This window comes from Dictyobacter arantiisoli (assembly GCF_008326305.1).
In the GTDB taxonomy this organism is placed as follows: Bacteria; Chloroflexota; Ktedonobacteria; order Ktedonobacterales; family Ktedonobacteraceae; genus Dictyobacter; species Dictyobacter arantiisoli.
Genome location: NZ_BIXY01000026.1, coordinates 1 through 57,671, shown reverse-complemented (window position 1 = coordinate 57,671; position 57,671 = coordinate 1). Strand labels below are relative to the sequence as shown.

General features: G+C 50.7%; 35 protein-coding genes (1 of these 35 running past the window's edge). 12 read left to right on the top strand and 23 right to left on the bottom strand.

The window, feature by feature from the left end; all coding sequences use genetic code 11:
- From menD to F1593_RS10645, 8 genes are all read right to left on the bottom strand, one after another.
- Positions 1–1,586, bottom strand: the 5' portion of a protein-coding gene (gene menD, locus F1593_RS10680) for a 2-succinyl-5-enolpyruvyl-6-hydroxy-3-cyclohexene-1-carboxylic-acid synthase (RefSeq protein WP_235932547.1). 304 nt of this gene lie to the left of the window's left edge; only the first 1,586 of its 1,890 coding nucleotides appear in the window; its start codon is at positions 1,584–1,586; its stop codon lies off the left edge, out of view.
- Between the two features lie 9 nt (positions 1,587–1,595).
- Positions 1,596–3,077: an isochorismate synthase gene (locus F1593_RS10675; protein ID WP_149401549.1), complete on the bottom strand. Its 1,482-nt coding sequence runs from the start codon at positions 3,075–3,077 to the stop codon at positions 1,596–1,598.
- A gap of 558 nt (positions 3,078–3,635) precedes the next feature.
- Positions 3,636–6,092, bottom strand: coding sequence for a DNA polymerase domain-containing protein (locus tag F1593_RS10670; protein WP_149401548.1), 2,457 nt, complete (start codon positions 6,090–6,092; stop codon positions 3,636–3,638).
- A 133-nt stretch (positions 6,093–6,225) separates the two neighbouring features.
- Positions 6,226–8,508 carry a WD40 repeat domain-containing serine/threonine protein kinase gene (locus F1593_RS10665; protein ID WP_149401547.1) on the bottom strand — a complete coding sequence of 761 codons (2,283 nt, stop codon included), beginning with the start codon at positions 8,506–8,508 and terminating at the stop codon, positions 6,226–6,228.
- A 373-nt stretch (positions 8,509–8,881) separates the two neighbouring features.
- Positions 8,882–10,117 (bottom strand): sensor histidine kinase, encoded by a 1,236-nt coding sequence (locus F1593_RS10660; protein ID WP_149401546.1) that lies wholly within the window; start codon positions 10,115–10,117, stop codon positions 8,882–8,884.
- Positions 10,118–10,239: 122 nt separating this feature from the next.
- Positions 10,240–11,232, bottom strand: a complete 993-nt coding sequence (locus F1593_RS10655) for an MBL fold metallo-hydrolase (RefSeq protein ID WP_172632036.1) — start codon at positions 11,230–11,232, stop codon at positions 10,240–10,242.
- 63 nt (positions 11,233–11,295) lie between these two features.
- Complete coding sequence (locus tag F1593_RS10650; RefSeq protein WP_149401544.1) at positions 11,296–12,348, bottom strand: sensor histidine kinase; 1,053 nt, start codon at positions 12,346–12,348, stop codon at positions 11,296–11,298.
- Between the two features lie 415 nt (positions 12,349–12,763).
- The gene (locus tag F1593_RS10645) at positions 12,764–15,010 is read right to left on the bottom strand and encodes an ATP-dependent Clp protease ATP-binding subunit (RefSeq protein WP_149401543.1); all 2,247 of its coding nucleotides are present in this window, start codon (positions 15,008–15,010) and stop codon (positions 12,764–12,766) included.
- 708 nt (positions 15,011–15,718) lie between these two features.
- On the opposite strand from F1593_RS10645, the gene prfA reads away from it, so the two are divergent.
- The 3 genes from prfA (at position 15,719) to F1593_RS10630 (ending at position 18,402) form a co-directional block, all read left to right on the top strand.
- A complete protein-coding gene (gene prfA / locus F1593_RS10640) occupies positions 15,719–16,798 on the top strand; it encodes a peptide chain release factor 1 (protein WP_149401542.1) in 1,080 nt (359 codons plus the stop codon).
- Positions 16,799–16,958: 160 nt separating this feature from the next.
- Positions 16,959–17,723 carry an HAD-IA family hydrolase gene (locus F1593_RS10635; RefSeq protein ID WP_149401541.1) on the top strand — a complete coding sequence of 255 codons (765 nt, stop codon included), beginning with the start codon at positions 16,959–16,961 and terminating at the stop codon, positions 17,721–17,723.
- The gene (locus F1593_RS10630; RefSeq protein WP_149401540.1) at positions 17,704–18,402 is read left to right on the top strand and encodes a hypothetical protein; all 699 of its coding nucleotides are present in this window, start codon (positions 17,704–17,706) and stop codon (positions 18,400–18,402) included. The genes F1593_RS10635 and F1593_RS10630 overlap by 20 nt, the downstream gene beginning before the upstream one ends.
- Positions 18,403–18,457: 55 nt before the next feature.
- Here the strand turns inward: F1593_RS10630 and F1593_RS10625 are convergent, their stop codons facing one another.
- Both F1593_RS10625 and F1593_RS10620 read right to left on the bottom strand, forming a co-directional pair.
- Positions 18,458–19,186: a cysteine hydrolase family protein gene (locus tag F1593_RS10625; protein WP_149401539.1), complete on the bottom strand. Its 729-nt coding sequence runs from the start codon at positions 19,184–19,186 to the stop codon at positions 18,458–18,460.
- Positions 19,187–19,307: 121 nt separating this feature from the next.
- Complete coding sequence (locus tag F1593_RS10620; RefSeq protein WP_149401538.1) at positions 19,308–20,087, bottom strand: NUDIX hydrolase; 780 nt, start codon at positions 20,085–20,087, stop codon at positions 19,308–19,310.
- A 294-nt stretch (positions 20,088–20,381) separates the two neighbouring features.
- On the opposite strand from F1593_RS10620, the gene F1593_RS10615 reads away from it, so the two are divergent.
- The 6 genes from F1593_RS10615 to F1593_RS10590 all read left to right on the top strand — a co-directional run bounded on the left by F1593_RS10615 (position 20,382) and on the right by F1593_RS10590 (position 29,051).
- Complete coding sequence (locus F1593_RS10615) at positions 20,382–23,642, top strand: helicase C-terminal domain-containing protein (RefSeq protein WP_149401537.1); 3,261 nt, start codon at positions 20,382–20,384, stop codon at positions 23,640–23,642.
- 219 nt (positions 23,643–23,861) lie between these two features.
- On the top strand, positions 23,862–25,136 hold the full coding sequence (locus F1593_RS10610) for a hypothetical protein (protein WP_149401536.1): 1,275 nt from the start codon (positions 23,862–23,864) through the stop codon (positions 25,134–25,136).
- 91 nt (positions 25,137–25,227) lie between these two features.
- Positions 25,228–25,572: a histidine triad nucleotide-binding protein gene (locus tag F1593_RS10605; RefSeq protein WP_149401535.1), complete on the top strand. Its 345-nt coding sequence runs from the start codon at positions 25,228–25,230 to the stop codon at positions 25,570–25,572.
- Between the two features lie 28 nt (positions 25,573–25,600).
- Complete coding sequence (locus tag F1593_RS10600) at positions 25,601–26,773, top strand: glycosyltransferase family 4 protein (RefSeq protein ID WP_149401534.1); 1,173 nt, start codon at positions 25,601–25,603, stop codon at positions 26,771–26,773.
- The gene (locus F1593_RS10595; RefSeq protein ID WP_149401533.1) at positions 26,770–27,924 is read left to right on the top strand and encodes a glycosyltransferase family 4 protein; all 1,155 of its coding nucleotides are present in this window, start codon (positions 26,770–26,772) and stop codon (positions 27,922–27,924) included. The genes F1593_RS10600 and F1593_RS10595 overlap by 4 nt, the downstream gene beginning before the upstream one ends.
- Before the next feature lie 11 nt (positions 27,925–27,935).
- Positions 27,936–29,051, top strand: a complete 1,116-nt coding sequence (locus F1593_RS10590; protein WP_149401532.1) for a glycosyltransferase family 4 protein — start codon at positions 27,936–27,938, stop codon at positions 29,049–29,051.
- Between the two features lie 42 nt (positions 29,052–29,093).
- Here the strand turns inward: F1593_RS10590 and F1593_RS10585 are convergent, their stop codons facing one another.
- The 6 genes from F1593_RS10585 to F1593_RS10560 form a co-directional block, all read right to left on the bottom strand.
- Entirely contained in the window at positions 29,094–30,254 is a 1,161-nt protein-coding gene (locus F1593_RS10585) for a serine/threonine-protein kinase (protein ID WP_149401531.1), read from the bottom strand.
- Positions 30,255–30,410: 156 nt separating this feature from the next.
- The gene (locus F1593_RS10580) at positions 30,411–31,688 is read right to left on the bottom strand and encodes an FHA domain-containing protein (protein ID WP_149401530.1); all 1,278 of its coding nucleotides are present in this window, start codon (positions 31,686–31,688) and stop codon (positions 30,411–30,413) included.
- A 224-nt stretch (positions 31,689–31,912) separates the two neighbouring features.
- Positions 31,913–33,121, bottom strand: a complete 1,209-nt coding sequence (locus F1593_RS10575) for a protein kinase domain-containing protein (protein ID WP_172632035.1) — start codon at positions 33,119–33,121, stop codon at positions 31,913–31,915.
- Between the two features lie 609 nt (positions 33,122–33,730).
- Positions 33,731–35,575, bottom strand: a complete 1,845-nt coding sequence (locus F1593_RS10570; protein WP_149401528.1) for a S9 family peptidase — start codon at positions 35,573–35,575, stop codon at positions 33,731–33,733.
- A 344-nt stretch (positions 35,576–35,919) separates the two neighbouring features.
- Positions 35,920–36,402 (bottom strand): response regulator transcription factor, encoded by a 483-nt coding sequence (locus tag F1593_RS10565; RefSeq protein WP_149401527.1) that lies wholly within the window; start codon positions 36,400–36,402, stop codon positions 35,920–35,922.
- Between the two features lie 51 nt (positions 36,403–36,453).
- Positions 36,454–38,607, bottom strand: a complete 2,154-nt coding sequence (locus F1593_RS10560) for a sensor histidine kinase (RefSeq protein ID WP_149401526.1) — start codon at positions 38,605–38,607, stop codon at positions 36,454–36,456.
- A 452-nt stretch (positions 38,608–39,059) separates the two neighbouring features.
- Here F1593_RS10560 and F1593_RS10555 point away from each other — a divergent pair, with 452 nt between their 5' ends.
- Complete coding sequence (locus tag F1593_RS10555; protein WP_149401525.1) at positions 39,060–40,037, top strand: hypothetical protein; 978 nt, start codon at positions 39,060–39,062, stop codon at positions 40,035–40,037.
- A 23-nt stretch (positions 40,038–40,060) separates the two neighbouring features.
- On the opposite strand, the gene F1593_RS10550 is transcribed toward F1593_RS10555, so the two are convergent.
- Together F1593_RS10550 and F1593_RS10545 are read right to left on the bottom strand one after the other, a co-directional pair.
- A complete protein-coding gene (locus F1593_RS10550; RefSeq protein ID WP_149401524.1) occupies positions 40,061–40,978 on the bottom strand; it encodes a dihydrodipicolinate synthase family protein in 918 nt (305 codons plus the stop codon).
- 190 nt (positions 40,979–41,168) lie between these two features.
- A complete protein-coding gene (locus F1593_RS10545) occupies positions 41,169–42,080 on the bottom strand; it encodes a J domain-containing protein (RefSeq protein ID WP_172632034.1) in 912 nt (303 codons plus the stop codon).
- A gap of 178 nt (positions 42,081–42,258) precedes the next feature.
- Here F1593_RS10545 and F1593_RS10540 point away from each other — a divergent pair, with 178 nt between their 5' ends.
- The gene (locus tag F1593_RS10540) at positions 42,259–42,945 is read left to right on the top strand and encodes a DUF6062 family protein (protein ID WP_149401522.1); all 687 of its coding nucleotides are present in this window, start codon (positions 42,259–42,261) and stop codon (positions 42,943–42,945) included.
- Positions 42,946–43,076: 131 nt separating this feature from the next.
- Here F1593_RS10540 and gltB read toward each other — a convergent pair whose 3' ends face one another.
- The 3 genes from gltB to F1593_RS10525 form a co-directional block, all read right to left on the bottom strand.
- Entirely contained in the window at positions 43,077–47,621 is a 4,545-nt protein-coding gene (gene gltB, locus F1593_RS10535) for a glutamate synthase large subunit (protein ID WP_149401521.1), read from the bottom strand.
- A 567-nt stretch (positions 47,622–48,188) separates the two neighbouring features.
- The gene (locus F1593_RS10530; RefSeq protein ID WP_149401520.1) at positions 48,189–49,175 is read right to left on the bottom strand and encodes a serine/threonine protein kinase; all 987 of its coding nucleotides are present in this window, start codon (positions 49,173–49,175) and stop codon (positions 48,189–48,191) included.
- A gap of 319 nt (positions 49,176–49,494) precedes the next feature.
- On the bottom strand, positions 49,495–51,045 hold the full coding sequence (locus tag F1593_RS10525) for an APC family permease (RefSeq protein WP_149401519.1): 1,551 nt from the start codon (positions 51,043–51,045) through the stop codon (positions 49,495–49,497).
- A 580-nt stretch (positions 51,046–51,625) separates the two neighbouring features.
- On the opposite strand from F1593_RS10525, the gene ppc reads away from it, so the two are divergent.
- Positions 51,626–54,532 (top strand): phosphoenolpyruvate carboxylase, encoded by a 2,907-nt coding sequence (gene ppc, locus F1593_RS10520; protein WP_149401518.1) that lies wholly within the window; start codon positions 51,626–51,628, stop codon positions 54,530–54,532.
- 95 nt (positions 54,533–54,627) lie between these two features.
- Here the strand turns inward: ppc and F1593_RS10515 are convergent, their stop codons facing one another.
- Both F1593_RS10515 and F1593_RS10510 read right to left on the bottom strand, forming a co-directional pair.
- Complete coding sequence (locus tag F1593_RS10515) at positions 54,628–56,541, bottom strand: hypothetical protein (RefSeq protein ID WP_149401517.1); 1,914 nt, start codon at positions 56,539–56,541, stop codon at positions 54,628–54,630.
- Positions 56,542–56,837: 296 nt separating this feature from the next.
- Positions 56,838–57,344, bottom strand: a complete 507-nt coding sequence (locus F1593_RS10510) for a hypothetical protein (RefSeq protein ID WP_149401516.1) — start codon at positions 57,342–57,344, stop codon at positions 56,838–56,840.
- Positions 57,345–57,671: the final 327 nt, after the last annotated feature.

Sequence of the window (57,671 nt, the reverse complement as noted above, 5' to 3'; positions counted from 1 at the left end):
ACGATCACCAGATCCAGTTGATGCAGTCGGGCGGCTAAGAGCCCATTGAGATCGTGAAAGAAGGAGAGATCCCCAATCACCAGGACCGTAGGTGTTTTCCCTTGCTCCTGCTCCTGCTCACCATCTTGTGAGCGGGAGCCCGCACTGGTGCCCAGCGCGCTCGACACAATCCCATCAATTCCATTCGCGCCTCGATTGCCCACGATCCGCACCGCCCGCTCATCGCCCCAGAAAAAGGTATCCATATCTCGCACTGGCATACTATTTCCGGCGAACAGGGTAGCACCTTCTGGCAACAACGTGCTTAATTCAGTAAAGACGCGCCCCTCAAAGAGATCGGGAAAGTCGCGCAGCGCCGTCAGTAGCGCCTCACGTGTTACACGGTCGGTCCTCAGCCAGAGTTGTAACCACGCTTGATCACGGGCCACAGCATCACGGGCCACAGCGTGTCCCTGCCCTAGCTGGCGCAACCCCTGCTCTACATCCTGACAGAACAGCGCTGGATCAGCATGCACCATCTGAGTTGCCAGTTGCGTCGGCTCATTCCAACCACCATCGGCATCCACGACAATCTGAGGACAATCCGCATAGCGTTTCACATAGAGGAGTAATGGCTTGGCGGTCGGCATCGCGCCAAAGCGCAGCACCACCTGTGGCTCATGCTGCCCAATAAAGCTATCCATGCGTAAAAAGGCATCATATCCAGTCACAATCAGACTATGATCATGGGGGCCGCTGCGCAACTGCGAGAGGGGATCAGCAAGAATAGGATAGCCCAGTGTCTGTGCTAACTGCAGCAGGGGAGCAGTTAACGCTGCATCATGGTAGGGACCAGCAATAATCAAACCATGCGTGACATCCTTGAGCTGCTCAATAATCTGCGCACAGGCGGCAGAAGTTAAGCGACCCAGCGGCGCATCCTCAACCGCGATATAGGGCTGATGGTGGGGACGCCCATGCCAGGCAATTGGATCACGCTGCTCCTCAGCAGGCAAGGGTTGATCGGCCAGGGGGCCCGGCGTCAGCGGCTCACGGAAAGGAAAATTGAGGTGAACAGGACCGGCAGGAACGGCGCTAGCCAGCGCGGCAACGCGATCAGCCAGCGTACGAATATAGCGGAGTGCGGCATTCGAAGCCTCGGGCAGGGCCACTTCAGCAAACCACTTCACATGTGTTCCATAGAGGCGCAATTGATCAATCGCCTGGGGAGCGCCATTCTCACGCAACTCATGGGGACGGTCAGCGGTCAGAATAAGTAAGGGCACATGCGTCAGTCGAGCCTCGACAATCGCGGGAAAGAAATTCGCCGCCGCAGATCCTGATGTGCAGACCACCGCTACCGGACGTTCTAAACGCCTGGCCATACCCAGCGCAAAGAAGGCCGCCGAACGCTCATCCACATGCATCCAGGCCTTCAATCCAGGATGGGCCGCAATTGCCAGTGCCAGCGGTGTTGAGCGCGAGCCGGGGCAGATCACAATATTGTGTACATTAGAACGTTGTAACTCATCGATAAAAGCATTTATATACACATACGTCGGATTCTCCGCATGTAACTCATATGCATCCATATTCGCTTGTGCCATAGAAATTTCTCACTTTTCTCCACCGAGACCACGTAGCATCACCTGAAGTTTGAGACAGGACTCCTGATACTCACTCTCTGGATCAGAATCGGCCACAATACCACAACCAGCGAATAGCGTGGCCCGCTGCTTATCCACCAATCCTGAACGGAGCGCGACTGCAAACTCTCCATTGCCGCCAGTGCCAATCCAACCGATTGGTCCGGCGTACCAGCCACGATCCAGTTGCTCATCCTCGCGAATCGCCGCCAGCGCGGGAAGACGCGGATAGCCACCCACCGCGGGGGTCGGATGCAAATGCTCAATCGCTTCCAGGATGCTATGTCCCGGCAAAAGATCCCCCATAATTGGGGTTTCCAGATGCTGAATATTTTTAAGCTTTAACAGACGTGGTCCATCGGCCATCCAGACCCGCGAACACAGCCTTAAGAGCGCGTCGCGAATCGTCTCGACGACAAAATGATGCTCACCCTGATTCTTTCCATCCCTCAGCAAGGCAACTCCAAACTGCTGATCCTCTTCATCCGTCGCGCCCCGGGGAGCCGAACCAGCCAGAGCCATCGTCTGAATCTGACCATCCTCGCTACACACCAACCGCTCAGGGGTCGCACCCACAAAATACCGCTCACCGCGCTGAATCGCAAAGACATACGCGCCAGGATACGCCTCACCGAGCCGTCTCAGGGTCGCATCGACATCAAAGGCCGCATCCTGCACAATCTGCACGCCACGTGCCAGCACAACCTTCTCAAACGCGCCTGAGCGGATCTTCTCAACGCCCCGTGCCACAATCTGCTTCCATTGTTCGGCAGGCAACAGATCATGCGTCAGCGGTGCCATGCTGCTGCTCGCTGTTGCCATCTGAGATTGTGCCTGTACCTGTTGTACCGCATTCCATAGATGCGTCAGATCGGCGAACAGAGTAGTCGCGCGCGCCTCACAATCATCCTCAGCGCTGATCAAGGCATTCACAGTCAGCGCAGCCTTATCTTCATCGGCATGAAAGAGCATGTAGGGAAGGATTAAGAGGCCATCGGGAAAGTCATCCCACAATCCACTGCGGGACGTTAATGTATCGAAGGTAAAGCCACCCAACAACACAGGGCCAGAGGTATAAGCGGGCAAGGCATCGGAAACCTTTTCAATGATCGCATCTTGCCGAAGCTCCCGCCAGGCGGTTGCCGCCCGCGAGATACGTTCAACTCCTTCAGTCTCTATGGTCGTCGCCTGACCCATACCAACCAGAACGCGAGCATCCACCTCCCGCTTCCAGAAGAAACGCTCACCCAGGCCGAGCTCATGAAAAGCCGCGAAGAGAAGTAAGGGATCATAGGAAGCAACTGGAAGTGTCACGCTAACTAGAATCTGGTGTCCTGACTGAGTTGCACGTTCCCTGGCCTGCTGGAACTTTGTCACAAAGTAGTCTTGACTGTAGAGAGCGGCTTCCGTATTGGTTGTATTACACGAACTATCCGTAAAAACTATATCCATACTATCTCACCAGGATTTTAACTGCGTATTAAATCGAAAAGCAATCATAGCGTAACTATACTCTTCTATGAGCCAGATAAGTGGTAAGGAGATGCAAAAAAACCACAAAAAAAGAGAGAACTATCTCCTGTGCCGCCACACCCCTGTTGACAACGCTCAATATACGTACCGCATCGGGGCCACTTACTAACCTGTCAGCCAGGCCATGTCCGCACAAATCATCGAGGATAGTCTAGTATCAATTAAACGGGAGTATGGCCAGCCTTCTCAGCGGAGCTATATGCCACGGTGGTGAAAGAGCCAGAAGCCAAAGCAGTGCCTGTAGTATTATAGCACGTCATTGATGGATACACCAAAACGATATACCGGCACTATTGTTGTTTCACTCGACAATGAATGCACAGACCGGGACTTGTGAGAAGGAGGAAGTGCAGGTGCGTGCCGAGGTCGCAGCCGAAGTGCGCTTTCCTCTTGCTCGCACCGAAATCTCACCCCAAGGCTGTACCATGCCTCGACACCATTCTCCGGCCAGGGGGATCGTACGATGAACGGAGGCGGCTACGGGTTGCGTATCCAGCGGGGTTGCAGGGTTTCGATGGGAGGATCAACATCAAACAGGCTGGGCTGCTGCTCAAAACGGAAGAGTTGCTCAAAGGCATCTTTGGAAAATGCTTTGCTCAGACGGGCGGCATAGGAGTTGCGTAACAACTGGACATAATGTTCAACCTCATAATCGCGCCGTCCGGCGACCTCTTGATGGGTAACCAGTACTTTTTTCTGCTGTGGCTCAAGCTTGCCATCGGCCCGCTTGCGCCAATCCGTGACCACCGTCGCCTCTTCAGTTTCATCCGGTAGCCAGACATAGCCCTTACGCGTCCGATAAAAGCGCACCCGTTCCCCGACATGCCATTGTGTTCTTCCGGCATGTAGTAACGCCTCATAGGCTGGCTCAGTATGTGTCCGTCGCTGTGCCAGATAGGTCTCCGGTGCTTTGGAGAGCCTGACCCTGGTCGCCAGATCAGATGCTGGCAAACGCCGATCTCGTAGATCAGCAATGGTCTGTAAATAACACGCCCTTATGCCGACCACATCCCCAATCATCACACACTGTAGCGCCTGATGTAAGAAGCGTTCGCCAAACGGCTCGGCGCGGCTTGAACGCAAGGCCACACCATGAACCAGCAGGCGTCCACCGTAGGTCAACAGGGCATAATTCTTCACCTCATGGCTTAGCATCGCCCGATAGCGTCCCTCATATTCCAGATGTATCCCGGCGGGCAATCCCGCGCCAATCTCATTGACCAGCGCCTGTTCCTGCTGCTCGCTCCAACCGGCGGGTACAGAGAAATAGACACCATCTGTATCGGCCTCAATCAGTGCCATACCACGCTGACGCAGCGCATCCAGGATCTGTCCCAGCACAGCTCGCCCACGTCGTGTTACCTCACCTGCTGCCTTGCCATCCGCGAAAAGCGCCATCGAGCCTGCGCCCATATATCCATAGGCGGCATTGATCAGGATCTTCATGGCAGCCTGCGTGGCGGCATGATGATTGGCTTCGATTGAAAAAGGATCGGCACGCCGGGCCAGATCCTTATGTTCCAGGCGCAGATCGGTCAGGCGTCCCAGGATATTTAAGAAGATGCCCAGCCGATCACAGGAGGGTCCAATGCGAAAGGTACGCATCAGGGAGGGATATAGCGATGCCACATCGGCCTTGACAACCTGCTCAGCGATGCCAGATGCGAAGAGGTGGACCGCGCCACCTTCATGCAGGCCAGCCTCGGCACTCTGCTGGGCCGCCTGATAGGGCAGGGCTGCTCCCATACGCAAATAGCTGCGTACCAGAATCGGTTCCAATACACCCATCGCTGGACCTGCCGAGGTCAGACGCTCATAGCGCCGGGGAGCCATACTGGCAAGCGCAAAGGGTGCCCCTAAGAGCCTGCACGAAAGACCATCCACCTCTCGCACATCATCCAGCGCATAGTGCCGCACCACAGCAGGATCTGACTGATAGGTCTTGAAGATATCCGCGCCCTCAATATACACGCGATCAGGCGAGGCGAGGCCGAAATATTTCGCCACTTCCTTCAAACCATAGCTGGGAATATCGCGCACTACAAAATCATGGCGGCGCACAGCATCCAATGTATCGATCAGCTCACGTCCGGCCACGCTATAGCGCATACGCTTGCGCGCATCGGGACCAACCGCCAGCGTCTCTGGATAGCTATCCAACAGCAGCGGACCGCCCTCGCGTCCCAGTTCCAATGGCACGCGTTGCACCACCGCGCGATGCTCCAGAAAGGGCAGATCAAAGCCAAACAGATTATGATTCTCAATCACATCTGGATCGCGCTCCCGAATCAGTGCACACAACTCATGGATCAGCCGTGCTTCATCTTCAGGCGCAGGAGCCTCCAATACGCGCTCCAGACCATGGCTATCGCGTACCGCAACCAGAAAGATACGCCCACGATGAGGATCAAGGGCCGTGGTCTCCAGGTCGAATTGCAGGCGGTGTAGATCATTATAGACCAGACCCCGAAAATAGACCTTCCCGGTGCTCATCAAATACTGCTCAACCGGCCCCACCCGATAATAGTCATCCTTGAGATCAGCAAACGTATGCACAGGCCGCTGCAACCGCAGCCCGGCCCCTTCCATGATCGAGCGTTCCAATGACCGCGTATCGCGTGCAAACAACAGATAACCATATGAGGAGGCAGGCCCTTCCAATCCACGATAGCGCACCAGCACCTTCTCAGGCACCTGCACATCATGGGGCTGTAATGCCGTACCCAGATGCTCAACATCCCGCAGCGAAGTCGCCAGCAACCAGGGACGATACCGTTCCGACGAGCGAATAATTTTATCCCCAACTCGTCGCCACACCATAGCCCGCCCATCGCGACTGGCCCAGACCGAAACAATCCCAGGAGTAGGATTCCAACCAAACAAATACTCATCCTCAGCCGAAATCGACAGCATATCATCATTGCCTGCTTGCATAAACCAGTGTGCGCTCCTCACTCACTATCGAGCAAACGTTTGTTCTAATCATACCACGCCTACCCCCCATAAACCACCCTCCGGGAACAATACCACTTCAAGTTGCATCCATCTTAAAATAACTATATGAAGTTCAAGCTATTTTCCACATCGTGATATCCCCATTATCGTTGCCCGCAATCACCAGCATTCCATCTCGATTTGAAAGATAATTGAGCACGGTACTATTGCCTTGAGAAGCATTAAAAGGGATAAAAGCGTTAGCGCCATTCACTTCCCATCCATAAATCCCCTTATCCGTGGCAGCAAACAGATAGTGACCATCGTCAGAGCAGGTCACCGCATAAACGTGCTGAACCATCTCACTGGCGGTCAGATCATAAGAGGACAAAGGGGACAAGGTATTCTGCTGTAAACTCAGCAGATGGATCACATTGTCCATGCTCAGTATAATCATCACCTGCATCGAACCAAATTTTTCTGGATCAGGATACCAATGGATCTCCCGCGCCGGACTTGCTTCAGTCGGGAGCGTGATCGTAGCAACAGCCACTTTTGACTGCCCACTGTTAAGATTACTGGTATCCCATATCTCCATGAGCTTCGGGTCTTGTAGCGCGATATATTGTTGACCAAACCAGGATAAGCTCCCATCGCCTGTAACATTCGCGCCTGTTTTTAGCGGTCCTGCTCCATTATGCACTTTTTGCTGGCTATACTTGATCTGCTTCGCATCTTCGGACAGGGTAACCATCTTCACGGTGCCGTCACTCCCGCTCAAGGCGAATGTTAACCCATTCGGCTCAGGCAACCAGCTTACCGTCTGGATAGTCCCGGCTAACAGGTTTTCATACACCTGATAAGGGATATTACTAAGGACAGCGGAATCAATAACCGGCGGGACTTTCCAGAGATAGATCGACCGCCCCGCAGCCGCTGCCAGATAGGTACTATCCGCTGACCAGGCCAATGAGGAGATAGGCTGTTTCACGGACAGGGTGTAGACGGATTGCAGCGTCGTCGTGCTCCAGAGCACGATTTTCCCTGTGACATCGGCCGTTGCAAAAACCTGACCCTGCGCTGCCGCACTCAGGCAGGTCACCGCCTCAGTCCCCATCTTCGCACTGCGATTATTCAGTATATTCGGGAACAGCATCTTTTCATTGTTTACAGGTTCGTAGGCACCCTGGCCCCGTCCGTAATGGAAGTTGAGATCAGGGATGATATAGCGGCCCATGAACGCCAGTGTGCCAACGAGGAGCGCCCCCTGCACGAATTTGCGCCGATTAACGCCAGATTGCTTGCCAGCCTGCCCCGCTGTCTGGGGCGCAGGTGGCACCCGCCTTTGTTGCTGCTGTTGTTGTTGCTGCTGCGGTATCTGACTGGCATTCGATACCGGGGCACTTTGCCAGTAGAGCGCGGGATTCGCCTCGGTCGGCGGTGGAGAGGATGGCCGCCAGTTTGCATATCCCTGTTCCTCGCGCAAATGCTTGACGTGCTGCAAGACAAACGCCACCTGTGTCACATGATTGGGACGCCGATGGGTCTCCAACTCGACCATCTTCATGATCAACGCCTCGATCTCTGGCAACCCGACGCCTCCATAGAGGCGCAATGGCGTGAAATGGAAGGGATTCTCGGCCGGATCGCGCCGTGAGAGCAGGAAGTAGAGCAGGGCGCCCAGGCTATAGATATCCGCCTGCGCCGTCGTCTGGCCCTTGCCATATTGCTCTGGAGCCGCGTAGCCCGGTGAACCAAAGGGTATGGTATCTTTTACCTGCCCTGGCTTGAAATAGCGCGCAATGCCAAAATCAATCAAATAGAGCGCACCCGACGGCATACGCATCACATTGGCGGGCTTCAGATCCCGAAAGATCACCGGAGGCTGCTGGCTATGCAAATACTGCAGCACATCGCACAACTGCAAACCAATATCCACGATCTCATCCAGAGGCAGTGCCCGAAGCATATCTTTTGATCCTGGATCATGTAAATACTGCTCAAGCGTTTCACCCGCAATATACTGCATGATCACGTACCAGTGTTCCGGATCGGTCCGATGCCCATAGACCTGTGGCAAATGAGGATCAAAGAGCGAAGAGAGAAAACGCAACTCACGATTAAAGCCATCCGTCGCCTCGATAATCTCCTGTGTCGTCAACCCCCGCAGATTGATCTGCTTGATCGCCACCAACCGTTGCCGCTCCTGCATATCCCGCGCCTTATAGACCGCCCCAAACCCGCCCGAACCAATCTGCTCCAGAATCTGATAGCGCTCAAAGAGCAACGGCTGATCAGCATCAACATCCCGATCATCAACAGTATCCGTCAAGCGATGCTGGCAAAAAGAACAAAGCGCCGCATCACTCGCGCAAGCAGCGCCACACCGGGGGCAAAAGAGAGGATCAACAGCCATCTATTTTTACCTCTATATCTATAGCGCGTAGTATTCAGCAAAATAATAGATTTCAATACATGCAATATATCTAATGAATATACTATCATAGCTACACCACAATCACCATCAAGCCCGGGGATAAACAGGCCATTCCAATTCTCAGACGTGGGGCAATGTCATCAGGTCTAACGGAGGCGGGAGGAACGGAAAACCAATGTAGCTGCCACCGTTCTACGGTGGAGTCGTACAGAAACCTCGCCCCGAAGACATGCTAGAAAGCGATGGAGGAACACGTCATGGGGTTGGGTCATAGCACGGTGCATGATGTTCCTACGACTTCTGTCCACGCTGCAAGCGCAGGATATGGCACTTTATGGTGCTGATTCCCAAATCACGCTTTAATCGGAATCTCTACCATAAACGTGCTCCCATGCCCGGGCTCGGACTCGACGCGGATACGACCCTGGTGCCGCTCTACAATATCTTTTGTGATGGCTAAGCCCAGGCCCAGGCCACGTTTGGATGAGGATTGTGCATCAGGCGTGCGATAAAAGCTCTCAAAAATATGGTCCTGCTGATCTTTGGCGATACCGCAACCATGATCCTGTACAACCAATAAAACCGTATCGCCCTCGCGCTTCACGCAGACCTCGACGACACTTTTATCAGGCGAATACTTGAGAGCATTACTCACCAGATTTGTCAGCACCTGGGTCATGCGATCACTATCGATCAACATCGGAACAGGATCAACTGGCACCTGCAATTCGATCGTCCGCTCGGTAAGCAGCCTCTGATCTTCGACAACTTCGCGACAGAGATCGCTTATATTGACCAAACGCTCATGTAAAACAACTTTGCCAGTACGCATGCTACTGACATCCATAAGCTCATCAATCAACGCGGTTAAACGGCTTGTCTGCTCATTGATACGCTCCAGGGCCGTAGAGATGCCATCCAGCTCGCCCAGGTGCTTCTTCTGTTTCGCAAGCTTACGCAACGTCAGTTGCGCCTGCCCACGGATAGTAGTAATAGGTGTTTTGAGCTCATGCGAGGCAATCGAAAGGAACTGATCTTTCATCTGATTGGCATCTTCCAGGAGGCGATTGCTCTCTTCCAATTCTTGCGCGTAGAGTTGCAAATCTTGTTCAACCACCATAGCTTGCAGACGAGCCCGTTCGCGCTGGGCGGTAATCAGCGCAATCACCAGACCGGAGACAATGAAGGGCAACAATTGCGTGGCATCGCGCCAGTTTACCATATCATTCCAATTGTTGAAGTTGATACTGCCGGCGGGCATTACAAAAAAGTAGTAAAGGGCGGCAGCATTCAAGACAATTGCCAGAAGAGCAGGTCCTACTCCCCAGAAGAGTGCGGCAAAGAGGATGGGCAACACACAAAAAGAGCCAGCAAAGCTAAGCTGTCCAAAAAGCTGAGAGATATATAATATGCAGAGCACAAAAACGACGGTAGCAGGAATCGTCACGAGATAACCAATCAGCGGATGACGCCATCCAGGGATGTGCGCAATATAATCCTTGCGCAAACGTACCCGCTGTTCCAGGTTCATGCGTTTGTAACGTCTTCCTCGCTTATCAACATAAACAGTATCCTGAACAACTCTCATGCTCGCCCCATCTCCTCTGACAGCCAGATCAAAAATAAGTCTCGCAACCCTTTACCAACCTGCATCAACGTAGCTACCCACGTCCTCACGTCTATTCTTTGCACATCACATCAAGCAAAGCTTTATATACTATGTATCTTCTGTCTGGCCTGCTCGGTCAGCATAAATGCCTCTTGCATCTGTGCATCGTGCATGCCAATAATTGCTATCTCAGGATGTTGATGAGACAAATGGTACAGATCGATCAGCGTTTGTTTAGCAGTTACATCATCGCTGGTGACCAGGGACCAGAACCATGGATGCATGGTTGCTGGAATGGCATAATTATCAATCGACCAGGCCGCATCTCCCACGATAAAGAGACTTGAACCATGTGCCCGTCTGATAAACAATCCCACTTGTCCTGGTGTATGGCCCGGTAATGGCACAAGCACCAGTGAACCATCCTTAAAAATATCATAGCTTGAACGAAATCCTGCATAGGCTGGTCCAGTGAAATCTAAGAGCTCAATCGAATTGCGGCACAGGAGCCGACGAACCAGGTGCTCATTTTTATCCAGTCGGCTCTGGCTGGCCGCATGAAATTCAACGCGATTGATCCACAGTGGCACTCCGGGTAGATCCGGGATACCAGCAACATGATCCCAATGGAGATGTGAGAGCACGGCAAAATCCAGATCCCCGGGTGTCAGATGTAAGCGTTCCAGGTGGCTCCCGATAGATTGCTCAAGCTCATAGCGTCCCAGCGTCTGCTCAAAAAAGAAGGATTGATCCATCATGAACAGAGGAAGGTCTGTACATAATCCTGTGTCATAGAGAAAAGTTCCACGTGGATGCTTGATCAGTACAGCACTATGAGCCACGCGATGGGATGCAGTGGAAAGCTTCCCGCGTACCGTGAGCCATTCAGGAACAACAACGCTACCACAGCGTAAAAAGCTGACTTCGATATCAGGCAGGGTTGCAACAGGAGGAAGAAGGTCTCCCTTTTGTTCAGCAATATGCTCAGGAACAAAAGGATGTGGCAAAAAACTGCTTATGACAACCGCTGCTCCGATAAAACCTACAGTAAATCCACCCAGAGCCAGCCAGTTACGTAGCTTCATTGGCTTCATAAATACTTCTTCCTCATGCATCAATGGAGAATCTGGCGTGGTTCTCTGCTCTGCTCTACTTACTTACGCCAGCGGCAGGGTAAACCAGAAGGTTGAACCCTCTTGTGGCGCACTCAATACACCAACCTGACCACCATGTCGCTCAATCAGCGTCTGACTGAAATAGAGGCCCAGGCCCAGACCAACGCCCGATCCGCTCAACACCTTTACTTTTGGGGACTGGTAAAAACACTCCCAGACACGTCGTTGCTCCTCTGGCTCTAATCCCATCCCTTTATCCTGTACCTGCACGCGCACCATCCGGCGGCCAGTTTCAGCCTGCGCTTCTAACTGCACGGAAACAGCCACAGGCTGCTGTGCCTCTGAATATTTTAGCGCATTGAGCAGATAATTGAAAATAACCTGCTTAATCCGCTCTGGATCAACCAGGACGAGAATAGACCCACTATCAGGGAAATGCACGTTTATAATACGATCCGGGGTTGCCTTACGTTGCTCTTGAAGCACATCATCCACAATAGCTAAGAGATCGCTTGGCTCCTGCTGTACGTGCACGTGTAGCCGTCCGGTCTGGATACGCGACACATCCAGCATATCCCCAACCAGCCGATTAAGAACCTCGATTTGGTGCTCGGCCCGCTCCAACATATTCAGAGTGGACGTCAGCTTCTTCTCAGTCTCAAGCGGCGGCACATCAGATTGTGGTGCCAGTAAGAGCGTCTTGACGCGGCGCATTGCCAGTTGTGTATTGGCCTTAATCGTTGTCAGGGGCGTCCGCAATTCATGCGTCGCAATCCCCAGAAAATCCTCCATGCGCCGATTTGCTTCACGCAATGCCGCCACCTGATCCTGCAACTCGGCCCGTTCAGTCAGCAAGTGCGAAATTTGTCCCTCTGGCTCTACAGTATACATCCCAACGGGTGGACAGTCTAGCACATGACCAATATACTCAGCCTCTTCACCGCTCACAGGCTGGCTCTCTTCATTCGGCACAACTGGCACACTACTCTCATCAGAAGAAGCATGGGGATTAACCGGGAGATGAGCCTGCCCCTCAAGTAGCTTGCGGGCCTGCATATCTTCCATAAAACCACAGGGTATTTCTTTATTTTCCATATTACACCACTATCTCTGTGCTGTTTCCGTGCTGTTTCATCCCTCCCCAATTACTGGCCCACACGCGCATGGAACATACCTCCCCATCTGGAAGACATACACGAGATACTATAAATAATGCATATCTTATACGTACTGGTATGAGAACCCTTTGATGCTTGTTCAAAAAGTCCGAAAAAAGCAAAGAAATGCTCTCTTTTCGATTCAATCTCTACTATTGGTACGTTATCTGATGAAGAAAAGATGCAGCGGTACAAGCCCATATAGTACCTTCCGTTCTACAGCTTACAGGTGGAGGTTTATTTGGATGACCACCACCAGATTCAATAAACGAGGTTGCTCATAAAGAGAGAAAGAAGGCCATGAGATAAGGAATTATCCCATGGCCTTCTTTCTCTCTTTATGAGAGAGGCGCTTACATACTTTGGATCTCTACACGGTTGCGTGGTAAGACGACAACTTTTCCTTCGCGCATAGTGAGCTCGACGGCCTGCCCATTGCCGATTTCATTGTTCAGCAAGGCATCTGCCAACACATCATCTACATGTGCCTGAATAGCACGGCGCAGTGGACGTGCTCCATACTCCTCATCAAAACCTTCCTTCAACAGGAAGTCTTTGACTTCATCCTCGACCGTCAATTCAATGTGCTGTTCGGTCAGTCGGTTGCGGACCTGCTGTAACAGTAGATCAACGATGTGATACAGTTCAGTCTTGCCCAGGGAATGGAAGACGACAACTTGATCAATACGGTTGATGAACTCCGGACGGAAGATCTTTTTCAAGCCATCCATCGCCTTGGAGCGCATTGCCTCGTGCTGCTCATCGCGTACCTCATCATCCTCGCCTTTGTTATGGGTAAAACCAATACCAGCCGCACGGCGCAGATCGGCACTGCCCGCATTACTCGTCATAATGACGACGGTATTCTTGAAGTCAACTGTACGCCCCTGACCATCTGTTAAACGACCATCATCCATAATCTGCAATAAGGAGTTAAAGACTTCAGGATGGGCCTTCTCAACCTCGTCCAGCAGGATCACACTATAGGGCCGACGTCGTACCTGCTCGGTCAATTGACCACCATCGTCATGTCCAACGTATCCCGGAGGGCTACCAAACAACCGTGAGACGGTATGTGGCTCCATATATTCAGACATATCGAGACGGATCAGATTCTCTTCACCGCCAAAGAGTTCGGCAGCCAGGGATTTTGCCAGCTCCGTTTTACCTACACCGGTCGGCCCCAGGAAGAGGAAAGAGCCAATCGGACGCTTGGGATCTTTCAGACCAGCACGTGAACGACGAATAGCTTTGGATACGGCAGCGATAGCTTCATCCTGTCCAATTACCCGTTTACGCAGATCTTCTTCTAAGGAGCGCAGATTCTGACGCTCGCTCTCCAACATCTGACTGACAGGCACATGCGTCCATAACTCGACTACCTGAGCGATATGCTCTGGCGTGATAATCAAGGAGATCATATTGTGACGCTCAGAACGCGCCTTTTCAAGGTTACCCAGCACCACCAGTTCCTGCTGCCGCATACGAGCCGCCAGCTCATAATCTTCGGCGTTGGCAGCGGCCTCTTTCTGCGTCTGGATCTCGCTCAACTCTTTCTCAAGGTCCGCAATCGTGGTTGGACTGATAATGCCTTTTTCAGTTGCCTCCAGGCGCAAAGCAGAACCAGCTTCATCCATCACATCGATAGCCTTGTCAGGCAAGAAGCGATCATTAATATAACGATCAGACAGCTTCACCGCCGCGTCAATGGATTCATCGGTAATCGTCACTCCATGATGGGCCTCATAATTTGCACGCACCATCTTGAGCATCGTGATAGCTTCATCTACCGAGGGCTCATCCACCATGATCGGCTGGAAGCGCCGCTCCAGCGCGGAATCTTTCTCAATATGCTTGCGATATTCATTAATAGTGGTCGCGCCAATACAGCGTAACTCGCCGCGTGCCAGCGCTGGCTTGATCATATCCGCCGCGCCAACCGCACCCTCAGCCGCTCCAGCACTAACAACGGTATGCAACTCATCGATAAAGACAATTACTTCTGTCGCCTGACGCAGTTCTTCCAAAATAGATTTAATGCGTTGCTCAAATTGTCCACGGAACATTGCGCCCGCCACCATGCCACCAATATTCAAGGAAACAATACGCTTGCCACGCAGGGTCGCCGGGACATCGCCAGACTGGATCTTACGGGCTAATCCTTCAACGATGGCAGTCTTACCAACACCGGGCTCACCAATTAAGACTGGATTGTTCTTCTGCCGCCGTCCTAAAATAGTAATCAAACGCCGTAATTCGCGCTCACGCCCTGCCGCCGGATCTAATTTACCTTCCATTGCCTCTTCGGTCAGGTCGCGTCCATATTGATCTAAGGTAGGAGTCTTGCTCTGCTTTTTCTGTCGCTCAGCCGTAGTGGTACTGGCACTGCCAGTGTTCCCGGATGTCGCTTTCCCACCATTCGCAGAGAAACCGAAGGGAGCACCATTGATACTCTGTCCTTCAATGTCGCCGAGCTGGCCCATCGCGTTCATCATTTCATCAACACAGCTTTGACAAAGAAAGTGGGATTCACGACGTCCTTCGTTCATCTGATCCACACGTACGCGAGCAGGATTCTTTTGACAACGTTCGCATTTCATTTCTTTTCTGCTCCTCACTGCTTATATATGTATCTATGTAGGTGTAGAAGTTTTCTACCAATATATTTGATGATCACATGGTGCCGGTTAGCAGACAGATAACAGGACTGCTAAATCCGATTATAACACATGAGTTTAGTACTGTATAGCACTTATTTTCATTGATTGCTAATACACCAAGTATAACAGAAGAAGGGCTTGAATTATTTCAAACTTCTCACAATAAAAGCACAAAAATACAAAACTCCTTCTCTCCTCAAAAAATAGGGCTCTTTATCCTTCCAAGTGATTAGGGAAGGGAAGCATTCCTCCCAACACTCTATGCCATCTCCTGGCAAACATGGTATAATGGAGGCGTGAAAATACTACTACCGCCTACAGTGTGTCTTTCTATACCGATTATAGCGTATCGTGCACGTACATTGCGCTCAATACATATACGTCGTGCTACGATTGAACGTTACCTTCTTGCCGCAGGGTAGCGACGCTTTCATCTGCCTCAAAATACTCCTTCTGCATGAGCCTGAGCATGTTCTCTTATCAGAAAGAACAGATACTATCAGTCATACAGACTAACCCAAACAATTTTCTACACATTGAATAGAACAATCATTGACACTGTATTCGTACGTCCGCTTCCCTGTGCCTTGCATGTGCTACTGCGTAAGCAGCTTACGCGGCGGATAGTGAATAGTGGGAGGAAACAAGATGGATTTTATGGGCAAACTTGCCAGTTTAGCTGAACGCTATGAGGAGCTAAACAATCTCATGGCTCAGCCTGAAGTGCTTTCAGATATCGCTTTACTGCAGCGCTATGGCCGTGAGCACTCTGACCTTGAAGAGGTCGTCAATAAATATAATGAACTGAAAACAACCGATCAACAGATCACTGAGGCGCAGGAGCTCTACGAGAGCGAAGATGGCGAGATGCGCGATATGGCGTATGAAGAGCTAGAGAGCCTGAAAGCGCACAAAGCCGACTTATTAGAAGAGGTCAAGGTCGCTCTGCTGCCCAAAGATATCATGGATGAGAAGAATGCCATCGTGACCATTCAGGGTGGTGCTGGTGGAGATGAAGCCGCGCTCTTTGCTGGTGAACTCTATCGCATGTATAACCGCTATGCCGATAATCATCGCTGGAAAATTGAAGTGCTGGATATAAACGATACCGAACAGGGCGGCATTAAGGATGTGACCTTTGTCGTGAAAGGCAAAGGTGTTTATAGCCGCCTGAAATATGAAGGTGGTACCCATCGTGTCCAACGCGTCCCGGTGACAGAAGCCAATGGCCGCATCCATACCTCGACCGCGAAAGTCATCGTCCTGCCCGAAGCGGATGACGATATTAATATCGAGGTGAAAGACAACGATATCCGTGTGGATGTGTATCGCTCAACCGGACACGGCGGACAGAGCGTCAACACAACTGACTCGGCGGTCCGTATCACCCACCTGTCGACTGGCCTGGTTGTAACCTGTCAGGATGAGAAGTCGCAGTTGAAGAACAAAACCAAGGCCCTTGGTGTGTTGAAAGCCCGTCTGTGGGATCTCAAGGAGGCCGAACGGCAGGAAGAACTGAGCAAGAATCGCCGCTCACAGGTTCAAACCGGTGATCGCAGCGAAAAGATCCGTACCTATAACTTCCCACAGGATCGTGTCACAGATCATCGTATCGGCCTCACTCGCCACAACCTGCCCGGCGTCCTGAATGGTGATATCGATGAATTCCTCAATAACCTGATCGCCGTCGATCAAGCCGATAAACTCCAAAACACCTTCCAATCCTAATATCTGGTCTCTATGATGCTCCCGTAATGCATACAGGTCACGGGAGCATCGACCTTCGCGCAACGCCGACGTTACCCATCTGTTGGTTTGACAACCAGACAAACTACATGCTAGACTTTCTGTACTGACCAACAGGTATTTTCCAGATAGGTAGTGTTTCATGAGATTAGACCAGCCACAATCTGTCCGTACCATCTTCTTCGACGCGGGTTTTACCTTGCTACAACCTCATCCCTCTATTCCTGAAATTTGTCATCAGGTCTGCCAGCAACTTTCGCTGCATGTGCGCCTTGAGCAGATTGAACAACAAATCGAGGTTGCAGAAGATTTCTATTTTCGCCATGTACGCACTCATCCCTATATCTGGGCCAACAACCAGGCTATCAACACCTTCTGGATCGAATATTATATTCATCTATTACGACCATTTGTGGAAGAGCAAGACGAGCAACATCTCTATCAGTTAGCTACGATCATCCAGGATGAATTTGAAAAACACACCAGCTGGCAACTGTATGACGATGTGCATGTGACACTGAAAACGCTGCAGGCACATGGCTACACGCTGGGCGTTATTTCAGACTGGGGCATCTCGCTGGGTCCCATCTTACACAAACTAGAACTGACAGCCTATTTTGATTGCGTCATTATCTCTGCCGCCGCACGGGAAGCCAAACCATCCCCTATGCTCTATGATCTCGCGTTACAACGCGCCAATGCTATTCCTGATTACACTATCCATATTGGGGATTCTTACATCAACGATGTGCTGGGAGCACGCGCATCTGGTATCACACCTGTCTTGTTAGATCGTGGACATAAAGTAGCAGCGCAAACACTCGATTGTCTATTAGTTCATTCACTGCTAGAACTACTCGATATATTGGAGGTTGAACGTCTTGAAGGTGAGCATAAAGAAGCATAATCTCAATGCATTGATCTGGTCGGGGGCCTCGCTGGGCACACTGGCAGGCACGACCGCTATGCTTGTCTGTTATGTGCGCAATGAGATACAACGACGCGGCTATCCCTCGTGGCAGGAGTGCCGCTGTGAATTCAAAACGCAGCCAACCATTTTTCAGGTCTGGCATAGTCGTCATGAACAGCGTGGGGAAACCATCATCGCACAGGAGTGGGGCACCTATCTGGTAGAACCACCACACTGGCTACGCTATCTCTTGCATATCAGTACTCAGATCATCGCTACATTCAATCCACTAGGACATTATATTGAACGTGTCACGCTTAGTCCACAACAATCCTACCAGTTTGCAGCCATCCTCCATGCCAGTGCTACCAATGAAGATCTCCCTGAACCAATTTTTCAGGAAGAGTCATATGTTGTCTGGCGGCGCGAAATCCTCCACTTTCCCAATTACCTCTTTGACGCCTGTCTACGCCGCCTCTATCCAGTCAACATACCACCAGAGCGTTTTGAGAAAGTAGAGGAATTGCCTGCCCTCTGGGACCCGACCAATAATCTGCCCCTACCCAACGATGGGCCTTTGCTGGACACACCTGTCGGCACACGTATTGACTGTATCGGCTGGGCACCGGCCCAAATCTCTTATTGTACGGTACGACAACAGCGTAAAGCGCTGTAAATCAGCAGACTGGACGTGTGCATCGCATGCTGCGAGCCATCTGCTCCACTCATCCTTATTGAATAGCACGCACCACTTCGATACCATTGATTGCCATGTGATGCAGAAAGGTGAGATGCAGGAAGTCACCATCGTGTGCCAGCAGACCACTTTCCTGAGCTACTGTGACAGGAATATCGTAGGTCTGAACGGCATTTGCCGGTATGATCACGCGCAGCGGCCAGTTGTGGGCATTCGCATATAATTTAAGATGCATCGCCATCTGATATACACACAAATCGGTACAGTTACCGACAATCACAGCGGTGCGCAAATTATGCCGCTGCTCAAGCCATGTCCCCAGGGATGTGCCATGAAAAGCATTCAAGGAATTCTTGGCAATAACGCGATAAAGATCCGCGAAAGGTAATTGCACCAGTTCAGGAATCGTCTCGGCTTCGCTGGTACCAGCCTGACAATGAGGTGGGAATTGAGCAAACTCCACCGATTCGGGAGTATGGCTATCCTGAGCCAGGATAAAATCGCGCACACCAATAGCATAGGCTCCCTGAAGAACATCCACAACAGCAGGAATGATCCCTTTGATGCGAGGACTCGCTAATCCACCTGCATGACAAAAGCCATTCAACATATCCACACTAAAAATGGCACACTGCCCCGCCTGAGCCTCCAACTGTAACTCCTGCCAGGTCAGAGAGGACAAATTTTGCTCCCACGCCACCATATGCTCTAGAAAAAGATGACTCTGGGCCAGAAAATGCTCTGGAAGTGATGATGTTGTCATATGCCTCACGCTCCTACTCGCTCGTTAGATAACAACTCCCTGCTTGCTCGATCAATCAGCTATACACGACTGCACAGACTTGCTAACAACCAGCCGCCAACAAATCGATCAGATGACCAGGTTATAACTTATGCTCAGCTTCAGGATTGAAGCGGTACAGACGTGCCGGGCGATGCGTTCCTTCCATTTTTTTCTCGCCTGTATCTTCCAATACATTGGTCGATAATATCTTTTTGCGGAAGTTTCGCTTGTCCAGTCGCTTATGCAGGATGATCTCGTATACGCTCTGTAACTCCCGCAAGGTAAAATGATCTGGCAATAAGTTGAAAGCAATAGTGGTATATTCCAGCTTGTTGCGCAAGCGATTCAGGGCATAATCGATGATGCCTTGATGGTCAAATGCCAGTTGTGGAAGTTCATACACCGAGAACCAGCCTACATCCGTGGCATCACTGGCAGCCCGGACCTGCAAGCGCTCAGAGTCAAGCAGGGCAAAATAGACCACGGTAACCACACGCGTGCGAGGATCACGCCCAGGATCGCCGAAGGTATACAGTTGCTCTAAATACACATCCTGCACCCCTGTTTCTTCTTGCAACTCACGTTTAGCAGCCGCTTCCAACGACTCATTCATCATCACAAAGCCACCAGGAATCGCCCACATTCCCTCGTAAGGCCACGAACGACGCTTGATAAGCAAGATCTGTAAATCGCGCTGACGCAAACTCATCATGAGCACATCAACCGTTACCGACGGACGTTCATATTTGTTCACATCATAGTGATGAGCTTCAGCTTCCGCTAATTCCGCCAGTGCACGTCTTTGCCTTATTTCTTGCGTCTCTTCCAAACTCCCAATCCCATTGTTACCACTCCCAATCGTTTCACTGTGCTCTTCCATAGGTATCTCATTCTCCATTTCGCCAGACAACCACTGCCCGCTCGCTCAATCACAAACTAGACATTACTCGATGGCAGATATATTATATAGTGTGAGAATTGTAAGCGTATATGCGTGCACTCTCATCTCAATTGCAGTTAGTGTATATTATACACTATATATACTCTACCAGGATACGTCTGTCAAGCTCCTGGCTCAACTCCTAGCTTTATAAAATTTGTTCTAACAGCAGGCCTGTGTTATACTGCACACCTATGAACAAAATGTAGATCCACTATTTTCGAGAGGTATAGAATGGCAGAGGTAGAGCTTAAGCAGCTCGGCTTATATGATATCACCGGACTGCTGCATGAGAGTTCTACGAGCACCTTGTATTCAGGAAAACATCGTAAAAAAGATGTCCTCATTCAAAGGCTTACGACTCCCCTTACGGCTATAGAGGATAAGATTGTCTTTCTGGCTCACACAAAGCAGCTCAAAAAGGTAAAGGCTCGCACGATTGTTCCACTTATAGAAGCTAATTTTGATGGCGACTATGGCTATCTCGTCTTCGAGCACACGACCGGCACACCACTCAACGAACAGTTGGAGCTTACCTCTGACGCATGGCTCACCCCGGTAGATGTCCGACTCTACTTATCACCATTAGCAAATGCCTTGAGCTATGCCCACAGCCTCCACGTCATACATGGGAACCTGCATCCTGGCAATATTTTGATCGACAAGCAACGTGAGATTCTGCTGACTGGCTTTGCGATAACCCCACCGGGCTTTACACCTGCCCTGGAGGATGAAACTGCGGCTGTCCCTTATATGGCTCCAGAACAGCTCCAGGGCCAGTTCACAGGAGCCAGCGACCAGTATGCCCTGGCTGTCATTACCTACGAATGGCTCTGTGGACGCCGTCCTTATCCAGCCACCGACCGTACGCAGCTCCTTCAGCAACAACAGCACGAAGTCATCATACCACCGCGCAGCCTGAATTCCGCAATCTCCGCCACGGTCGAAGAGGTCCTGCTGCAAGCACTGGCCCTTGATCCTACCCGGCGTTTTCCTCATATCAAGGCGTTCGCAGATGCTTACTTGAATGCTCTGCTCGGAATTTCCAGGCCGATCACCCCGCCAGTCCGACATGCGACAGTACCCACGGCCCCGGTTCTTCACAAAACAGTCACGACACAGCCTATAACAGTACCAACTATTCTTGATGAACTACCAACAGCAGCACTCGAAGATGCACCAGCAGCAGCAGCAGATTTGCCAGATACAGGGCCATTACCGCTAGAAATCACACGGGTAACAAAGAAAACAGCCGAGAAAAAAACAACCGCGAAGAAACCGTCAAAACGCAAAAAAAAGACCGAACAGGTAGAGGCTGAAGTGGAAGTTACGGTGGATAAGGAGGATGAAAACCAGGGCCCAGCCCAATCCTTGCCAATCATCGAGCATGAAGAGGCTGGAAACAATCTGCTACCATTGGATGTGGCGGCGCGCGTAATAGAGCAGGCTGAGGAAGCAAATCTAGATGATGCTCCGGTCAAAGATTCGCGTCTGGTCACGATGGTGGCCGAAGATCTACGCCAGGGTGGCGTGCTGTCACGCCGCCTGCCCGGCTATGAAGAACGTCCCGCTCAGATTGAGATGGCGACGCTGGTCTCACGTGCAATCAGCAAAAAAGTACCGGCCATTATTGAGGCTGCGACAGGAACCGGTAAATCCCTGGCGTATCTGGTACCGGTAGTGCGCTCGGGACAGGTTGCGATCATCAGTACTGCCAATAAAGCCCTGCAGGAACAGCTCTTTTATAAAGATATCCCTTTTGTCCAAAAGCATATCAAGCACTTTGAGGCGGCCCTGGTCAAAGGTGTCAGCAACTATATTTGTCTGGATCGCGTTGAAAGTGAACGCATGGGGATGCAGCTGTATACCAAAAACACAGATTTTCAGCATCTCTACGATTTTATCCATGATCCTGAAACTGGCCTGGATTTCAATGGAGATTTCGAAACGCTCGGCTTCAAATTATCCGCTGATATACGCGGGCGGGTTGCTACAGATAGTGATCAGTGTGCCTGGTCAAAATGCGCCTTCTTCGATGACTGCTATGTGCGTCAAATGCGTGAAAATGCGGAGGCCGCGCAAATCATTGTGGTCAATCATACACTTTTACTGCTTGATGCTGCCATCGGCGGCTTCTTGCTTCCTGAACGCGATCTGATCGTACTGGACGAAGCCCACCATTTAGAAGAAGAGGCAACCCGCTCCTTTACGATCACGATTAATCCAGCCCAGATCCAGACACTGCTGGCCCAGCGTGCGCTTAAAACGCATAGCCAGTTGACCCTGCAAGATGATGCTATGCGCGCCGCCCAGGTACTCTGGCAACGTCTCGAACAGGGAATCAATCTTGGCTTTAAAGGACGCGCCAATCTCGAAATACCGCTTGAAGAAGGTCTGCATCTGGCTACAGCCATTTCAGACCTGGGCGATTCAATGCGCAAACAACGTCCCAAAGAGCTGCCAGAGAAAGAGGGACAGCTTTATGATAAATTGCTCAAGCGTGTCCAGAATCTGGCTGAAAATATTCGCATTGTCTTTTCGGTCGCAGAGCGTGACAAATTTGTCTATTATATAGAACGCGCCGAGAACTCATCAGCACGCGGACCGGTACTACAGGCCTCGGCAGCGCCGCTGGATGTGACCGAGTGGCTTAAAGAGCGCCTCTTCAATAAATGCAATGTAATCAGTACATCAGCGACCCTGGCAACGATTGGACCCAATCCCGCTCGGCCAGAAGAGAAGGGGCCGAATTTTTCCTATTTCCGTCGCCGCATCGGCTTAGATCCAATTGAGCGTACGGATGTCATTGAAAACATCTTGCCTCTGACCTTTGATTATGAAAACAACGCCCTGCTCTATACCCCACGTCACCTTCCACCACCCACCTTTGGTCAGGGCGAGGCGGAATATATCCATGATCTGGCGCTTGAAATGTATCGGCTGGTCAAATACTCACATGGGCGCGCCTTCCTGCTTTTCTCCAGTAAGCGTGTCCTCGAAGGAGCCTATACATGGATGGCCCCCCATCTGCCCTATCCCCTGCTTAAACAGGGCGATATGTCGCGGCTTGAGCTCACACGCCGTTTCCGCGCAGAGGAGAATGCTGTACTCTTTGGCCTGAAAAGCTTCTGGGAAGGAGTGGATATTGCCGGTGATGCGCTCTCCCTGGTCGTGATTGACAAACTCCCCTTTGATCCGCCCGATGATCCAGTCCATGAGGCACGTGTCGCACATATGAAAGCAGCGGGTGAGAACTGGTTTGGCATCTATGTCCTGCCCCAGGCGGTCCTGCGCCTCAAACAGGGCATTGGCCGTCTGCTACGGACGCGTGAAGATAGAGGGGTGATGGCGATTCTCGATACGCGTTTGCATACCAAAGGGTATGGACGAATGGTGCTCAACGCCTTACCACCTGCCCCTCGTACCATGAATATTCGCGATGTTGAACGTTTCTTCAAACAGCAGGAAAACACAACAAATAGCCCATACTCCTAACGGAGCACCCTGAACCATGAAATTGCTCCCAATTTCAGAAGAATTAGAAAAATACTGAAACACTACCTGAGAAGAAAGTACTAAGAAGTACAGCTACTACAAGCCCTTCAATGTGCTTCCTATCCAGGTGACATGTGCAAGACAACCTGATATACTAAGAAGTGCATTCCGACGCATAATTTAACATTCAAAATTTCGACAGTACAGGGGAGTTCGCGCATGAGCAAAACAAAAATGCGCTGCATTACCTGTGGCAAGTGGTTTCAGTCGGCTAATGCTAGAGAAGTGACTTGCCCTGATTGCACGCAAAAAGCCAGAAAAGAAAAATTGGCGACGAAAAACGCGCCACCCGTGTCAAATAAAATTGCAGGTTCTGGGGTTCAGAATGTTGCCAAACCTGTCGTACCACCCAAACCAAAACCGAAACAGGGCCAGGGGGGAACTAACCAATGGCTCGATAATCTTTCTGATGTGAAAGTGGGACAACCAGACGAACCACCACAACGCCCTAAAGTGGCACCTCCTGTACAAAGAGATCGCAATGCGGGACCAGGAGGCTCAGGAGGCTATCGCCCCAACTATAACGCAGCTAATGCTGGTCCCAATACGAAACGCGATGCACGGAGTTATGGGCCTGGGGCATACCATGTCAGCAACGGTGGTGGACTTGCACCTTCACCAGGACAACGTCCACCCCAAAGCTATCGACCACCCACTGAAGGTGGCCCTACCCGTAGTGGCCCAAAACCCTGGGCAAAAAGTGGTCCTCAGGGCGGCACTAAACCATTTAAAAAGCAGCGTCCGAGCAAACCAGCAGCACCACCAAAGCCCAGGCGCGAAAAAATACCACCACCAGCGCCATTTGAGCCAACACCTGAGCAGATTACCCGGGTTGAAGAGCGCTATCTAGCCCTGGCACAACCAACAGAATTCGATGGCATCCGTACGCAGATTGCGAAAGAATTTAGCATTCCGAAAAAAGCAGTCAAAACGATTATTAAAAACTTACGTGATCGCCAGCATATGCCTAGCTGGTGGGAGATCCAAACCTACAAAGGCAGCCAGGAAGAACTAGAGCGTATTAAGAAGACGTATGAGCCGTATCTGCCCATTCCACCCGTTGGCGTGCATAAGCTGATTGCCGAGGCGATAGACTTGAAACCAGGTACAGTCTATCAAGCGATCAAAACTATTCGTGTTGAATTAAATTTGCCACAATATAATGATCCTTCCTATCATGAAGAAGAGCTTGCCGAAATCATCAAAAAGCAGCAGGCCAAAAAAGAAGCTGCCGCCGCTAAAAAATTAGCCGCTGCCGCTAAAATAGCAGCAGATGAAAAAGCGGAACAGACAGTCACATCGCAAGACAAGCCGCATGCTGAGGATGAGGTAAAGTCGGAGGAGAAGAAACCTTCAGAGGATGTGTCTGCAGGCGAGCATACGTTACAGCCAGAGCTTGTGACGGATGTCAACTCAACCTCAGAAAAGGATTAAATCATTCGTGGTCATTTTAATGAACTAGCCAGACCAGCCAGGTGGATGATCCTGTCTCAACAGCTCTTCCATCTGGTTTTTGAGGTTATACATGGATAATAATTGTATCTTCTGTAAAATTGCAGATGGTCGAATTCCGAGCACAATTGTCTATCAGGACAATGAAGTGGTCGCATTTAAGGATACAAATCCTCAAGCTCCGGTACATGTTCTGCTCATTCCACGACGCCATATCGCTTCAATAGCAGAGCTAACACCAGAGGATGAGCCTGTGATGTCCGCTATCTTTGCAGCCGCGCAAAACGTGGCGCGCCAGGCAGGGGTGGAACAGGGCTACCGTTTCTTGACCAATGTCGGACGACAAGCAGGACAAAGTGTCTTTCATCTACACTTTCACCTCCTCGGTGGCCGCGACATGACCTGGCCTCCCGGCTAAGAAGCATCACCAGTACAAAGGTAATTTCATGCGTATTGCGATTGACTATACAGCGGCGATTCGACAGGGAGCGGGTATCGGGGCCTACGTACGTAACCTCGTTGCCGCACTGCTCGCTCAGGATACCGAGAACCGCTACACATTGCTTACCAGTGGACGCACCTCAACGGAGCGTCCATTTCCACATGCCGACAATCTCCGTGGACGCCATCTCTGGTTGCCGGATCGTTATGTCAATATTCTCTGGTACCGATGGCGCGTCCCCGTGCCTGCGACGCTCTTTACTGGTCCAGCAGATATTTATCATGGACCAGATTTTGTCTTGCCTCCACTCGATAAGCATGTACGCAAAGTGGTCACTATTCACGATCTTGCTTTTTTGGAGCATCCAGAATACGCCGTGCCGGAATTATCCTCTTATCTCCGTAAAGTCGTTCCAGAAGCGGTGGCGGCGGCGGATGTCGTTGTGACCGTCTCCAGCGAGGTGAGCCGTACCTTGATTGAGCATTTCCATACGCCGCCCGAAAAACTGGCGGTCGTACCAATCGGGGTACAGCCCTATTTCCGCCGTATTACTGATCCAATCTTACTGGCAGCCACCAGCCATAAGTTCAAGCTCAAACAGCCCTTAGTGCTGGCAGTAGGAACGCAAGAGCCACGCAAGAACCATAAGAATCTCATCAAGGCTTTCTATCAGGCACAGAAGCAAAAAGGGGGTCCGGCGCTGCTGGCTATCGCTGGCGGTACTGGCTGGCTGTATGAAGAAACGCAGCAACTGGTGCGCGAGCTCAAGCTGGAGCAGAAAGTGCGCTTTTTAGGACGTGTCACCGATCACGAGCTGATCACACTCTATAGCATGGCCGATGTCTTTGCCTTTCCATCCTTCTTTGAGGGCTTTGGCATTCCACCATTGGAGGCTATGGCCTGTGGCGCGCCCGTGATTACATCAAACACATCCTCCCTGCCAGAAGTAGTGGGAGACGCGGCCCTACAGATTGATCCTCACAATGTGGATGAACTGGCCCATGCCATCACGCGCATTTTACAGGATGAGCCGCTCCGTGAAGATTTGCGCCGGAAAGGCTATCAACGCGTGCAGCAGTATACCTGGGAACAGGCAGCACAGAAGCTCTTGAGCATCTATCAACAGGTCCATGCGGGCACCCAAAACTTTGCAGAGAAGGCAGAAATTATACTATGAAAATTGGCGTCAATGCACATTTCTTCCAGTTTCCTGCGACTGGGAGTGGTCAATATCTCATCCATTTGTTGAAGGCCCTGGCCGAAGTGGATCACCACAATCAATATGTCCTGCTCGGTCCACAGCCGCTAGCTCATCCGCCAGTCACAGAATATCCTTATCTGGCCCGGCCTGTGCCAGCGCCAGCCGCGAAGTCTGAGAACATCGAAAAGGTGCTCTGGGAACAATTCAGCGGCCCCCTGGCGGCCCGGCGTGAAAAGGTTGATCTCTATCACATTCCACACTTTGCGCCACCGCTCTTCCCGCTGACGCCAACAGTCGTGACCATCCATGATGTCATCCCACTCCGTTTGCCAGCCTATCAAGCAAGCGGAAAAATCAAAGCATATAACAATCTGGTGGCACGTGCGGCCCGACATACGACCCGTATCATTACTCCCAGCCAGCATGCCAAACAAGATATCATCGATGCGCTCCACATTCCCGCCGAGCGGATTGATGTGATTTATGAAGCTGCGGGCCAGGAATATCAACCAGTCACTGATCCAGCCAGAATCGCAACAGCACAGGCACGCTATGGCATTGGGGAACGCTATGTCTTTTATCTTGGCGGTTTGGATCAGCGCAAAAACGTACTGCAGTTGATACGCGCCTTTGCACACCTGACAGCCCAGCTCAACGATCCTACTCTTCAACTGCTGATCGCAGGCAATCCCGATTTGAAAAAGGGGCCACTCTTTCCAGATCCACGACCGCTCGCGCGGGAATTGGGCATCAGTGAGCGCATTGTCTATCACTTTATTGAGGAAGAAGATAAGCCAGCACTCTATAGCGGTGCCAGCGTCTTTGTCTTTCCATCACTCTATGAAGGCTTTGGACTCGATCCTCTGGAAGCGATGGGCTGTGGAGCACCAGTGGTCTGCTCAAATCGAACCTCGTTACCAGAGGTCGTTGGTGACGCGGCCCTGCAGATCGATCCAGATAATACCGAGGCGCTGGCAGCGGCTATGTATAGCGTGCTCACTAATCCTGAATTACGGGCTGATCTCTGTGCCCGTTCACTTCAGCAAGCCAGACGCTTTGATTGGGTGCGGGCAGCACAACAAACCCTGGCGGTCTATGAAACGGTTCTGGCACAAAGGAAGAAGTAAGAAGAACAACTATGCGTGTATTGATGATTTCTAAAGCCCTGGTTGCGGGCACTTCGCAACGCAAATTGGAAGAGATTGCGAAATTTCCCGATGTTGAGTTAACCCTGGCGACTCCTCCCTACTGGCAAAGCGATGATGGTAGTAAGCAGATGCTAGAACGCCTCTATACCAGCGGCTATCGCATGCTTGAGACACCTATTGCCTTCAACGGCAAATTTCACTGGCACTACTATCCCCAACTGGGTAAGATCATGCAAGAGGTGCGACCGGATATTGTCCATATCGACGAGGAGCCGTACAATCTGGCAACGCTGCAGGCCATGTATTTAGCACACAAGCAGCAGGCACGCGCCCTGTTCTTCACCTGGCAAAATCTTTATCGCAACTATCCGCCACCATTTCGCCAGATCGAAGGCTACAACTATCGCCATGCCGCGCTGGCGCTGGCTGGCAATCGTGACGCCGCTGAAGTACTCAAACGCAAAGGCTACAAAGGTGTCATTCGTATCATCCCTCAATTTGGTTTCGATACCGATATTTATAAGCGTAGCCAGACCCGCACACCTCGTGCCAGCGACGCTCCCTTCAGCTTCGGCTTTATCGGTCGCCTCAAAGAAGAAAAGGGTCTTACCCTGATGGTTGAAGCGTTGACCTATCTTCCAGCCTACTGCCAGGTCGTTTTTGTCGGGCATGGACCGATGAAAAATATCCTTGAAGAGCAGGCGCGGCGTCTGGGTGTCAGCGACCGTGTGATCTTCAAGCCGGGCGTTCCTACCGCTCAAGTGCCGGGCGAGATGGAAAAGTTGGATGCCTTTATCCTTCCTTCACTCTCACGTCCCAATTGGACCGAGCAATTTGGTCGCGTGCTGGCAGAATCAATGTCCTGCGAAACACCTGTGATTGGCTCTAACAGCGGCGAGATTCCCTATGTGATCGCTGATGCGGGTCTGATCTTTCCGGAAGGTGATGCACGTGAACTCAGCCGACGTATTCAACAGCTTCTGGATGATCCCGACCTCTACGCGACCCTGGCACAGCGCGGCCGACAACGCGTTCTGGATCATTATACTCAGGCCCAGATCGCTCGTCAGACCTACGAAGCCTACCAATCCATGCTCGGGAATTAGCATGAAGAGACGGGATGCTGAATACCGTTACGTTCAACAGGCTTAAATAGCCAGTGGTTGACCACATGCGGTACAAAAACGATTGCCAACAGGATTGCGCTCACCACAGACGGTACATTGGTTTAGCAAGTAGCCACAACGTGTGCAGTAGCGCATCTGCGGTTTGTTGAGATGCTGACAGTTAAAACAGGTGTAGAGCATACTCTGACGGTTATCTACCATAGTTGGTGTGCGCGGCGTGGGTGGCTGGAATAGCGGTGATATGATATGTGGCGGCATCAGGTGCGCAGGCAAAAATTGCCCTCCTATCGCCTGCCCCAGGTAACTATTGTTGATTGATGGCGCTGAATTGTGGATGATTGCTAATGCTTGATTAAGCGCCTCACCCATATCGCGAGCTGTTTGATAACGTTGCTGCGGATTCTTTGTCAGGGCCGTCAGGATAATTTGTTCAATCGCTGGATGAATGGCTGGATTCAAGGATCTTGGTCGCGGTGGCTGCTCGTAAATATGACTATGCGCCAGGGCGGGATAATTGTCGCCAACAAAGGGAGTGCGTCCAGTTTGAGCTTCAAAGAGCATCACACCCAGTGCGTAGATGTCCGCACGACCGTCCACAGGGCCTCCCTGACATTGTTCTGGTGACATGTATTCAGGCGTGCCAACACCCGCCCCAGGACGCGTTAGATTGGCCTGTGTGCTGGCCAGCACTTTGGCAATCCCAAAGTCAGATAAAATCGGACGTCCCGAACGATCCATCAGGACATTGACGGGTTTGATATCCCGATGAATGACTCCCTGCGCATGGGCATAGGTTAACGCATCTGCAAGCTGCGTAAAGATGGAGATGAGCTCAACATTATCAATGGTTCGTCTCTCAAGCAGTAAGTTATCGAGACGTTGCTTCAGGGTACCACCATCTACAAACTGCATGACAATATAAATATGACCGTTCTGTTCGCTTGCATCATGAACAGTCACAATATTGGGGTGCGTAAGCGACGCAACTAATCTGGCCTCCAGATTGAAGCGCTCTACGAAACTACGGTCAGCGGCATACCAGGGTGGTAGAACCTTTACAGCGACATCGCGCCCCAGATTTTCCTGATGTGCCTTATACACTCGAGCCATTCCCCCCTGCCCAAGTGTCTCAAGAATGCGATAATTGCCGAGCGTTGTTCCAATCAGATCGTCTTGCTGCATTATGTCCCAGGGCCACGTAAGGGGTTGTCATACCTGTAGACCTATGTTGCGTCTGGTTCTGGCAAACTCCTTCGTGGCCCTTTCCCTCTCTAAATGGCGCTGTTATGCGAGCGTAGAATAGATTTGCAATGGTGCTGATACGAGATATGTTTCCACTTATTTCTTGGCAAAGACAAGGACGGTTTGGCCAAGTTGGACACGATCTCCCTCTTGCAATGGATAGGTCTGGAATTTATTGACCAACTGCCCGTTGACCTTGGTTCCATTAGCACTACCTTCATCCTTGAGTGCGTAACTCCCATTTCCCATATTGACAAGCGAAGCGTGCAAACGCGATACGGCCAGATCCTCAAGGAAAATATCACTTTCACGGCTACGGCCCATGCTCAGTGACTCTTTGCGGATCTCATAGATGCGACCAGGCTCTTTACCTTCATCCACACGGACATATCCTATGCCACCACCTGATTGCGTTCCAGGAGAGCGCAGCATCGTTTTATCGTTATCAGCTCCATTCGCCGCATATTGACCATAACTATCCTGTCCTGGCTGCTGTGGCTGCTGCCATGATGGGGCCTGTGATACAGGCGCTGGTGCAGGACTGCCAAAATTACTGCCGCTCTGTGGTCTGGGAGTAGCTCCCCAGGGATCTTGTGTCTGTGGCTGTGGCTGATTCCAGGCTGGATTAGCCGGATTGGCCGGATTACCATAGGCGGTGGGAGGCTGTGGTTGCTGAACAGGTGCAACTCCCCATTGCTGACCAGATCCACTTTGTGGCTGTGACTGAGGCTGTGGCTGACTCCAGGGATCTTGTGGCGCGGGCGCGGTGGCTTCCCAGGGGGCCTGACCCGCGTTCTGATTGCCCCATGGTTGCTGCTGTGGCGGTTGATTTATACCACTCCAGGAATTATTCGCTGCGGGCTGCGCGGGATTCTGTCCCCATTGCGGCTGCTCTGGTTGTCCCGCGTTCTGTCCCCAGGCAGGCGCTGGTTGCTGCGGCTGCGCATTAGCAGCACCCCAGGCAGGCTGCTGGGCAGGAGCAGCACCCCAGGCATTCGCGCCCGCTTGCTGCTGACCAGCCCAGCTATTTTGCTGACCCGCCATATCGGGAGCATTCCAGCTATTCGCCTGCTGCTGTTGTCCGGGTTGCTGGTTCCACCCTGCGGATGATCCGGGTTGTTGGTTCCATCCCGCGGCTGACCCCTGCTGATTCTGATTCCAGGCAGCGCCAACTCCAGGCTGTCCCTGGCGCTGCCAATCGCTGGTACCACTGGCAGAGATAGGCGGTTTGACAGGATTTTTCTTGCCGCTACGCAAAATGAAAAGACCCCCAAGACCCATGATAATGGCAAGGACGACAATAGCTCCGACAATGAATGGGGTCGAGATAAGGCTGCCCATTACTGCCAGGATTGTGAGATTCGGCTCTCTCATAACAGTTCACCCCTCTAAGCGTAGGGGCGGCAATAAATCTCGCTGGTATTGTCTGGCCCGGTTTTGCCAGAGCAGACGCGATGTGCTGCCACCCGATCTGAATCGGGCACCCGGAATACGGGTACCCCTACAACTGCGACTTAGTGCTATTCACACCACTGCGATCGCAATATTACTTTGTATTCGTATCATTTTAAAGTTGAACCTAAAAAGCTGTCTTTCTATTATCGCAATTCAAAACGTACCTCGACGCTCCCAAAGCGTAAAACGTCTCCATCTTTGAGGGTGCGTTCCTCGTGTGGTGTCAAGATTACTCCGTTTAAACGCGTCTTATTCAGAGCATTCAAATCTTCAACGGTATACGTTCCCTTTTGGTTACGCAAATATGCGTGCCTTCGTCCTACAGTTTTATCCGCCAGGCTGATCTCAGGGTAAATGCCCAGGGTAGGATCTTGCCGACCAACAACCATTTGCTCCCCTTTGAGAGGCGTGATGAGCCCACTAGAAAGAACGATGATACGTGCCTCTTTCACCTGAGGCGCCGGTGCTGGCGTCTTGCTGACAGGTCGGTTCCCAGCCTCGGAGCGTATATCTCGTGGCATGAGCTGCGTGAGCAGCTCAAGCGAGGCAATGAACTCCTGCGGCGTAGCGAAACGATCAGCAGGCGCTTTTGCCAGCGCTTTTTGCATGAACGCATCCGTTTCTGGCGGCAAATCGGGCCGTAAGCGGCAAATAGATGGAACCTTGTCATTGATTTGTTTGATAACGATGTCTACCGCTGTATCCCCTTCGTATGGAGGACGACCAGCTAACATCTCAAACAAAACAGTAGCCACCGAATAAAGATCCGAACGAGTATCCGCTGAGCGCCCACTTTCAGCCTGTTCGGGCGAAATATAGTAGGCAGTTCCCATAAATACATTCGATTGCGTCAGTGTAACAGTGTCCCGACCGCGGGCAAGACCAAAGTCGGTAATTTTTACTATGTTCTGGCTATTAATGAGTATATTTTGTGGCTTTATGTCTCTATGCACTACGCCTTGCTTGTATGCTGTATCCAGCCCTTCAGCAATTTGCCGCGCATAGTCAATCGCATGTAATGGCTCCATGGCCCCTTGATTAATCATATGATATTTCAGGTTTTGTCCATCGATATAATCCATTACAATGTAGTGCATATTGTTGTCATTTCCATAATCAAAGATACGCACGATATGTGGATCACTGAGATTTAAAAGAATATGTGCCTCTCTCTGAAAACGAGCTAACAGTTCATCATCGCTTGAAAGCTCCAGGTGCATGACTTTTAATGCGCAAATACGGTTATCTTCCAGGTCGCGCACAATGTAAACGGTGGCAAAGCTGCCACGTCCACGTTCGTCAATAAGCTTATAGCGACCTTTGATGACACGACCTATCATGTCACCGTTCATCGGCGTGAACTCCTCTAATAGTAGGCTACTGTTAGCGGCTACATTATACACCATCCATTCGCTTGTGTCATGGTGCTATTTTGTGGTGGCTGGCCGCCTTTTGCTCGCAGGGGATATCGTTAAGGATACCCCTTCGTTGTCGCGCAAGGATCAAAGGGATCAATAAGAAGTGCTCACAGGTAACTACGATCTGTTGATCTCAACGACATCGACTGAGCATCGCCCTTCTACAATGAAGAACGCCAGTCCAGGTAACATTTCACACCTATGGGTATGGTGTACTATTTATGCCTGCTTCTTGTCTCTCACCGCATGCCTTTATGTCCTATTTTCCAAGCATATGGATCATCCCGAATTTTTCGAACAGGCATTCGATCCACTTCAATCCGCTCCGCAAGCGAGGTTGCAAGGGGCTCGCCGTCCCTTGCCGGGGTGGCAGGGGTGTCCCCTGCCCTTTTTTCTTTTTCCTCGCGCCGCCGCAGGCGGCATGCAAAAAGGGGAAAAGAAGTATGTGGGGACTCCCCACACCCCGGCAGAAGGCTTCGCCCTCTGCACTCCCATTGTAGCGAACGTTTGTTTCAAAAGTTCGGGATGATTCAGGATTGCAGGCTACTCTTCATAGTCTCCACCCAGATTGTGCGCCAGAAATTTCTCGGCGGCAGCATAGAACTTAATCCGATTCTCTGGTTTGGCAAAGCCATGACCTTCGTCTGGGAAAAGCATATATTCATAGGCAATACCCTTGCTCTTCATCGCCTCAACGATCTGTTCCGATTCCGCCTGCTTGACACGGGGATCATTGGCACCCTGAGCAATCAGCATCGGAATTTTGATGTTGTCGACATGGAAGAGAGGTGAGCGGGATTGCAAGAACTCGACCTCTGTATCTGCGTTGCCAACCCGTTTCTGGAATGAGGCCAGCGCAGTAGACCAGTAGGGCGGGATGGTTTTGATCAAGGTAATCAGATTGCTGGGTCCAACAATATCTACAGCACAGCGGAACACATCCGGGGTCATGGTAGCGCCAACCAGCGCGGCATAACCACCATACGAGCCACCATAAATGGCAACCCGCTGTGCATCAGCGATCCCTCTGGAAATGGCCCATTCAACACCATCCAGCAGGTCATAATGCATCTTGCGGCCCCACTCTTTATCGCCAGCGTTTAGATATTCTTTCCCATACCCGGTTGAGCCACGATAATTGATCTGTAAACAGGCATAGCCGCGATTGGCAAACCACTGGGCCTCAGGATTAAATCCCCAGCTATCACGTGCCCATGGACCACCATGTACATCCACGACGAGCGGAAGATTGCTCTGCTCACCTACCGGAAGCGTGAGGTAACCATGGATCACCAGGCCATCGCGAGCGGGAAAACTGATGGGTTCCATATGCGCCAGTTTATAGGTAGTGAGTTCGGGCATATTGTCAAATAGAAAGTCCACACTCTGCGCTGTTCGATGATAGACATAATAAGGAACCGCACCGTTATCTACGGTAAAGGCAACCACCCAATTCTCATCGGCATCATCGCGCCCCACAATCGAGAAATCCCCCTCGTGAATATCTCGGATGCGATCAAAATCAAGCGCGATTGACTCATCCAATACCTGCCACTCAACACGATCTTTATTGAAGGAGACTGCCTGGATCTCATAGGTATCAGGATGAATAACAACTGCCCCGACATCATACTGCGCATCCTCAGCAATTACGCTCTCTTCATTCGTTGCCAGATTAAGGCGGATCAGACGTCCCGCATTGACATTGCGTGAATCCTGAATATAGAGGGACTGCCCATCTCTGGTAAAGGACAGAGCTCCGCTGGTCAGGGCATCATCTGAATCCCAACCCAGGATATGGCGCCATTCGCTCTCCTCGTTATCGCGTACCAACACATCGATACCACCATCCTCGCGGGCTGCCATAGCGCCGCGTACTTTGAATTGCGTATCGACCACCCAACCAGCGATATTGCCAGGATTCTGCGCCACCAGCGTCAAATTGCCGGTGGTCAGGTTCAGATTATAGACATCGTGAACCTGGGGATTTTCCTTATTCATTGCGATCAGTAGCTCATTGGGGAAATGCTTATCCTGATCGACAATCTGTACTTGCACGTTCTCAAAAGGGGTAAGATCACGTGTCGCATGCGTCTCCAAATCAGTTGCATACAGACGCCAGTTTTCATTACCGCCAGTATCTTGTATATACAAGATATGCTTGTTGTCGGCGGCCCAGAAATAAAAACGAATACCACGCTCGCTATCTTTGGTGATTGGCTGAAACTCCTGTCCACCAACCTCACCAACCCAGACATTGAGTATATTATCCATCGGTGCCAGATACGCCAGGTGCTTCCCATCTGGCGAGATACGCGGGCTGGCCTTGGTAGGATTCCCAAACAAAATACGGCGCGGGATCAGCTCTGTATGTGTTACATTTGCCATAAACTGCCTCTCTCTTCAATCTATCCATGTAAACACGGACTACCCTATTTACCTATCTCTATCGCCTGCGGAGCGAGATAAGATGTTTTTCTCCACTGGAGAGAAGTGTAGGTGCGTGCCGAGGTGCGCTTTCCTCGTCTCGTATCAACATCTCACCCCAATGCTCGACACCATGCCTGGGCACCATTTCAGGGGTACGAATACCCTTCCGTTTTTGTTCATCATTCCTCGTATTGAAACGGTATTACCCGTGAAGGGTGAGTGCTACTAATTCTACGTATGGGTAGAAGGGAAAGTTGAGTCTGCATTACGAAATTTACTTGATAGGGCACGATATGGCTGCATCAATAGACAAATTCATCGGGTTGGGGAGCGGAAAGACGGTTGAGCCTCTTACGCTGTTCTTCCATACGCTGATGCTGTAATACCATACGCTGTTCGATAGAAAGCTCCAACAGGCTACATACCCGCTCAACCAGCACGCTGGGCTGCGTAGGCTTGGTTACATACTCGATAGCCCCCTCCTCAAAGCCGTGTAATTGCTCCGAAAGGTGTACAAGCGCACTCACAACCAGGACAGGGATACGGGGCATCAAACTATTGAGTCGCAACCATTGCAACACATCCCAACCAGAGCCGGGATGCATCATCAGATCGAGAATAATGAGATGAGGCTGAAAATCTGGAATCATCCGCATTGCTTCCTGACCATTGTAGGCTGCCATAACCTCAAAATTATGATGCCTCAGAAAGAAGCAGAGTACCTGCTGGATAGCTCTCTCATCCTCTACAATAAGAATCCTTCTTTTTTGTGTTGCATCATACATTAGCTATCACCTCAGCAACTATCCACCAACGACAATCCTGCCTGAAAAACTTTATGAATGGCTATGTCTGGTAAGTGGGAAACGTACTTCGGAGACTGTGCGTTCAACAGGAACTGCTTCTTCCTGTGAATTACGGCCAGAGAGGGTAAAGGTAACCATCTCGCGTCGCAATGAGAATTTCCCATGTAAATCAGCAATCAGATTCTTAATCAGCGAGAGGCCCAGACCATCGGAACTGCGTTCGGCCGTCTCTCCAAGAGAGACCTCAAAATCCGGCCCAACCCCATCATCGAGAACCTGCACAATTACCGTCCCATCCTCCTCTCGCCCACGAATCACAATTGCCCCGTCTGTTTTGTCTTTCATACCATGCTTGATCGAATTAGAGATCATCTCATTGATGACCAGTGCCAGAACCGTTACGGCACGTGAAGGAATCACAACCGGGCTGGGATCAACCTGAAAGGTAATACGTTTGTCCGGTGGGCACAGATTGGTATGAGCCACACCCACAATTTTCCGGGCAATCTCATCCACCCGGGCTTCACTGACGTCTTCATGCGCCAGGAGATCATGCGTGGAGGCCAATCCTTGTACGCGGTTGACACTCTCAGCCAGCGTGGCACGAATCTCTGGCGATTTGGTACGGCGGCGCTGGAGAGAAAGAATACCGGCGACTGTGGCAAGATTGTTCTTCACACGATGATGCAATTCACGCAACAAGACCGACTTCAATTCAGAACCACGGCGCGTCTCTTCATACAAACGGGCGTTCTCAATTGCGATAGCGGCCTCATTGGCAAAGGTAATCACTAGCTGCATCTGCTCTGGACTTAAAAGATGGCGATGATTGCTATAGATACAAATGCAACCCAGGATCTTCTGTTTGACCTTCAGCGGCACACACAGGACCGAGTGGATCTCGGAAGAGACAAAAGGATCATTGCGCAAGAAACACGATTCATCGCTCTGGAAACAATCTACCGCCATACTTGGTCGTCCCGTCTGTACTGAGCGACCAGCACAGCATTGCCCAACCCCAATTTGAATCGTAGAGGCGAGATTGCTATTCAATCCATAATGCGCCAGCACATGCAACTTCTGGCTTTCCTGATCGAGTTCAAAAATGCACGAGCGTTCGGCACCTGAGAGATGAACAGCCTGCGTGGTAATAATTTGCAGCACTTCATCCAGATTGAGGGTGGAGGCAATAATCGATGATACGCGATGAATAGTGGCTAGTTCATGCACCTTACGGCGCAATTGCTCGTCTGTCTGTTCATAAAGACGACCATTTTCAATATTGATCGCGACAATACCAGCCACCACTTCCACAAAACTGATCTCATCGCGAGTAAACTCGCGTGGCTCAAGGGATTGCACGCTGATCACACCAATTAAACGTTCGGCACTCCCAAAGAAGATTATCGGTAACGCCATCAAGCCATGCAGATCAGTTGGATAGGCATGAGCCTCGGAGGCATAATTCGCATCCGCCAACGCATCGCCAACCAATAATGGACGCCCTTTGTCCGCTACCCAACCGCTATATCCTTCACCCAGACGCAAGGTAAAATGCATTCCCCCCAGAGGACGAGGGCCATTGGTGGCGCGCAAGGTCAGGACGCGCTGCACTTCATCATAAAAGAAAATGGAACAAAGTTCGACATGTAATTCTTCCGCGACCGCCTGAGCTGTAATCTCTAATGTCTGATCCAGATCCATCACAGAATTACTGACGCCATTGATACGCTGTAACGCAATCAAACGATGCTCCAATTGTTGCGTGGTATGGCTGCTGTCAACCTTGTATTGATCTGTCACACCCTGATAGCCGCGAGCCAGCGCAATCGCGCTGGAAGATTGTAACTGAGAAAGGCGAGTAGTGGCTTCAGCCAACATCTGTGGCTGATCGTGGAATATATCGTTCAGCTCAGTTACAAAGGCGTCAATGTACTGCTGCAAACCATGTAGCCGGCCATCCAGCTTGCCTCCCTGCTCGGCTAGCCAGCGCCCCGACTGCTCAAAACGCTCCACAAAGGATTGATCTGTGACACCGTCATTACCAATCAAGGCGCTGAGCAGAAGCCATGCATCACTACCTTCCTCAGGTCCAGAACTATCGCCAGAGACACGCTGCAGACACGCTTGCAAGCGGACTATATCAGAATGTAATACTTGCTCTACGTTGTCGCTTAATATCATGCCTTTTTCCTAATCTGCTTCTTTCCACACTATAATAGCCATACATCTACCACCCATCATACTTTGTCCATGTAACGTATTTTAGTTGGGCTATCTATCAGTGTCAAGGTACGGCCACCGACTGCAAATTTTTGGTGATTACTCCCACAGCCAATTGTACTATCCCAAAACTCCTACTCAACTGTTTTTTTTTACTACGCGATTCCCTGCTTCGTCTTATAGATAACGTTTCTCTGGGATTTTCCATAAAGCACGTGTTCATACGTATGGCATTGCAGGGAAATCAGGCCCGGACGGGATCATGTTGTGTAGTTGTTGTTTGATATAAAGGTTTTGTTATAATTATGAAATGCGTACATTGCGACATGCCGCTCTCTCCATCGCGTACTATTTGTCCACGGTGTGGGGCATCATCTGGAACATCAAGTTTGCGAGCGGCTGGAAAGGTCAGATTGACCCATGTAAGCCAGGACGCAGCAAACACACCCCCTGCTGCTGCTGCTCCCGTCATGACCTATCCTCAAAATGGTCGTCCACAGACCTGGGGAGGCGCGACAGCAAACACAGCAGATGTAGCCGATCAAGAAGTACGCACCACGCCTGATACCTATCGAGAAACACAACCACAGGCTGGTATTCAACCCATATCGTCTGCGCATGCAGCATTTACAGAGACTCCGCATCCCTATCAGGATCAATGGCAAACGCCGCAACAGCCAATATGGGAAGGACACGCTCATAATCCATTTCCGCTACCAGCTACGCCCCCACCGTTTCAAACATCATCACAACATTCTCCGTCCTTACCCTATCTTCAAAGCGGTGGTTCATTATCACAACGTCCCAAAACGCGCCTGGGTTACACTGTCGCGGGCATGTGTTTCATGGCAGCCACACTGATTATGATTTTTGTCTTTATCATGGCCCAGAATCTGCCAGCAACCAATGAGCAGGCGGCAGCATCCAGCAGCACCAACGGGCCGAAAGTTATCATCCAGCCAACCAATACATCACACAGACCAGGCATAACGCCAACTACCGTATCGGTAACGCCGACTCCTTCGGTAGCCGCAGCCGGTTCATACATTCATAATATCAATCTGGCAAGTTCTGTAAACACCGGCACAGGTCAACCAGTACAAACCGCCAACATATTTCACTTCGGGCAGCCAGTCTATATTACGATGACTATTCAGCAAGCAGCCTATAGTGGAGCAGTCTGTCTGCAATGGACAATCAACCAACAGGTCATTCCTTACGCCGCCGCCGCCGCGCCAACCGGAGCAGCCTATCTGACACAAACCAACGCCTATTTCTACTATAAACCAGGAGGCATCGGACCTGGTTCAGTCGACGTCTACTGGGCCAGCACTACCGCATGTGCCAACAAGGTTTTCATACAACATCTCCCTTTCACAGTCGTAAAATAATGCCAGGAGAGAGAAGATGAAATTTATACCTCAGCGGGAACGGTGGTAATAATCTCAAGCAAGCTATGCTGTTCTGGAGCAGTCAAGGGAAGCAGAGGCTGACGAGGAAGGCCACCATAGCCAGCGGTATGTTCCAACGCCATCTTCAGACCTGCCACCCCAAAGCGCGTTGTCACTGCCGTATTAGCCGGTATCAAACGGCCCTGTAACAAACGAGCCTCCTCAAGCAGTCCCTGTTCCACCAGCGTTTGAACACGGCATACGGCCTGTGGAAAGACATTGGCTAATGCCGCGACAGCTCCTACAGCCCCACCAATCAAAGCGGGCAAAATCACATCAGCGCTCCCGGCAAAGACGCGAAAGTCAGATGAAACCTGCGCCACGATCTGCATTAACTTGGCGACATCGCCAGCGCTATCTTTGACCCCTACAATATTAGGATGTTGTGCCAGGGAACAAATAAAATCCGCCTTTAAATTGATGCCAGCCGCGCTATTGGGCATATTGTAAATCAAGACAGGGACAGGACTGGCATCGGCCACAGCACGATAATGATTGTGCAATGTTCGCTCATCCATCCGTCCTGGATAATAGGCTGGAGGCAGGATCAACACGAAATCCGCGCCATGCCAGGCCGCTTGCAGGCAAAGCTCAATCGTCTGCCGGGTAGATTGAGCACCACAGCCCACAATCAACGGCATCTGCTTCCGCAAGCCATCCAGTACATCCCTGGTCTCCTCCAACACCTGCAAACGCTCATCCTCCGTCAGATGTACAGCCTCGCCATTGGAGCCCATCAACACATAGCCAGCAATACCGCTATCAGCCAGGCGTCGAATATGACGTCGTAACGTCACCACGTCCAACTCTTCATCACGGGTAAAAAACGTCGGCACCGGCGGATAAATCCCACCAGGCACGCCTGCCTCCCACAAAGCCATAATCCCCTCCTGATCACAAAAATCTAATTGTTCTTTAATCGAAAATACTGGAAAAAGTGGGCAGAGCACGAAGCACAGCACAGCACAGCATAGGCCGATGCTCCCGTGACTTGTACGATCATCTCGCCCCAACGCTCTCTCCTATCGACAGAGCGCTTCCTTGATTATACAGCATTTTTAAGGATTAGGATTAGAACCGACCTGACAGGAAGAGTAACAGCAGGATGAAGATAATCACAAAGACGCTGATCCAGAGGAGGCGCAGGGCTAGTGCACGCCGATCCGCTTTTTGCCGTAAGTCGCTGACACGTGCATCCTCAGCTGCGGACCAGCGCGCCGTAGCACAATAGGGACAGAGAGGGAAAAGCTCATACGGTGGACAGAGCCCGCCTTTGTCAGCGCCATGCTCCCCACCATAGGAATAGCTGCCAACCTCATAGCGGATCTGTTCGCTTTCGAATACAGCGCGACAGTGCATACAGCGCAACAGCAGGTACTCAGGCCAATCCAGGGCATGACATTTAGGACAATAGCGCGGGGCTCTCTGCGATCCTCCAACCCGTTCCTCGCGCCAACGATGATGGCAGCGGTGACAAAAATACTGTTGATCTTTTGTGCTGTGCGCGACTCCACGTAATAACCCCTGGCTGCGCAATTGTTGCGCTTCATCTGCGGAGAGTGCATAATCAATATCAACCAGATGAATATTGACTGGTTTGCCAGGAGGAAAGGCGGGAAAATCATAATGCCGTTGTCGATCACGTCGCGCTCCGGGAGAGACGGTACTTCCCTTCTGCGAGCGATGAGATTGCGCGGGAGGCGCTGCTGATCCACTATGCGAAGTCGATGCCGAAACATGCTCTGGAACGTGGCCGTCTAAGAGATGCTCCGAGCGCCGGGCATCATACTGTTTGCGCGTAGCAGGATCATTCAGGATTTGATAAGCTTGCAACAATTGGCTCATACGCTCATTCGCATCCGCGCCTTTATAGACATCAGGATGATAGCGTAGCGCTAATTTCTTAAAGGCTGCCTTCACCATTTCTGGCGGCGCATCAGCAGTGACGCCAAGCAGTTCATAGTAATCAGTAAAAGTATTCATCAAACCCATTCAACCCGACTAACGGAGCAAGCCACAATCAAAGAACATTTCTGACTGTATCTCAATACAGTATAACCATTTCGTGATACTTACGCTAGCACCTGCTCAGAAAAAAGGTGCCTTCTAGTACATAGACGAATAACAGATCAAAAGGTTGTAACATAAAAGGTTGTGATATATGGTAAAAACACGCGAGTACCAGGCTTTGCTAAGTGCCTGTTCCCAGGAAGGATGTCTCCTTTGTAATGGAGCATTGGAAAGCGTTCATCGCTATCTCGATGCCTGGAAATATGAATTGTTCACGAATATCGATATTCGACAAGAATTACGCCATACGCGAGGATTCTGCCATGAACACACCTGGCAACTGGTACGCATGGGAGCTACTTTGCCGGTCGCGCAAGCCTATCGGGATATTCTCTCTGATATGATCGACCAGCTCCAACAAAATGTACAGCCTTCATCCTCAGGAAATCTGCTGCACCGTCTCTTCGAGACCAGACCAATCCAGCATAAACAGATCTGTCCTGCCTGTAAACAAAAAGCCCTGGCCGAGGAACGCACTATCCATACTCTCCGCCAGGCCCTGCTGGACGACGAATTCTACCAGCGCTTCTCATCCACCACCGGACTCTGTCTGGAACATTTTCGTCTGGCAAATGAATTAAAGACCCCCGAAGTTCCAGGCGATTGGACGACACGCCTGCGCCAGGTCCAATTGACCTGCCTGAAACGCCTCGATGCGCAACTGGGAGAACTTATCCGCAAACATGATTATCGCTTTAAAGAAGAGGAACGCGGCCCAGAAATGCACTCATGGATACAGGCAGCCGGTCTCGTCGCCGGTGAAAACACCCCTGACTGAACATGCAACGGATTATAGAAAATGTCGGAAAACGTAGGTGCGGGCCTACGTTCTTGTTCATTTCATGCAGAAGCGAGCGGGATGTCCTTATTGACACTCCGCTCGCTGTTGTGTAGCTGTTTGGATATGGATTAATGGGATACGCTTAGCAAGCCATCTTGCTCATTGGCATCCACAAAATCACGCACCGAGGTTGTATTGCCCTGGGGTTGGACTCGCCAGAAGGAATGGCTGATCTGATCCCAATTTGCTAACAGGTCTTCGGCATATTTACTGCGTGTCTTGCGTGCATGCAGCTCGACTACAGCACGTAGAGCCTCCAACTCACTATCATCCTCAACACGACCTGGGATCACCATTTCCGTATTGCAACGTCCCAGAAACTTCTCGTCACGATCCAGAACATAAGCGATACCAGCCGACATGCCAGCGCCAAAGTTGCGGCCGGTATCACCCAGCACAACCACCATACCGCCAGTCATGTATTCACAGGCATGATCGCCAACACCCTCGACGACTGCGAAGCCACCGCTATTGCGGACTGCGAAGCGCTCACCCGCTCGCCCTGCGGCAAAGAGGGAACCACCGGTCGCTCCATACAGCGCGGTATTGCCCAGGATAATATTATCCTGTGACGCAAAGGTTGAACCAGCAGACGGGGTAATCACAATCTGTCCACCAGCCATACTCTTACCCACGTAGTCATTCGCCTCTCCACTGAGGATCAGACGAACGCCAGGAACATTGAAAGCTCCGAAGCTTTGGCCCGCCGAGCCAGTGAAGTTTCCTGTGATACTCACACCTGAAAGACCGCTATTGCCATGGCGACGGGCAACCTCGCCCGCCAGGCTCACGCCAATCGCACGATCATAGTTGTGAATCTCATGCTGTGTGATAATGCTCTGCTCGCCACTCAAGGCTGGCTCGGCCTCCTCCAGCAATTCTACCGCGACATGTGACTGTGGCAGCTTGTTTTCGTAAGCTGGATCAGAAATGACCGGCAGCGAGACCAGGAGGGAGGAAACATCCAGGTCGCAATCTTCCTCACAATGCAACAGATCGGCACGACCCATCACATCCTCAAGACGCGAGAAGCCAAGCTCTGCCAGCAATTCACGCACCTCTTCAGCCACCTGGGTCAGGTAGTTGATCAGGAACTGTGGACGACCAGTGAACTTCGCACGCAGGTCATCCCGTTGTGTGGCAATGCCAGCGGGACAGGTATTCAAGTGACACTGGCGTGCCATATCGCATCCCAGTGAAACCAGGGCCGCTGTACCAAAGCCATACTCCTCAGCACCCAACAGAGCGCCGACAAGCACATCACGCCCGGTTTTCAGACCACCATCTACCCGCAGCTTGACGCGCTTACGCAGACCATTCTTCACCAGAACTTGCTGCGCCTCCGCCAGACCGCGCTCCCAGGGCATACCGACATGCTTGATCGATTGAATCGGTGAAGCACCGGTACCACCATCATGACCACTGATCAACACATAATCCGCATGGCCTTTGGCGACACCAGCGGCAATGGTACCAACACCAGCAGCCGAAACCAGCTTCACGCCAACCTTTGCCGTTGGATTAATCTGATGCAAGTCGTACATCAACTGAGCAATATCTTCGATGCTATAGATGTCATGATGCGGGGGCGGTGAGATCAATTGCACACCAGGAGCGGTATGGCGCAGTTTCGCGATAAATGGGGTTACCTTGAATGGTGGCAATTGACCACCCTCACCTGGCTTGGAACCTTGAGCCATCTTAATTTCTAGCTCTTGCGCTCGCACCAGATACTCAGGAGTCACACCAAAGCGGGCCGAAGCAATCTGCTTGATCTTACTGCTGACGGGATATCCTTCCAACGTCTTGGTATACCACTCAGGATCTTCACCACCCTCACCGGTATTGTTGCGTCCTCCGATGCTATTCATAGCAGCGGCAATCGTTTGATGTGTCTCAGGACTTAACGCGCCGACAGACATGGCCGAAACCACGAAGCGAGCACGAATGGATTCCATCGACTCAACCTGATCCAATGCGATTGGATTGCGCTTCGCAAAGGTGAACAGATCACGCAAAGCGGTAGCGGGACGGTTATAGACCAGCGAAGTATATTGCTGATAATCTTCTTTGGTGCCGGATTGAGCTGCCTTTTGCAGGGCACGCACAATCAAAGGATTAAAGGCATGATATTCAGCATCGCGGCGGAAACGGAAACGTCCCAGATCCGCGAGCTTACGCTTGCGAGCAGTTGCCGTTGACTCTGCAGCCACTACTTCCTGACACAAACTATCTGACTGCTTGATCAGTTCCTCTGCGACCAGCGTATAGGTAATCTTACCGGCATGGAACATCGAACCGCTAAAGCAGCGCTCAGCAAACTCAGAGGCCAATCCCAGAATCTCAAATTGACCGGCACCAATGATGTTGCGCAGTGTCGAGATACCCATACGGGCCATAATTTTACAGAGGCCATCTTCAATCACATGAATATAGCGCTCAACCGCAATCTCTTTGGTGATATGCTCCAGACGGCGCTCACCAGCCAGAGCACGTACGCTCTCGAAAGCCAGCGTTGGCACAATCGCCTCGGCACCATATCCTAATACCAGCGAAACCTGATGCACATCGCAGACCGTTCCTGTCTCACAGATCAGCGAGACGCTGGAACGCAGACCCTGTGCAATCAAGGCACTATGAACTGCCCCGACAGCGATAACCATGGGGACGGGAATGTGGGTGGCGGAAGCCTTGTTATCACTCAAAATGATCAATGTAATTCCGTCACGCACAGCAGCAATTGCTTCTTGCTCCAGGCGATCCAGGGTGGCCTCTAATGCACCGCTACCAGCCGAGACATCAAAGGTTGTATGTAAAGTACGGGAGTGGAAATGCTCATTGTCAAAGCTACGCAACGTCTCTAATTGCGTCTCTGTTAACAATGGAGTCGCCAGATGGATCAGACGTGCATGCTCCGCGCTCTCAGTCAATAAGCTGCCACGACGGCCAAGATAGCTGTCCAGTGACATTACAACCCGTTCGCGCAATGGATCAATCGGAGGATTGGTCACCTGCGCAAAACGCTGGCGGAAGTAATCTGAAAATGAACGACGTTGTTGTGAGAGGACAGCCAGTGGCGCATCATCACCCATACTCCATGTCGGCTCTTTGTTATCCGATAGAATTGGGCGCAGGACCATCTCGACATCCTCATGCGTATACCCGAAGATTTGTTGCCGTGTAAACAAATCGCTGCTTTCAATAGCATCGCGAGCATCAGACTGCTCAACAACTGGAGCAGGCAATTGTGCCAGGCTCAAACGATAGCTATCCAACCACTCCTGATAAGGCTGACGTTGCGCAAGCCCTTCTTTAATCGCAGCATCACGCAAGAAAACGTGATTTTCAAGGTCAACGGCCAGCATCTCACCGGGTCCGAGACGACCTTTCTCAACAATATCGGGAGCATCGAGCGAAACCACTCCAACTTCAGAGGCGACGATCAGCAGACCTTGCGCCGTCAGGACATAGCGGGCGGGACGCAGACCATTGCGATCTAACGCAGCCCCAACAATATGTCCATCGCTAAAGACTAAAGCGGCTGGACCATCCCAGGGCTCAACCAGACCAGCATGATAATCGCACCACGCACGCTGGGCAGCATCGATCTCATCATCATGCTCCCAGGCTGGTGGAACCAGCATCTGCATGCTCTGCAATAGATCGCGGCCAGAGGCTGCCAGCATCTCTAATGCATTATCCAATTGGGAAGAATCACTGGTCCCAGGCTGCACAATGGGCAAAAGATCCTGAAGTTGCTCATCCCAATAAGGGGTAGAGAGAGAGCCCTCACGCGCTTTCATCCAATTTCTATTTCCCTGAATGGTATTGATTTCACCATTGTGGGCCAGGATGCGCATCGGTTGAGCAAGCGGCCAGGCAGGGAAAGTATTGGTGCTGTAACGCTGATGGAAGACAGCTAATGCGCTCGTATAACGGGGATCACCCAGATCCAGGTAAAAATTCGCCAGATCGTTGGGAGCAAGTAATCCCTTGTGCACAAGCACAGTATTTGACAGTGAGGTAATGTAACAATCGGAGATCTGTGCCTCTTGTAATCGCTTCTCGATCAAACGGCGCACATGATATAAGGTCTTTGTGTACAGCTCGGAGGTAAAGTGAGCAGGGCATGAGATCAACACCTGTGCTATTTCTGGTGCTATTTCTCTCGCACGAACGCCAAGAACTTCATAACGAATCGGGGGGGTACGCCACCCTGCTACAGTTAACCCATTTTCTGTCAGGGCCTCTTCGATAATTTGACGACATTGCGCGGAGTGAGCGTGCCCACGTGGAGGAAGGAACACCATCCCAACTGCCAGATCAAGCGGATTGGCAATGGTAATATGCTGTTTCTCAAGTTCCTCAAGAAGCAATGCTCTAGGAATTTGGGTTAAGATACCAGCGCCATCATAGACTTCTGCTTCTGCATCCTGTGCACCGCGGTGAGTAAGACGCGCCAACGCTTCGAGAGCCTGTTGCACCAAAGTATGGCTGGCCTCTCCAGAAACTTGCGCTAAAAAACCGGTACCGCAGGCATCGTGTTCCCAGCGGCTATCATAAAGCGGATACATTTGACACGCAGATTCGATGGCTTCATGCTTGTGCGTCATGCATTGCTCTCCCAATAAAAGACTATCTTGCGAATGCTTAGAGGCACCTGCGCCGGGGCCAGAGGGTTCGACGAGCAGTCGTTGACCGTCGAATTCTATTTAGCGTTTTGGGTACTGCAAGAGGGACATCATTCAGTGTTTTCAGGTATAAGGAGCACCTTGTTGCAACGTTGGGATGATTATGAGCACCCTAGCTCGTTAAAAAAGGGTAACAATATCACTTGTTTTGAGAGTATAGCATACAAATAAGCATCCAAACAAGCTTTGTATATGTTGAAAATGCCTATACTGTTTCAGGGAGGGTAGTATATTTTTACCTCCCTTTTCCAATTACCATCAGAATGAGTCGGGGATCAGGGCAAAGTATACAAATCCAGAAGAAACAAAATGCAAGAAACAATCCAGCGTACAATAACAAAAGAACGATTTTTTCGGCTCTCTATGGCTATGCAGAACCTGTTATTGTCGCCTATGAGCAAGCCCGACAGGTCTTAGCGTATGTTCAATAGCTCTATTTGATACTGGACGGTTCATACATATAGGAGATACCAGCGCGCAGGCAAGGGATCAGTGAGCTGTATTATGCACCATCTGAGCCGCTACCCCGATCGCAATTACCACTAAAGCCAATGCAATGATAATTAATACGACCAGCAGGATCTGATGGCGCCAGGTACTCTGACCTGGTGTTTCTGGCTCATAGGGTACCGGTATTACTTCATTCAAATTTTGCAGTGCATGACAGAGATCGGGCATTGTTTTATAACGCTTATCAGCATCGCGCCGAATCGCCTTCATCACAACGGTCGCCAACTCAGGAGACAGCTCAGGTTGGCTATCCAGAATAGATGGTGGGTCTTGCGTTGCATGCTGGTTCATTACAGCAAATACATTTTCGCCTTCAAATGGAGGATGACCACAGAGCATCTCATAGAGAATCACCCCAACAGCATAGATATCTGAGCTGGCGGTACCACGCTCCCCACGGATCTGTTCAGGCGACATATAATCTGGTGTACCCACCGTTCCAGTCAGTCCGCGCCAGGTGACGCGGCGTGCCCCGGCCAGCAGCGCCACTCCAAAATCGATCAGCTTGATCGTTCCATCATCCTGAACCATAATATTTTCTGGCTTAATATCCCGATGGAAGACCCCATGTACATGACAATAGGCCAATGCATCACAAATTTGTAAGGTCAAGCGGATAGCTTCGGAGGGAGGAAGAGGATTACCTTCACGCTCCTCTAACAGGGTGCGCAAAGTCTGACCCTGAATATACTCCATCACAAGATATTCTTCGCTACGTGGCTCACCAGTATTGAGCATACGTTGTACGTTGGGATGATTGACGCGATTGCCAATCTCAGATTCACGCTTGTAACGCTCGTATACACCGACATTACCAATCAGGTCATCATTGGGAATTTTAAGGACAACTGTCTGTTGATTATGCAGATCGCGCGCAAGGTACACACGACTCATCCCCCCATGCCCAAGCATCTGGGTTATTTCATAATGATCTATTCGTGACCCTGGTGTATATGCAATTGGCATAAGTCTTTACACGCTCACAATCACAATCATTTTTGCATCAAAATTACACTTCATCTGTTGTTGACAATGCACCTGAACACATTTAAGCCTCGTTAGCTCCGCAAATCTAGCTGTATCACATGCCGTCAACCATCTGCCACGTGTTGCCTCAAGTATAGCACAAGCGAGAATGCAAAACCAGAAACATATTGGCTATGTTTTTTCCTTCCATATAGCATATTTGCTGATAGCAGATACGATGATAGGTCCCCACCTATTCCCAGGTGGAGACCTATCACAGAGAAGGAGAAAAGGAGGGCGGTTGTATTGGTATGCAGTCTTACTCGCCGCTGGCTGTTCCCACAGAAACTTCTGGCGTTATGCCCACATTTTGCTTGTAATCCTCAGCATGCAAAATGGGAATACCCTTCGTAACCTTTCTGAAGAAGAGGAAGGCAAAGCCTATCACCAGCCAGGCAATCGCGAAAATTCCTGCGATGATAACGTTGCGCTGGGCATCAGAGTTCCCAACAATGGCAAAGTAGATGACGCCGAGCAACATAGCTACATTCAATATCGCACCAGCAATAGGCGCGATCAGTGTGTTTAAGATGCCGCGCTTTGGCATGCCTGCAAATGCGATCAGACAAACAATGCAGGTCAGGCCATAGAGAATGAAGGTGCCAATATTGGAGATCAGCGCCACCTGGACAAGGTTGTTGCTACTTAAGACGCCGTACGATCCAATGACGGCGGAAATGACTGTGAGTACAATCACGCCCACATGGGGGGTGCGGAAACGACCATGCAAGAAACCAAAGACGGCTGGCAGCTCGGTATCTTTTCCCATCGCATAGGTGACGCGTACACCTGTATTCAGACAGGAAAGCGCAGTACCAAGCAACGCGATGACCACCGACACCGCCAGAATCGCGGCGAAGGCCGTTCCAAAGGAGCTACCACCAAAGATCTGAGCCAGATCTCCGATTGGCGCAATTGAACCGGCAGCGGCATCAAAACCAACGGTTTTACCACTCTTATAGAAATCACCCATCACGAAGTTCGCGGCAAAGTATTCAAAAAAGTAGAAGATGACGGCCTGGATGATCAGAGAGAGGAGCACGCCACGAGGAACATCACGCTGTGGATTCTTCGCTTCAGCCGCTAACGCCGTTGCGGATTCAAAGCCCACCACTAACAAAATTGCAATGGTTGATTGATAGATGAAACCATTGCCATCATGTGGGATCAGGACACTCAGCGCGCTGGGATGCGCGTAATGATAAAACGGATGATTGAGACGGAAGACAATAGCAACGATGGAGAAAACGAGGAGCGCCAGAATCTGGATTATATTGATGACGATGTTGGCAACCGTTGAACCGGTGACACCAATGTAAGCAATCGCACCTACGATAATCGAAAACACGATACAGATGGTGATGAGTTGTACTGGTGTACCAAAACCCGGTACAAAAAAACCGATAATGTAGGCGATAACACTGCCCATAAAGGCAACCATCACGCCTGGATAGACCCAATAATAGAGGTGTGAGGCCCAGCCAACCAGAAATTTACTCAAGCGGGCAAACTTGAAATATTTGTGCTCTTCCTTATGCAGCACCGCAACTTCTGCAAAGTAATAAGAACTTCCCGTACCTGCCTCAGGATAGCGCTTCGCCAGGGCTGCATAAGCCAGGGCGGTCAGCAGCGCAATAACTGTGGCGACGAACACAGATGACCACATACTGGTTGCGCCAGTGCCAGCCTGCGATTGAAAAGTAGTCCAGAGGAATGCGCCTGGAGCGATTAACGCCATTGCGTTAATGGTGACACCGGTGAGCCCTAATGTAGGCTTCATTCCCGTGTCAGTAGAGGCTTGAGCTGCCATGTCGTTCTCCTTGTTCGCATACATCCTTTACTCAAGATTTTATGGGCGGCTTCATTACCACACAAGAGAGCACACACGGCTTCATTCAGAGCACATAGAGCATTCATTGCTCCACTTCTGTTTTCCTACCCTGAGCAGAGATCAACAGTGTGAGAGTAAGGTAGAGGTCTCTTCGGTACACCCTACAAAGATATAGATAAAACTACTAATAAGAGAAGTATACGTAGAGCAGCATTGAATGGTAACAGGCAAATTAGCAGAAGTGTACGCGTCATTTTTTGTACATTGTGCACAAGAAAAATTTTCGTACAAGAGATATTTGTTCTGGCTAAGCTATCTCGTTTCCGGTGAGGATGCGCGAAACGTTCTTACATGCCTGCCTATGCGATCGCTGATTGGTTGTGCAAAATAACTATATCATTGGACCTGCGGGTATGTGCTAGAATGGTGTCGAGGTGCACAAGAACAAGCCAGAGTGTGCAGTTCCATGAGGCAACTCATGCGCTGCTCTATTTTGAAGTGTACGTAGGCAATAAGAGTGCTCTGTTCTCACTAGAATATACTTAATAAAGGACAAACTATGTCGGAACATGTTTCCCGCCGCGAGAAAGATAATCCACTACGACAGGATATTCGTATCCTGGCCAATGCATTGGGATTATCAATTCAACGGCATGAAGGGTTCACAGTCTTTGATACCGTGGAAAAGTTGCGAGGTGCCTGTATACGTCTGCGTGAATGTAGCATGCAACTGGCCCAGGCACATAAAGAAGAACAGGCCCGCATTCAAAATGAAATCGCAAGCCTCGAACAGGAGATCATGCATATTGTCAGCGATAGCGATTTAGATACCGCTATCGACACAATCAGAGCGTTTACCACTTATTTCCATCTGGTCAATACAGCCGAACAATATCATCGCATCCGTCGCCAGCGGGCGCACGAGCTTGATCCTCAGAATAAATTACAGCGAGGCTCACTCGAAGCGCTGGTCGCGTTCCTGAAGCAAAATAAGCTTGACACGGCCACGCTCCAGTCCCTGTTCAATCAACTGGCTATTGATCTCGTTTTTACCGCCCACCCCACCGAGGCGACGCGTCGAAGCTTGATTACGAAATCCCGTCACATTACAGAATTGCTCGCGCGTAATGATAACGTCAATTTGATGACACAGCGCGAACGTCTACGCTGGCAGCAGGAACTGGATAGCGTGATCGATCTTTTGTGGCGTACAGATGCGGTACGCAAAGTACGCCCCAAGCCACTCGATGAGATCAAAATGGGCATTTACTATCTGGATGAGATTATCTATGATGCCCTGCCTGACCTGTATGCGGAATTTGAAGAATTGTTACAGCAGGATTATCCAGATGTCACGGTCCCATCATTTCTCCATGTTGGCTCCTGGATTGGAGGCGACCAGGATGGGAATCCATTTATTAACTCGGATACCTTGCTCACAGCACTGAGCCTGCAACGCAACTATGTACTTACCCACTATCGCAAGGATCTCTTCGCGCTGGCACGTGAGTGTTCACAGTCAATTGAACACTCAACCATCACGCCAGAACTTGAGGCTTCTTTACAAAAAGACATGGAAAGCATGCCTGACTATGCCCAGGAATTAGGACCTCAAACAGCTCTCGAGCCCTATCGTGCAAAACTGTCATTTATGTGGCGTCGCCTGGGTGAGACAAAAGCCAATCTGCCCATTCCAGAAACCTTTTCCTGGAAATCAGGCGCCAGCCAGCCAGAACAGCCGTCAATTGCCTATACCTCTGCCGATGAACTGATCGCCGATTTGCGTCTTGTCCAGGATAGTCTGATCGCCGATGGTGAGATAGCTATTGCCAGAGGTATCCTGCATTCTCTGTTGCGTAAGGTAGAATTGTTCCGTTTCTATTTCGCGGCTCTCGATGTGCGACAACATAGCGAGCGCCATGCCTCTGCGGTGGCAGAATTACTCCAGGTCACTGGTGTCTGCAAAGATGACTATAGGACGTTCGATGAAGAGAAACGTCTGGCAGTGCTGGGAGATTTGCTACGCGATCCACGGGTACTGACTCGTCCTGGCCTGGAACTCAGTCCAGATACGGCCCATATTCTGGGCACCTTCCAGACGATCCGTCAGGTCCGCGAGGCCTTTGGCAAAAAAGCTATCACATGCTATATCATTAGCATGACGCATCAGCTCAGCGATATCATGGAAGTGCAGTTCTTCTGCAAAGAAGTCGGCATCTATGATCTACAGATCGTGCCCCTGTTTGAGACCATCAATGACCTGCGCGAGTGCACCGCTATTCTAGAGCAAGCCTTCAACAATCCGCTCTACAGCGCCTATCTGGACAATTGCAAGCGTGAGCAGCAAGTCATGCTTGGCTACTCGGATAGCAGTAAAGACGGTGGTATCCTGACGTCGAGCTGGGAACTCTATCAGGCTCAGAGCCGATTGGGCGAGCTCAGTGAACGCAGAGACATCGCCATCAGGATCTTTCATGGCCGTGGTGGAGCTATTGGCCGTGGTGGTGGTCCGATCTATGAAGCGATTTTGGCGCAACCACCTAAATCCGTCAATGGACGCATTCGCATCACTGAGCAGGGCGAGATGCTTTCCTTTAAATATGGCATCCATGATATCGCGATGCGTAACATGGAACTGGTAGTCGCTGGAACAGTACAATCCAGTATCCCAAATCAAGATATCATCGAGAGGCAGGTGCATCCAAAAGCCAGGCAGGAATGGATCACGGCACTTCAGGATCTCTCAGAGAATGCCCTGCAACGCTATCGTGCATTGATCTATCAAGATCCAACCTTCGTAAAATTTTTCGAGCAGGCGACACCGATCAGCGAAATTGGCTGGTTAAACATTGGCTCACGTCCTTCGCGCCGCAATGCTGGTCGCGCGATTGAAGAATTACGCGCTATTCCCTGGGTCTTTTCCTGGATGCAGAGCCGTTACGTCCTGCCCAGCTGGTACGGCGTTGGCGGAGCCTTCGAGGATCATATACGAGAGAATCCTGCGAACCTGCCCCAGCTCCGGCATATGTACCAGCACTGGCCATTCTTAAAAGCATTCATCGATAACTTGCAAATGACGCTCTCAAAATCTGATATGAGGATTGCCCACGAGTATGCCGCCACCCTGGTTGAGGATCAAGAACTCAGCGCACGTATCTCACAGGCCATCCAGGCGGAATATGAACGCACCCGACAGGCTATTCTCGCCATTGTGGGCGGTAACGACCTGCTTGATAACTCCCCGGTACTGCAAGAGTCGATCAAACGGCGTAATCCCTATGTTGATCCACTCAGCTACTTCCAGATCGTGCTCCTGAAACGCCTGCGCAAACTGGGCGGTCCCCTGACGCTCGATCCAGAGACGGAGAAGGACGCCACTGCTGAGGAAAAGGAACGCGCCCGCCTGACCTATGGTGTCTTACTCACTATCAACGGCATTGCGGCCGGCGTACGCAATACAGGCTAAATTCAAACATCGGCTCAAACGCAAAGAGGGAGAGCGTATCGCTATATGGAGATACACTCTCCCTCGGAATGACACACAAACTGGAGATATTTGACCTATTTCTTTGTGCCGGGCTTTACGGTCGGAGTGGCGGCAGGCGTCGCCTGAGCTGCTGGTGTCGCCGGTACACTACCACTGCCCAGGTTGATGCTGGTATCATCAAAGGTTTGCAGATTGACAACATTTCCACCGCCAGCCATATAGGTGATGGACACAGTATCGCCTGACTGAACCAATGGTAACTTGGGCGAGAGGGAAAGATTGGCAGTAAAGATGCTCGGTTGACCAGCGATCTGCAGGTAATAGATGGTGTTTGTTCCCTGGACGACCGAAGAGATACGCAGGACTTTCCCACTGACGGTCTGTGGTTTGGTACTGGTCGTGCCACCGTTATCACCGCTACCCCCTTGATTGGTTACCCATTGCTGATAATCCCGCAGTCCCGAAACGAGATCGGGATCAAACTGGACATTATTGCCATTTAATTGACGCGCACCCACTAATCCAACGGCCTGAAAGATGTCACCACTACTGGTATTTTGCACATAGATGGCAACCCAGGTAGGGGTATTGTAGATCTGATAAAGTTGGACCGAGGCGACATTATACCCACGAATATTGGCGCGTGTTGATTGGAAGGTTCTGGTCACATTGTCCCCGATACCCAGACCTGCCGCTTTGGCATAAAAGGTAGCTTGATTTTTATGCGTATCAAACAGGAATATGCCAGTACTGGAATTATCATTCATCGAGGAAGAGGTCATCGGAATCAACCAGACGGGCTGGTCAGTTTTATTATAAAGCAACTCAGGCGCACTGGCCGGTGCCTGTTGTCCCAGGCCCGAAGGATTAAACCAGGGAGCATTGTGATAGAGTCCCCACCAGCTCAGGTATTGAGTGACCGTTTCAGCAGGCATGACACGATCGACCCAGGCCGGTACATTTTGTGGATCATACGCTTTAATATCCCCCGTATGGGCATCTACCAGCAAGACCTGCTTCAAGGTATCACCTGTATACCCACGCGCTGGCTGCATCAATGAGATGGTCCAGTAGGGATGTAAACTATCATCTAGCTCCAGAGTAGGATCTGCCAGACGTCCATAGACATAGCCACTGAGGTAGACATGATGCAATAAGTCCTGGTTCAGGAATGCACCGGGCAGATAGCGAATCGTCGCCTGCGCTTCCGTGTGCAGTTGTGGCGGCTGCTGAGGATTTTCCGCGTCAACCATCACAAAACCCGGCGTGGTGGGATTGGATAGATTGACAAAAAGATTGTTATAGCTCAGTTCCGCGACATAATAGAGATGATGATTGATAGATTGTAAGGTATAGCTGGTCGGGTCCAGATTGTAGGCTGACCCCAGATTCTGTCCGGTCGAGCCAAGAATTTGCTGGCCTTTATACGATGCCACGCTCTGGCTCACCAGCACAATATTACTGGCATCCGTAGGAGGTAGATTGGGTGTCGCGGCGGTCGTGACATGAGGAATGGCGGCCAGGGCTTTAGCATTCCCATCAAACCAGGTCGTAAAGACGTTGATCAGAATGGTGGCGGCGATGCCCAGCACAGCAACCACGACGATCCCAAAGATGCCAGCCGCGATCGAACGGCGTGAGATCTTCTCACTCCCCTTCGGCGGTGTATAGACCTGACCCTGACTGATACTCAGACCCATCGCCAGCGCGCCTCCCGCGCCTCCCGCCACGGATAACAGATTAATCACGCTGCTAATCAACAACGGCCATAATACCCACTGCCAGCCCCAGAATGGCCCGGCCAGCGCTGGTAAGGATATGTAGAGTTGCGCCAGTGAGAACAGGTAATTGAATACAAAAAAGAAGAGAAACCAACGGATAAATGAACGTGCTTGAAAAGGCTCGGCACGTCCAAAAGCTAAGCGTCCAATAGTCAGACAGGCCATTATAATCAGCGTTCCTATTAGAGCCAGCAGGAAGATCGCCATATCTATCACCCCTTGGGATAAAAAGAGGAACAAAATTTAGTTAATAACATTTTGCTATTTTATTTATAACTTATTGCAATTTTTTTGTCAAGATCTACAAGCACAAATGCATCTCATAGGTTTTTCAAGCGCCGCCGCATGATCTTTTACAAATAAAAATGGTACAAAAATGAAAAGGTGGATGGCGGAAACCACCGTAGCGGCCACTGTTCTACGGTGGAGTCGTCCACAAAGCTCGCCCCAAAGGAGCGAGCAGGTGTCAGGGGGTGACGCTCAGAACCATCACCTTCACATTTTTACAGGTAAAGGTCTTGTTTGAGCAACCATTTCATTTTTGACGATGGAACAGCCTTCTCCTGCTTTCCCACTTCAAAGACCAGATCGTGAAGATCACAGTAATAGAGTTTCTGCCATTTGGCTTTCTTCTTACGCGCTTCGGGCCACGTGCTGATCGCATAGAAGAGGAATAGGACTGAAAGGCCAATAATCAAGCTTGCTCCCGCGAACCCTCCAAAGGTTCCTGCACTGGCAAGAAAAACGCCATAGAACAAACAGAAGAGAAAGGTGATCACAGCAAAGCCCATCAGCGAATGAGGTGGGGCCAGTTTTCGTGCTAGTTTTGTTTGAGACTGAGTGTTTCCAACGGAAGTATGAACCTGGAATGAATTTCTTCTCACGCGTGGTTGAAAAAAAAAGACCGTTGTCTGATGGGCGGTCCCTTCATCAACGATAATACTGACCTTTTTGACATGTGTTGTATCACCGCAGGCAGGGCAATTAAATTGTTCGGGTGATTGGTACATCGTATGTTATCCTTTCACTTATCGAATGCGATAAGAGTTCTTTACTAATATTCCCTCTTATAATAATTTCACATGGACTTCTCATAGATGGTTATTGATGTGACAGGTAGGAGAAATGTCTCTCTGTGTGCCTATTCGCTCGGATGAGCTTCACCCGATTTGATGGCTCTTCCGCATAAACGATACTGCTGGCGAACCTTTGAGGCAGGGCTTTTTGGTAGTCCCGTTTTACCACGAAAGCTTGTCAAGAAGCAATTGAATTGCTTCTTGAGGCTGAGCACAGAAATGCCGCATGTACTTTGCAACGTTGGAAGCACCTAACCAATC

Coding starts and splice junctions, on each gene's coding strand:
- F1593_RS10645 (WP_149401543.1), bottom strand. CDS start 15,010: ATGAAATGCGAACGTTGTCAAAAGAATCCTGCTCGCGTACGTGTGGAT.
- gltB (WP_149401521.1), bottom strand. CDS start 47,621: ATGACGCACAAGCATGAAGCCATCGAATCTGCGTGTCAAATGTATCCG.
- F1593_RS10580 (WP_149401530.1), bottom strand. CDS start 31,688: ATGAGAGAGCCGAATCTCACAATCCTGGCAGTAATGGGCAGCCTTATC.
- F1593_RS10670 (WP_149401548.1), bottom strand. CDS start 6,092: ATGCAAGCAGGCAATGATGATATGCTGTCGATTTCGGCTGAGGATGAG.
- F1593_RS10625 (WP_149401539.1), bottom strand. CDS start 19,186: ATGACAACATCATCACTTCCAGAGCATTTTCTGGCCCAGAGTCATCTT.
- F1593_RS10600 (WP_149401534.1), top strand. CDS start 25,601: ATGCGTATTGCGATTGACTATACAGCGGCGATTCGACAGGGAGCGGGT.
- F1593_RS10655 (WP_172632036.1), bottom strand. CDS start 11,232: ATGAAGCCAATGAAGCTACGTAACTGGCTGGCTCTGGGTGGATTTACT.
- F1593_RS10550 (WP_149401524.1), bottom strand. CDS start 40,978: ATGGCTTTGTGGGAGGCAGGCGTGCCTGGTGGGATTTATCCGCCGGTG.
- F1593_RS10570 (WP_149401528.1), bottom strand. CDS start 35,575: ATGGCAAATGTAACACATACAGAGCTGATCCCGCGCCGTATTTTGTTT.
- F1593_RS10510 (WP_149401516.1), bottom strand. CDS start 57,344: ATGTACCAATCACCCGAACAATTTAATTGCCCTGCCTGCGGTGATACA.
- F1593_RS10620 (WP_149401538.1), bottom strand. CDS start 20,087: ATGGAAGAGCACAGTGAAACGATTGGGAGTGGTAACAATGGGATTGGG.
- F1593_RS10675 (WP_149401549.1), bottom strand. CDS start 3,077: ATGGATATAGTTTTTACGGATAGTTCGTGTAATACAACCAATACGGAA.
- F1593_RS10635 (WP_149401541.1), top strand. CDS start 16,959: ATGAGATTAGACCAGCCACAATCTGTCCGTACCATCTTCTTCGACGCG.
- F1593_RS10660 (WP_149401546.1), bottom strand. CDS start 10,117: ATGAGAGTTGTTCAGGATACTGTTTATGTTGATAAGCGAGGAAGACGT.
- F1593_RS10665 (WP_149401547.1), bottom strand. CDS start 8,508: ATGGCTGTTGATCCTCTCTTTTGCCCCCGGTGTGGCGCTGCTTGCGCG.
- F1593_RS10540 (WP_149401522.1), top strand. CDS start 42,259: ATGGTAAAAACACGCGAGTACCAGGCTTTGCTAAGTGCCTGTTCCCAG.
- F1593_RS10610 (WP_149401536.1), top strand. CDS start 23,862: ATGAGCAAAACAAAAATGCGCTGCATTACCTGTGGCAAGTGGTTTCAG.
- F1593_RS10595 (WP_149401533.1), top strand. CDS start 26,770: ATGAAAATTGGCGTCAATGCACATTTCTTCCAGTTTCCTGCGACTGGG.
- prfA (WP_149401542.1), top strand. CDS start 15,719: ATGGATTTTATGGGCAAACTTGCCAGTTTAGCTGAACGCTATGAGGAG.
- F1593_RS10530 (WP_149401520.1), bottom strand. CDS start 49,175: ATGCCAATTGCATATACACCAGGGTCACGAATAGATCATTATGAAATA.
- ppc (WP_149401518.1), top strand. CDS start 51,626: ATGTCGGAACATGTTTCCCGCCGCGAGAAAGATAATCCACTACGACAG.
- F1593_RS10515 (WP_149401517.1), bottom strand. CDS start 56,541: ATGGCGATCTTCCTGCTGGCTCTAATAGGAACGCTGATTATAATGGCC.
- F1593_RS10545 (WP_172632034.1), bottom strand. CDS start 42,080: ATGAATACTTTTACTGATTACTATGAACTGCTTGGCGTCACTGCTGAT.
- F1593_RS10585 (WP_149401531.1), bottom strand. CDS start 30,254: ATGCAGCAAGACGATCTGATTGGAACAACGCTCGGCAATTATCGCATT.
- F1593_RS10605 (WP_149401535.1), top strand. CDS start 25,228: ATGGATAATAATTGTATCTTCTGTAAAATTGCAGATGGTCGAATTCCG.
- F1593_RS10560 (WP_149401526.1), bottom strand. CDS start 38,607: ATGATATTAAGCGACAACGTAGAGCAAGTATTACATTCTGATATAGTC.
- F1593_RS10525 (WP_149401519.1), bottom strand. CDS start 51,045: ATGGCAGCTCAAGCCTCTACTGACACGGGAATGAAGCCTACATTAGGG.
- F1593_RS10590 (WP_149401532.1), top strand. CDS start 27,936: ATGCGTGTATTGATGATTTCTAAAGCCCTGGTTGCGGGCACTTCGCAA.
- F1593_RS10615 (WP_149401537.1), top strand. CDS start 20,382: ATGGCAGAGGTAGAGCTTAAGCAGCTCGGCTTATATGATATCACCGGA.
- F1593_RS10565 (WP_149401527.1), bottom strand. CDS start 36,402: ATGTATGATGCAACACAAAAAAGAAGGATTCTTATTGTAGAGGATGAG.
- F1593_RS10575 (WP_172632035.1), bottom strand. CDS start 33,121: ATGAACGGTGACATGATAGGTCGTGTCATCAAAGGTCGCTATAAGCTT.
- F1593_RS10650 (WP_149401544.1), bottom strand. CDS start 12,348: ATGGAAAATAAAGAAATACCCTGTGGTTTTATGGAAGATATGCAGGCC.